Below are 48,698 nucleotides of genomic sequence, written 5' to 3' on the forward strand. Positions count from 1 at the left end.
GATTTAGCTGACCTGCATAGCAAGTCACTTCTGGTAGATTTCCGTATTCTTTGATGACTTCAATTTCCGGATAATCATTCTTCTCCTTAAGTCGATGCTGCAAAATCATCAAGGTATTATCTATTCCTTCGTGAATATCTACAGGCTTCATTTCATATTCATCAAGACGTGAAAAGTTGCGTAAGCCTAAAACAATAGTGCGGATACGCGAACTCCCAACCTTCATGGAATCTAAAATTTTTGGCAAGTCTTTTGCTAGAAAATCTATGTCAATTTCCTCAGATTTATCCTCAATGGCAGGTGAAGAATCAGGATATTCTTGTTGATAAACAGTTATCAACTCTAGCAAATGGCGTACATACTCGCTAGCATGAGCAATATTTCCGTGAATAAAGTTAATGGGGTTATTAATTTCATGGGCAATTCCCGCTACCATTTGCCCTAATGAAGACATTTTTTCGCTTTGAATTAATTGAATTTGGGCGCGTTTTAATTCCTGTATGGCCTGTTGTAATCTTTCATTTTTATCGTTTAATTCCTGCGTTCTTTCTTTGACTTTTTGCTCTAGAGTATGGTTGTATTTCTCTAAACTTTGTTTTGCTTGTGTTAAATTTTTGTAGAGGATGGCATTCTTAAGAGATATTGCTGCTTGGGTAGTGAGTAGTTTCAGAACTTCTACGCGATCGCGTGTAAATGCTCCGGTAGTTAAATTATTTTCTAGATAAATAATCCCAATCAATTGTCCTTGATTGATAATCGGTACAGACAGTAGACTCTTTGGTTCTTCACAGATAATATAGCTATCTGCTGCCAAAAAGGAAACAGCCATTGCATCATCGATAACCAAGATTTCCCTAGAACGTTTAACGTAGTTAATCAAAGTAATTGGAACATCGTAGCTTGATTCTAAAGAAATGGACGGAAATTCTGTATAGCTGTTTTCAAAATTGGAAATCGAACAAACTGCGGTGACAATTAATTCTAAGCTATCATCTTCACTTAAAATCAAAGCACATTTAGAAGCTCCAGCATTTTCGATGACGACTTCCATTAAACTAGAAAGCAGTCGTTCAAGCTCAATTTCTCCAGAAAGTGCTTGAGATGCTTTAATAAATGTAGCTAAATCCAAAGAATCAGAAATACTTGTCTTTGAGCCAATCACAGTTTGTTGAGTACTCAAACTCGATAAAGATATGTTCTTCAAAGAAGTACTTTCTTGGCTAGAATAGATATTTAGTTTGAGCTTTTCTTGCTGGAATACAGGAGCGAGTAATAAAGGATAGCGTTTTACCAAATCGTCAACTTTTGCTACGGCTCCCCAGCGAACATAACTATAGTAAGCGTCTGTAAGGTAGCTTTGGGCAATCTTATGTTTGCCCCATTCTAGGTAGAATTTAGCAGTGACTTCTTGAGCCAGAGCTTCTTCATGGAGATACTCATTTTCTTTAGCCAGAGAAATAGCGCGATCGTAAAATTCGATCGCTTCGAGATATTCACCACCAATGCGACACCGTTCAGCCTCTACAAGATAATATTTATGTAAATAATTCATCGGAGCATGATGTGTCCAATGCTGCATTTTTTCTTGATTCAATCGAACCTTATCCATAATAGATTGTTGCTCTAAAACAGATGCATTGCCATATAAGGCTAGCCGTGTTAGTGAATCATAAAAATACAAAATAGGAGTAACTAACTGTCCTCTTCCGCCATCTAAATATTTTTCTGCTAGGATAGCATTGTCCAACGCTAAAGGGTATTTTTCAAATAAGTAACAAAGATGTAATTTGCTGACATAAAAATAGAAAATCCCCATTACATCATTAGCTTCTCTATAAAGCGGTAACATTTTTTCTTCGTTGTAAGCTTCACCAATTAAACAACAAGGATTTTCTACATTACCTAGTAAATTTAAAACGCTTTGTCTGTGGATACTAATCCAATTAAATACTATTTCTTGTTTGATTTGAGCGATGGCATTACTATAAGCTGCCATTTCCCGCTCTAGTTCTGTCAATTCCCGACCGACAAAATATGAAGAATAGGAATAAGCATTAAGACAATAGGCTGCATATTCTAAATCTCCTGTTTCTATTCCAGAATAGTAACTCTCCAGTAAAGGTTTTAGTATTTGTCTAGTATGTTCCTTCCAATGTCTAATAGCTGTATTAAATGCAAGAATTATTTTGGTTTTGACTTCTTTAGCATTCAATTTTTCTACTAAATTCACACCTAATTGACCAAATTCATAGGCAGACTCAATATCTCCCACTACGCCAGTGAGTACTAACCCATAATTGACATAAGCAAAAGCAGACAAGGAACTATTGCCATATTTTAAAGATAAGTTGATTTGTTTGATATAAATCAGCGGAAACAGTTCCGGCCTCACTAAATAACTAATCGCAGTTATAGTCGATAGAATATGCATCACTGCTATTTGCTGAGCATCTATCATTTCCGGCAGTTCGATTAAATCCTGAATACGCCTGCCGTTGAGATTTGATGCTAATTCTGCCATTGCTAATTGAATATCAGACTTCTGTGGATGTTCGGGAAATTCCACTCCCAAAAGCTTCAAAAATGTAAGTGCGGTATTTATGGCCTCCAGTCCTTGATTCTGCGCTCCGTAAGCTTGAATTTTGACTTGATAAACTTTTATTTTTTCCAGCAGTGGTTTACGTAGCAACACCACCTCTGCAAATTGCTCCATCTGTTCAAAGTTACCAGCTAAATATGCTGCCTCTGTGGCAGTTTCATATAAGGCTAGGGTGAGATGATGTTTTGTTTCCCAACTATCAGGTGCTAGTAGCTGGATACCGATAGTTAAATATTTAAGTGCAGTTGCATAAGCTGTTGATGCTAAAGCTTTACGTCCAGCAATTAAGTTCATGTGGGCGAGTTCATCTCGCTTGCCTTGATGAGAGATAAATTCCACTGCAATATTCAGCTGATTGACAAGCTCAAAAATTCTTTCTTCTTGTTCTGCGATTGGAATATTGCTCAACAACAGTAGCCCAATTTTTAAGTGAATTGGCTTTTTTTGTTCTTCGGGAATTAAAGAATAAGCAGCTTGTTGTACGCGATCGTGTACAAATTTATATTTAGGTATTTGCAAATTAATACTTGTAATTTCTGTAGATTCTATACCTTGAATAATTAAGTCTTGATTATTATTATCTGCCGGAAAAATATTGTAAATTTCTGTCTGTGGTAAAATGAGTCCATCCAGTAAAGCTTGCCACAAATCTGATGCTGTATCTACTACAGATTTCTCATGGACGATCGCTAAACTTTTTAAATCAAATTGATTGCCAATACAAGCAGCAAGCTTTAATACTTTTTGGGTATTGATTGGTAGTTTTTCTATTTGAATGGCGATAAATTGTACTACATCATCTGTAAGAGCTAATTCTTTGATTTTAGCAATATCATATTGCCAATAACCAAGATCTAAATTTAATACAATTAATTCTTCTTCGTATAAAGACTTGAGGAATTGAATAGAAAAGAATGGGTTACCTTTAGTTTTGGCAAACACCATCTGAGTCAAAGGAACAGCAACTAATTCTGGACAATGAAGAGTATCAGCAATTAAATGATTTAAATCTCCCTGATTTAAAGGTAATAAATTAATAGTACTAATGTTTGCTCCTGCTTGTTCAATCTCTTGGAGTGTTAAATAAAGTGGATGTGCTTTTGAAATTTCATTATCTCGATAAGAACCAATTAATAATAAACTTCTTTTGACTTCAGCTATTTTTTCTGTATCTTCTGAGATATCAGACAAGCTATTTTCACACATTAATAACTGAATTAGTTTTAAAGAAGCTGTATCTGCCCATTGTAAATCATCGAGAAAGATAACAAGGGGACGCTCCTTTGTCGTGAAAATTTGAATGAATTTCTGGAATAATAAATTAAAACGATTTTGGGCGGCACTCCCAAAAAGTTCTGTAACTAAAGGTTGCTGACCAACAATCTGTTCGAGTTCAGGAATTACGTCAATAATTACCTGAGTTTGTGTGCCTAATTCTCGGAGAATCTTGGCTTTCCATTGTTGAATTTGGGCATCAGTTTCTGAGAGCAGTTGTCCGATTAAGTCTCGAAAAGCTTGCACTAACCCCGATAAAGGAATATCACGTTGAAACTGATCGAATTTTCCTTTGATGAAGTAACTCCGCTGACGCAGGATGGGTTTGTGAACTTCGTTAACTACAGCAGTTTTGCCAATGCCTGAGAAACCCGCGACTAATATCATTTCTACTCCCCTAATTCCCCTTTGACAGGTAGCAGGGATTTCCTGGCTTAAAGCAAGTGATTCTGTTAACTGATACTCCTTTTCCATGAGAGACTGCGCCAACCCAGAAACCGGAGGATAGGATCTAACGGAACAGCCAAGGGGGTTAGCAACTCGCTCAAAAGCAGCAAGTAGGGTTGCAACTTCATTTTGCCGACCATAGAGTTTTTCGGGGATTACAAAACGGTCTGAGATGTCGCGGCTAGCTAGTTTAAAATTTGCAATCTTTCCTATTTCTTGCCATTGCTTTTGGCATACTTCCAAATCATGCTTTAACCCCGATACGCTTTGATAGCGTTCCTCAGCATTTTTGGCCATCAGTTTGCTGATAATCTCAGACAAAATTGCTGGAATATTGGAATTTAGCTGGCTAGCTTTTAGCGGTTGTTTAGCAATATGAGAGTAAACTAACTCCATCGGATCTTTAGTTGTGAAAGGTACTTGTCCGGTAAGGAGTTCAAAAAAGGTTACACCAAGAGAATAAAAATCAGTGCGGTAGTCAATACCCCGGTTCATCCTACCAGTTTGTTCTGGAGAAATATAAGCAAGAGTACCTTCTAAAACGTTGGGGTTAATCAGACATTGGCTTTCTCTTGGTAAAAGTGTGGCAATACTAAAATCGATGATTTTTATCTCACATGTAGTTGGATTAATCAGGATATTGGCAGGTTTAATATCTTTGTGAATAATGCGATCGCAGTGCAGTCCTTCAAGAATAGAAGCAATTTTAATAGCAATATCAAAAAACTCATCTACGGAAATTTTATTCTCTTTTTTATCCTTGGCTTCCAGTCGCCATTTTTGTAGGGAAATACCACCAAAATCTTCCATCACTAAGATGTAACTATTGCGGTAATTATCTAAACTATAGGGTTTGATGATACCAGGTATATCGAGGTTTTTAGTGATGATATATTGATTGCGAAATTGGGCAATTTCCGCGAATGTAGGATATTCACTCCGCATCAATTTGAGAACTACTGATTTTTGGTCTTGCTCTCTAATACCCCGATAAACTAGGGTTTTACTACCTGAGTAAATTTGCTCAGTTATCCTATAGCCAGGAAACGCATATAGTGTATCTAGTACTATTGACATTGCAACCTATATTTATAATTTTGTTTCTATGGCTTAGTATTCCCCTGTTCAGACTATCGTTATCAGTAAATAGTCCAATTTATCCTTTTATTGGTGTTTATTACTTAAAGTTTCATCAAAAATTTAATTATTATTCCTATATTTTTGAGAATATAAATTTTTCATGAAATTGTTAGTTCAATTACTATATTAAACTTTGTCTAAGTTGAGAACTGGAGTTTTTCAAAAGGAAATGGATAACTTTTAACAGATAAGAATCTATGATTTGAAAATACAACTTAATTTTCCAAAAACTCAAAGTTTCAAATTAGACGCAGTTTATGAAATTTTTCATGCCAAAAATAATTTGATTTTTTGCCTAAATTTATGAAATTAGCTGTGACGTTAACATTTATATTGTGTCTTGTTATCTACGAGCATAAATCACAAAAAAGCCTGCCATACTCTTGCTGTCAAAAGTAAACTATGGCAGGCTTAATGGATCTAAGGATGCTTTGCTAGACTAGCAAGTGAGGTTAATAATACCCTCGTATCCCGACCAAGTAATTAGTAATTATTAATTCGTAATTGAAACCGCACAGGATAATAGCGATGGCAAATTTTAAGCTAATTTGTGTCCAAGTTGCGTATTCTCTGGTTAAGACTGACTAATGACAAACAACAGCCAGCGAATTAGTTATGCAATTTAAATGTGTTTTAGCTTATTTGATTTTTTGTTTAATAAAAGTCACAACTTGAGTTAGCTGTTTCTTCAAGCTTTCTATTTCTGCTTGCATTTTGGCTATTTTATCGTTCAATGCCTCAATTTCCGCCTGGGAGACTCCTGGGGAACTAGAGTTTGGTATTGTAGTATTTGTAGCAGCTGGGGTTGTTAGTATGGCATTTGTCTCACTAGAAGTTGCTACTGTAGCACTAGTGACACCAGAGGTTGTGGTAGTGCCATTCTTAGCGGTAGCAGCTCCCACTGCAACTAATTCTGGGCGTGGCTGCTTCGCTTTTGTCATAGCTAACTTAATTGCGCCAATTAGTTGCTTCTGATCGAAAGGCTTGCCCAGAAATTCAAAATATTCAAAAGGTTCTGGGATTTTTTCAGTCACCTCTTCTTTGCGACCAGACATGATCACCAAAGGAATTTTCCTTAACTCAGGATGAGCTTGAACTTGCTGGAAAACTTCCCAGCCACTCATTTTAGGCAGGAGAAAATCCAGCATAATCAGGCTGAGTTTTTCCTGAAGGATGAAATTTAGTCCTTCTACACCGTCTTTTGCTTCCAGTACCTCAAAATTGCCTGGAGGCAACATTTCTCGTACTTTTACCCTGACAACTGTAGTGTCATCGATAACTAAAATTTTATTGCTTGCCACGACTGTTTGCTCTAACAGAAACTTTAAGTGTAAATAGCGGCTTTGCCGATTGTCCTTGAGAATTCTCCCACTATATACAAAATATCTATGAATTGGGGGATAGTATATTTCGGTATAAATGACATTGCTAAACGTGTTTTGCAAAACTTTTGCTTGTGTTCTTTTAAATTTGTGTCATTGTGATATTTAAAGCTTTAGCCTCGATCTAAAAGATTAGGGATAGGGAGATGGGGAGATGGGGAGGCACAGGAGCAGAGGAGAGAATAATAACTTCTAACTCATCAGTCACCAGTGAACAGTCAATAGTGAACAGTCAACCGTCTATGATTTCGTCACAACAAGCTGAACTCAAGTCTGAAATTATGGCAATGCCTAGCTGGCTACGTCGCCCCATTGGCAAAGCCAGCGAAATCTCCACCGTACAACGCATTATTAAACAGCGGCAAATTCATACGATTTGCGAAGAAGGGCGTTGTCCCAATCGGGGAGAGTGCTATGCCCAAAAAACCGCAACTTTTTTACTGATGGGGCCTACTTGCACGCGCTCTTGTGCTTTCTGCCAGGTAGATAAAGGCCATGCGCCGATGCCTATTGATTTAGAGGAACCGAAAAAGGTAGCCCAGGCGGTGCAGCTGTTAGGATTACATTATGTGGTGTTGACTTCTGTAGCCCGTGATGATTTGCCAGACCAAGGTGCAGGGCATTTTGCGAACACCATCACCACTATCCGCCAATTCAACCCAAAAACTCAAATTGAAGTCCTGACTCCAGATTTCTGGGGTGGTGCAGGAAGTGGGGAATCGAGTCAACGCCAGCGCATAGCTACGATTGTTGAAGCCAAAGTGGCTTGTTTCAACCACAACATTGAGACAGTGCGACGCTTAACCGGGCCAGTGCGCCGGGGAGCCAAGTACGATCGCTCCTTGAGAGTGTTGGCTATAGTCAAAGAACTGGATTCGACAATTCCCACAAAATCAGGCTTGATGCTGGGGCACGGAGAAACCACCGACGAAGTCGTCCAAGCAATGGCTGATTTGAGGGCTGTGGGGTGCGATCGCTTGACTATCGGCCAGTATATGCGCCCCTCTTTAGAGCATCTACCAGTCCAAAAATATTGGACTCCAGAGGAATTTCAGCAACTCGGCTCAATAGCACGGGAAATGGGATTCAGCCACGTCCGTTCCGGGCCCCTGGTTCGTAGTTCTTACCATGCGGGAGACCCAGAAGTGGGGAGTGGGGAAGATGGGGGAGATGGGGGAGATAAGGGGCACAAAGAGAATAATTCTTAACTCCAAACTCCAAACTCCTAACTCCTAACTCCTCTTCCCATGCCCCATGCCCTATGCCCAATCCCCAACTTCAAATATTTCTAAAGAATTTGGGAGATTGGTACACATAATTTGGTATTTCTTAAAAAGTCCTGACATTAGGAGAAGTGCATTATGACTGCTAAAACTAAGAATTCCGCAGTTGCTGACAGTGGAGCTAAACCTCCCTACGCCTTTCGCACGGGCTGGGCACTGTTCTTGTTGGCTATCAATTTCTTGGTAGCAGCTTATTATTTCCACATTATTGAATAGTTAGAAGTGGAACGGTGCTGCTCAAATCGTGCCTTTAAATAAACCTTTGGGACGAATGAGTAGCACCAAAATCATAATTAACAGTGCTACACCTTGTTTGTATTGAGAACCCAGCCAAGGAGTGCTGATTTCTTGGACAATGCCAATAATAAAAGCTGCGGCGATCGCACCATAGGGGTTGCCAATCCCTCCCAAAATCACTGAGGCAAATAAGGGTAAAATTAAAAACCATCCCATATTCGGGCGCACAGCAGTGATTAAACCATACATGCTGCCTCCCAATGATGTTATGGTACCAGCAATTACCCAAGTCCATAAAATTACTCGGTCAACATTGATACCAGAAACCCTGGCTAAATCGAGATCGTCAGCTACTGCTCGCATGGCTTTACCAATTTTGGTGTTTTGCAAGAGATAGTGCAGTGCCAAAATTGCTAGCACTGCCAATCCCAACACTAATAATTGATTTTGCGGCACTTTCAAGCCGAAGATATCTAAAGCAGGAGTAACGGCTAAATCATAATTTTGATTTTTGCCACCCCAAATAAAAATAATTCCATTGCGAAGAAATAAGGCCAGTCCGATAGAAATAATAATTAGTGTGGTGGAGGTAGCACGAATAGAGCGCATTCTTGACCAGAGTAACTTTTCTGATAACAGCATTACCGTTACTGTTCCTGCTGCTGCGAGGATTGTAGACACCCAAATATTGACTCCAATGGTGTTGATTAACCAAGTGAGATAGGCTCCTAATGTGAGAAAGTCACCATGAGCAAAATTAGATAGACGTAAAATTCCATAGGTCAGTGTTAGTCCAACTGCGGCTAGAGCAATAATACTCCCCACTGCAATTCCGTTGACGATTAATTGGGCAAATTGTATATCCATGAGTCTGAAGTTGCCAGAAAAAATTTTCAAATCAGTCCTTTTTACAATTATTTTTTGCGGTTTAGGTGCTAAACCCGACACCATAAGTTATGGTTTATAAATAAAAAAGGATTGCCCGCCCACATAACATAGAATCCTATTCGGATTTTTATGCGAAGCTAAACTTGTTCAGCGGTCTAGTTGACCATGCAGCAGTATTCAAGCTTACCAGAACAGAACTCACAGATAGATGCAACGCCAAAACTTTTGACAACAAGTCAACAAGTTCGCGCCGATTTGTGGCTGGAGAAAAGTTTAAACCAGTTACAAAGTCGCCTTAATGATTGCCTGCTTTCTGCTTGTAATACTGTCTCACAGTCCCTAGCCGCAGAAGCAGAAATTTTCCAAACTGTAATTGACGAGATTAACACTGCTGTGGACACCAGTCATGTGGCGTTCGTGCAGTTCACCGTAGGTGTGGCTCTGCTGGAACCACACCAAACCTTTGCTACAGTTTGTTATGTTTCTCGTTCCTCATTTTCCAGCTCACAAGCTCCACTGTTGGAAGTAACGTTGACAGCAGAAAAAAAGCTGCCATTGAAATTGCAACAGACCATAGAAATCAAAGATTTGCAGCAGCTAGAGAATCAAACAATACCGAATGCTTGGCGGTTAACTGATGATGCTGGTGGCGTTATTGGCTGGCTAGTTATTGCCACAGCAGCGCCGGGGCCTGATTCTAAGCCACTCATATCCCAAGCTCAGCTCAGAGCGCAATTCATGGCCAGGTCTGCTAAGCAGTGTAATACAGCTTTACTGCAACTGAGACACATCCTATGTTGGCAGCAACGGTATGAACAGCTAAGTAATTCTAATCAAGAATTAGAGCGTACTAATCAACTCAAAAATCAGTTTTTGGCAAACACGAGTCACGAAATCCGCACACCCCTAAGTTCGATTATTGGGTTTACCCACTTGCTCTTAGCCCAAGGCTACGAACCAACGAAAGAACGTCAGCTAGAGTATTTAAATATCATTCAATCTAGCGGCAAGCACTTGCTAGCTCTGATTAATGATATTTTAGATCTCTCTAAAATTGAAGCCAACCAACTAGAAGTACAGTGGGAAACAGTAGATGTGCCACTGCTGTGTAGCAATGTTTTGGCACTGGTGAAGGAAAAAGCCGCTAATAAAGGTTTGAAATTAGTCTTAGAACTCGACCCACATCTGCCAACTTTAGTGGCCGATCCCTTACGACTCAAGCAAATGCTGTTGAATCTACTCTTCAACGCTTTAAAGTTCACTACTCAAGGCAGTGTTGGCTTACGGGTTGCTAGCAAAGGGCTATTTGTGCATTTTACAGTTTGGGATACTGGCACTGGTATATCCCCAGAAGACCAAGCTTTACTATTTCATCCTTATTTCCAAATTGCTAACACTGTGGCAGGTGTTGAAGGTACTGGTTTGGGTTTAGCAGTGACTCGCAAACTGGCAGAAATTCACGGTGGTTCCGTGAAAGTGGAATCTGAGCTAAATCGGGGTTCGCATTTTACACTGGTACTTCCCCTGAAGAAAGCAGAGGAAGGACAAGCAGCAGGAGAAGCAGAGGAAACAGAGGACGCAAAATGTTTTTCTTCTACTGTGGTTGTGACTCCTAGTTTGTCTCCTCACGTATTGCTGGTGGAAAATGACCAAGCCAACGGCGATTTGATGCAAATTTATCTATCGAAATTGGGATATAAAGTGACTTGGGCTAAGAGCGCTGCAAAAATGTGGGAAGTTTTAACACAGCAACAGCCAGCAGTCATTTTAATGGATGTTTATCTGCCAGATGGAAATGGTCTAAAGTTGGTGCAGGAATTACGACAAAATCCCCAGTATCAAAAGATTCCAGTGATTGCTCAAACAGCAATGGCGATGAAAGGCGATCGCGAAACTTGTCTTGCTGCTGGAGTAAATGATTATATTTCTAAACCAATTGATTTACCACTTTTAGCCACTTTGGTAGCTAAGTATAGTAAAGTACCAAACTCCATTGATTGAGAGTAGGGAGATGGGGGGATAAGGGGGATAAGGGGGACAAGGGAGACAAGGGAGACGAGGTAGCCAGCTTTGTTCCTTGTCTCCCCTTCTCCCTTGTCTCCCCATACCCAATGCCCAATGCCCAATGCCCAATGCCCAATGACTAATGACTACAATAGGATTTGTCTGGTGCTATCAGGTTATGGCGGGGTTTTTAAATGATGCTGACAGAAAAATTTGAGCAATTAAAAATTTTATTTCAAGAAATGGAGCAGGCGTTGATTGCCTACTCTGGGGGTGTTGATAGCACTCTGGTTGCGAAAATTGCTTATGATGTGTTGGGCGATCGCGCTTTGGCTGTAACTGCGGTTTCTCCTTCGCTATTACCAGAAGAGTTAGAAGATGCCAAAATTCAAGCTGCAACTATTGGGATTCGGCATCAAATTGTCCAAACTCACGAAATGGAGAATCCCAACTACACTTCCAACCCAGTAAACCGCTGCTATTTTTGCAAAAGTGAATTGCACGATACTCTTAAACCTTTGGCTTTAGAGTTTGGTTATCCCTATGTGGTGGATGGCGTGAATGCCGATGATTTGCATGATTATCGCCCAGGAATTCAGGCGGCGAAAGAAAGAGGTGCGCGATCGCCTTTGGCAGAAGTGGGTGTTACAAAAGTTGAAGTCCGCCAACTTTCGCAAGAATTGGGTTTACCTTGGTGGGATAAACCCGCTCAACCTTGTTTGAGTTCTCGCTTTCCTTACGGTGAAGAAATTACTGTAGCTAAGTTGCAACGAGTTGGTAGAGCCGAAATTTTTTTAAGAAAGCTGGGTTGGCAGAATTTACGGGTACGTTCTGAAGGCGATACGGCACGTATTGAATTATTACCAGAACAAATTAAAGAGTTTGTGTTAAAAACTGATTTACAAATCTTAATTAAGGCATTTCAAGATTTTGGATTTATTTACGTAACTTTGGATTTAGAAGGTTACCGTAGCGGCAAGTTAAATCAAGTTTTAAATCGGGAAGTGGCAGGTGTTAAGTTATAGACACGGTTGTTGTAGTTTCATTGTCATAACCAATTTTTGCCTGGCGCATGAGCGTTTCATACCAATCGATAATCGGCAGATCGGCGGGTGCTGTTAGTTGTTGATAAACACGTCGGCAGAGTTCTCGGAAACAGGGGTACCGTTCTTCAGTCCAATGAGTGGCAAGTTCACTTAAAGACGCCTGATTAAGATTTCCGAGAGCATAATTGCGGTCAAAACCATGTTGCACTGGTACTACCGTCCCATCTGCTTCGATAATTAAAGGTGATACTAGGTCTGCAAAGCAGTAATTCTGCTGGTTAATTAATGCTTCGTCTGCAAAAAAGTTACCAGGATTTGAACGCAGCAAATCTTGGTGAACTAAATCAATCTGAATAAACAGCTTGTCACCAATAGCTTCTCGTAGATATAGGGTTTTCAGGTAAGCATAAGATAGTATGTTGGTACTAGGTCTAGAACCCATGAGGTTTTGGCTAGCGTATCCAACTTCTGCGAGTGGATGAATCTGCAATAACTTTGCTCCTTGCTCTAAAGCGAAATTGGCAACCCAGTCTAATTCTCGGAAATTTCGTTTTGTGAGCGTAAAAATAAATCCGAATGGGATACCCGATTGGCGAACCCCTTCTAGTCGAGCCGCCATTTTTTCAAAAGCCTGCTCTGAAGAACGTATACGGTTATGAGAGGATGGCATTCCATCAAGACTAATGGCCAGTAAATCAACTGCTCCACACAGCTGTTCTAGATGTCGCTCATCTAATAGTATGCCGTTGGAAGTAACGGTTGTACGCATCTGACATTGATGAGCTTGCTTTAATAATTCGGGTAGAGGTTTGTAGACAAGGGGTTCACCTCCTGAAAAGCTGGCAATGGTGTACCCTTGTTCGCTGGCATTGGTAATTGCTTTTAAAAGGAGCGGAACACTGAGTTGGTCTCGCTCCTCTGGGCCAGAAGCAGAGTAACAATGGAGACAGTGCAGATTGCACCGCCTGGATGGATGGATTTGCAGAATGCGGTTAAAGTTTCCAGTAAGTGCCATATACTACACGACTCCAATTACTCGTTATGAACTAAAAACTCTGGTTACTAACGAAAAATACTTACTTTTTGAAACAAGTCGGGATAGGGAATTCCGTAAGGAAATACTTTAGGAATTCCTAAATTAATCAAACCTAAGTTAGTTACGAAGTTTCCTCCTTTCAAGGCTTGTAGTTCTTCTAGTTCTTGAGCAGTTAGTTCTATATCCAATTCTTCGTCTTGAATATCTTGTATTTGCAGACGGTTTTCCATGATATTCTCCTTGGTTTTATAAACGTGCGTAGGTATAACCCATCCTAGAGACCGCTGTTTTCTGTAAGCGTTCTCCACAGGTTTAGCTTCATTTTTGTATGAGGAATTTACGGAAATTTCTATTAAAGTTACAAATGTTTATAGACACAGTTTTATACCGTGTCAGCTTAAAAACCGATCGTATGTTTTTCTTGCCTTGCCTCAAGCTACTGGCTTTTCCAACCCCGTGAGGCTTTTTATGAAGGGGCGTAGGTGTAGCCTGTCGTAGACATGCTAGGCTTGGTATTAGATTGTATATAAATTTACACGAAATTGCAGCATTATGACCAATGGATTGCCGCTAAAAAATCAGCGATCGCTTAATCCTTATGCTGAGTCAGCCTGTATTCTATCTGCTGTAGTGCCGATCCCCAAACATCATAACCCTCTTGGGACAGATGCAAGCCGTCTGTGGTTAACTCTTGGCGTAAATTGCCTTCCATATCAGAAAACCAACTATAGATATTGAGATAATTGGCCCCTTCTTCTTTGGCGATTTTAGCTAGTTGGGTGTTGATGTTACGAATGCGGCTATTGGAGAGTTTTGCTAAGCGGGTGGGCAAAATTGATTGGACAATAATTTGACTTTGGGGATGATTCTGTCGTAAGCGGCGGACAATTCGGCGATAATTACTCAAAATTGTGCGATCGCTATCGCCTTTTCGTAAGTCGTTAATCCCAGCCATAATGTAAATTACGTCTGGCCTGGTTGTGGAAAATGCTCCCAATCTTTTTAAAACACCACCGGAAGTATCACCAGATATGCCTTGATTGAGCCATAATTTCCCACTAGGTAATTTTTCTCTGGGAAACCACATACTTAGGGAATCACCAACTAAAATACTCAGGTGATTTGTACCTTGACCCTGAGCAATGGCTCTGGCTTCTAAAGCTAGTAAACTTTTCCAATCTTCATAAGTCAGTTGACGCTTCTTGATTGACTCCCACAAGGATTGCAAATTATCGCTATCACCACGTGTATAAATCTGACCTGTTTTTAGAGCTGCCAATCTTTGGTAGTAAAGTTGATTGCCAGATGTCAGTGAAAAAGTAGCTGCTTGGCTGCTGGGGTTGAGCGATGATTCTGTTGTGCGAACTGGTAAGCTCTGGCTACTGAGTTGTGGTGATGAGGAATCAACGCTGTTGATGTTTGGCTCACTTACTATTGGCTGGGAAGTTTCTAAGGGTTGCAATACTTGGCCGCTGAGTTCCGGTAACGAAAAATCCACCCTATTGATAATGTTTGTACTAACTATCGCTGGGGAACCTGGTTTTAAATCCCAAAGAAATCTAGAATTTTCTGGCAGGACAATCGACAGATGCGGAAGAGCCGATGCTGGTATTGCCAATCCTGTTAACAAGCCTGCTGCCAACAGATAAGGATCCCTCATCGCTTTGTCTCTCCTCTACTCACTGCTTTTTCTTATGACAGCATTACTGTGCTGTATTCAGGATAATTTTACTTAGGTCAAATTATTATTCTTATTTACACTGTATATTTCTGTAAAGCGTGTTTGCGAGATTATATTAGACAATTTACGATCTCTTTAAAGTAGGGTTTTCCCGGTGGTAGATGAGTCAGATTTGTGAGAACACTTTGATTCCAAGGAATATTTTCACCAAGGGATGACTTGCTAAGAGTTGATTGTGACAAATATTACGAGTAGGTGCAAACTTGGTGATTGCTAAATGATTTTTGACAATCCCAGGATAGAGGTTTTTGCTTTTGATGTTGCTAATATACGGAATAAGGGACTTCCAAGTAAAAAAATATTCAATAGAAGACTGTTGACGGTTGACGGTTGACGACCGCAACCGGAATAATTTATTTTTTGGAGTTCCTTAAGGGGATGATTAAGGTTGACGCTCTTACGCAGGGACACACCAGACGCGGGGATTATGGTTGAGGCACATTCCAAAATCATCCCGCAATTATGCAACGCCTTTTTTAAACTGTGCTTTAGATTCATAACTAAAGTTTTTTATCGTTGTTTACTGTTTTCTTTTGAGAGTTTCCTACTGCGAAGGTATTTGTAAGCTGTGGCGAACGCATGAGAGTTTGATTAACCAAGAGGTTATGTCTGGCTACAACAGGGGAAACCTCTAAACTTTTTGATTTCTCATATGAAATTAAGCGGTGCAAATGCATCAGTTATCAAATATGGGATTAGTGAGATTGAAAATTCGAGAACTAGCACAAGAGAAAGGATGGACACTCAAGGAAGTTTCTGACCGTTCTGGGGTAATTTATAGCACAGTTAGAAGTTATGCTCGTCGTTCAGCAATGACAACAGTTGACTTTACTGCTATCTATAAATTAGCTCGCACCTTTGATGTGACCATTGAGGATTTGGTGGAAATTTTAGAAGAATAGCCGAAAATTACCCGTGAATGGTGTTGGCATAATATGAGACTTCCAACTGAAAAATATTTTACAGAAGACTGGTAACTTGCTACACATAGGTTCCAGTCCATCGTTAACGCTAGTTGCTCATAGGAGCCACTGCGACTTTAGAGCTGCACCGACTTCCGTAGCCTCTGTAACAGAAGAAGCAAGCGGTCTGGTAACTCCCTGTTCTACGTCCTTGCTCAGCCCTGACTGTAAACTGTCAACTGCTTAAAGTAGTTGTTTATTTTTTGCAGTTCCCTATTTCAATCAGCAATTTTCAGTTAAAAATACGGCAATCGGAATTCTTGTAGTATTTTATACTTAATACAAAATTAAGAAATTGCAACGGATAATTGTTGTGTAAAAAAATATACTTATTTTAACTACTACGAGAACTGTTGAATTTATTCAAAGTTGGTTTTGAGGTTGGATAGTGCGATCGCAAAATTGACGAAAATTTTCTGAAAGGAGGATAATACTGTATACTTCTGTTGTAGTTCTCTCTCTATACAATTTGAAATTTATGTTTTTTGCTGGAAGTATGAGTTGAAACATACTTGAATTAAGTTTTAACTATAGAGAATAACTTCATTGGAAGTGCTAAGATTTAGGCTGAATCATTAGTGTTTTTTCTTCCGTGGCTAGAGCGAGTACAGCGATTGGAGTTAGTCCCATTATTAAGGAGATTGTGCAAAAACAGGCACATTCGACACGTTTAACCCTGAAAGAAGTTATTCTTATGGGTATGTTAGCGATTGATAAACTAGATGACCAAGGTCGTCAAGAGTTAGCAGATCGAGTTCATCAAATGCAAGTGAATGGAGAAATCTAAGTGAGTAGCTATTATTTATGAGTTATAAGTTTTAACTCCTCACTTTTCATTCGTCACTCTTCAGATAATCTGAATTTTGACTAAATCGATAACGACTTCCCATTACATAATCCTCATTAATTTCAAAAGAAATCCATCGGCGTTGGAGAGTTTGAGCAACAAAGCCAGTTGTATTAGAACCTGCAAATGGATCTAATACTATGTCATCTTCATCAGTTAAAAATTTGATGAAGAACTCGGCGAATCCTTGAGGAAAACGTGCTGGATGGGGTCTAATTTCTGCTGCTTTACAACGTCGTAAATAAGCACTATTTGATTCAGTATTAGCAATTTCCAGCAGATTTGGCGGAATTGCGCCTTGGTTATCTTTTTGAAATTTGTCGGAAATATCATGTCCACTAGGACGTATTTTAGCGTGATAGCCATTTTTAAGTAATTGCTTCATACTTTGGCTATAGGGTTTTAAAACTTTTTTATTATCAGCTTTAGGATTTGGTGTTTTGGACAGCCACCAAACGGTATTTACTGAATCTTTGACACGAATGCGTCTGATGGTCACCCATTCAGCAGGAGTTGGTAGTCGAGCAGGATTATAGTGGTAAAATTCTTGAGCCAGAAAGAAACCTACTTCTTTGCATAATCTGACCAAAAGTTCGTATTGATAGATACTCCGCACGGGATTACCAGGTAAGTAAGCACCACCTAAATCCAATACAAATGAGCCATTATCTGCTAGTACTCTCTTAAATTCATAGGCAAAAGGCAGAAACCATTCGATATATTTTTCTGCACTTTCATTACCGTATTCTTTTTTGCGTGTGAGAGCAAATGGTGGTGAGGTGAGAATTAAACTAATACTATTATCATCAATAAATTTAATTAGTTTCAGACTATCACCTAAATATGCTGCTCCGTTTTGCTGGGTATAATACGGATTAAAAATTATTTCTTTTGCTGGCGTTATTGGTTTTTCTTGCAAGAGTTATCAAGTTATCTCAGTTTTCTAGTTATAACTTGTTTTGATGTTATTGAAACACTACCATTTTTTGTATGGTAGAAATTTACCAGACATAATGATTTTAACGCGATCGCCTTTGGGGTCTTCTTCTTTCTCTACATCTAAAGTAAAGTCAATGGCGCTCATAATCCCATCGCCGAATTTGTCGTGAATCACGGCTTTAATTGGGAATCCGTACACCTGCATAATTTCGTAGAAGCGATAAATCAGTGGGTCAGTTGGTACAACTGGGCCTAATCCTTTTACCGGATATTCAGTCAACTCATTAATATAAATTGGAGGTAGTTCCAGTGCATCGACTAATAACTTCGCTTCTTCTGGGGAAGCACTAGCTTGACGGTAGATGACAGCAGCTATCCATACCTCATCGCGTCCGAGAATTTTTTCTAAATCGGCAAAGCTTAGTCCTTTCTCTTGTTTTGCAGCTAATAGCTTTTGGGTAATTTCGGGAATGGACACGTGAGAACTCCTCTGATGAAAACTTGGGATTTTTCATACATAGTATCACTGCGATCGCCTGATTCGCGTCTGTATTTCGTCTGCCACTACAAGAAAGCCTTATCGCAGTGGTAGTAATTCCTGTTTTTTAGTTAATTGTGCTGCATAAGCGATCGCTGCTCTGATATCTTCTAAAGTTAGCGGTGGATATTCTTGAACAATTTCCTCAAATGTCAGTCTCTCGGCAAGGTTATCAAGGATGATAGATACCATAATGCGTGTTCCTTTAATACACGGTTTACCGTGACATACATTTGGGTTTTGAGTAATACGTTCTTGCCAGTTTGTCATGGTTTTGAGTGTTTATAGTTAAGTTTAATTTTAGGCGTACTACCGATAGCGTTTTTGCTTACCCCACTCCAACCAAGCTTTAGTCATTTCCTTTAGTTTTCCCCTATATTCTGGAGGTACAGGATCTTCTCTACTGATAGATTTTAATGCCCAAAACCAATGTCCAGATTTATTTTCCAGTTCCCTAAGTAAAAGTGGGATTACAGGTTTTCCCATACCAATAATTTGCTGGTATGCAGGGTGCATTGACATTTGATTAGTAGATGATATGCCACGAGTTTCATCTCGCCATTGGTTAACAAGTGCTGCAAAGGTAGCTTCTATTTCTGAGATTTGCAGTTCTTCCATATAGCTGATTATTACCAAGTTAATTTTAGGTGATGACTACGGCGGTAAACTACGCAGTTTTCACTAGCTTCATAACATACTTGAAATTATGTAAGTTTCAAAGCTTGAAGAATCACTGTATTCAACTGCTGAACTTGATTCGCTCCTAATTTACCTATTCTTCTGGTGATTAGTCGACGCTCTATGGTAGTTATTCGAGTCACCCTAACTTTAGAAACAACCCGTAATCCAGTACTAGTAAAATCTGGATCTGAAGGTTCTAAAATAAATTCTTCTGGACTCAAACTACTTATGTTTTGAGATGAAATAAAACATAAAGTCACATCATTGCCTATAGTGTCTATCCATAAAACTAAACCAGGGCGTAGCTTAGTTCCACTCAAGTCTGTAAATGGAAATGGAACTAAGACGATATCACCTTTTTGGAGAGACATTAGATAGGTTCTCCGTCGTCAAGTGAGTATATATCTGGTTCATTTTCAAGAAACCTAAAAGCTCCTCCAGTTTGAGCAAGTAGCGCTAGCTCATCAGCTGAAGGCTCTGATGAATCGAAAAATAGTTTTTCTTCCAATAGCGATCGCTCTTCATCAGAGAGAGATAGAATAACTTGTAACAATGATTCAACAAGTTTAGCGTTCATTATTATGACTGTTCACAAATAATATCAATTTTAGGCTTAGCCTGTGGTATGCATCAATCTTTTAGCCGCTCGGCTAATTAGAATTGCTTTGAAACTTTTACAATCAATATCTACAATAATCTTCATAAATTCGATAAACAGTTTACTGTAAAAAAATCCCCCACCATTACGGTAGGGGATTTTTATTACTTATCTACAAAACTAGCAGCCGAATTAACCGAACTTACCAGCGGTAGAAGCAATCAAGAATGCGGCGTAAGTTACAACGTAACCGACTGCAAAGTGGGTTAGACCAACTACGCGGGCTTGAACGATGGACAGAGCAACGGGCTTGTCTTTCCAGCGAACTAAGTTAGCTAGAGGAGTACGTTCGTGTGCCCAAACAAGGGTTTCGATCAACTCTTGCCAGTAACCTCTCCAAGAGATCAAGAACATGAAGCCGGTAGCCCAAACTAGGTGTCCAAACAAGAACATCCAAGCCCAGACAGACAGGTTATTCACGCCGTAGGGGTTGTAGCCGTTAATCAACTGAGCGGAGTTTGCCCACAGGTAATCGCGGAACCAGCCCATGAGGTATGTAGAGTTCTCATTGAACTGAGCAACGTTACCTTGCCAAACACCGAGATGTTTCCAGTGCCAGTAGAAGGTTAACCAACCAATGGTGTTGAGCATCCAGAACGCAGCTAGGTAGAAGGAATCCCAAGCAGAGATATCGCATGTACCGCCACGACCGGGGCCGTCGCAAGGGAAGGCATAGCCGAAGTCCTTTTTATCGGGCATCAGCTTAGAACCACGGGCATCCAAAGCACCTTTGACGAGAATCAAGGTGGTGGTGTGCAGACCTAAGGCGATCGCATGGTGTACCAAGAAGTCGCCAGGGCCGATTGTTAAGAACAGGGAGTTAGTACCAGCGTTGATAGCACTTAACCAGCCTGGTAGCCAAACGTTAGCGTAGTTGGGCCATGCTGTGTAAGCAATACTGTCTGGGTTAGATAACAAGGTATCTAAACCGTACAGGACTTTACCATTAGCAGCTTGGACGAACTGAGCAAATACTGGCTCGATGAGGATTTGCTTTTCAGGAGTACCGAAAGCAACTACTACATCGTTGTGTACGTACAAGCCCAAGGTGTGGAAGCCTAAGAAAAGGGATACCCAGCTGAGGTGGGAGATAATCGCTTCTTTATGCTTCAATACGCGGTCAAGGACGTTGCCTTTGTTTTGTTCTGGATCGTAATCACGTACCCAGAAAATTGCACCGTGAGCAAAAGCACCAAGCATCAGGAATCCAGCAATATACTGGTGATGCGTGTACAGCGCTGCCTGGGTTGTATAGTCCTTCGCAATAAACGCGTAGGAAGGCATGGAGTACATGTGCTGTGCTACCAAGGAGGTGATTACACCTAACGCTGCTAGGTGCCAACCTAATTGGAAGTGCAGGGAGTTGTTGTAGGTATCGTAAATACCTTGGTGAGGTAGGTTGAAGGGGCCTTCAACGGGAATACCAAAGAAACTCTTGGCATTCAAGGCTTCTTTGAGACTGTGACCAATCCCAAAGTTTGTGCGGTACATGTGACCAGCAACGATGAACAATACTGCGATCGCCAAGTGGTGATGAGCGATGTCAGTCAGCCACAAAGCTTCTGTCTGGGGATGGAAACCACCCAAGAAAGTCAGAATTGCTGTTCCTGCACCTTGGGATGTGCCAAACACATGTCCAGGAGTGTCAGGGTTTTGAGCGTAAACAGCCCAGTTACCTGTAAAGAATGGTGTTAAACCTGCTGGGTGGGGTGGGGTATTGAGGAAGTTATCCCAACCTACGTGCTGTCCGCGAGCTTCGGGGACGGCAACGTGAATTAAGTGACCAGCCCATGCCAAAGAGCTAACACCAAACAGACCTGCTAGGTGGTGGTTTAAGCGATGTTCGGCGCTCTTAAACCATGCCAAGCTAGGACGGTACTTGGGTTGCAAGTGCAGCCAACCAGCGAACAACAATACAGCTGCGAATATCAACAGGAATACTGAGCCATTATACAGTTCAGTATTTGTCCGCATACCGATGGTATACCACCAGTGGTACAGACCAGAGTAGGTAATGTTTACTGGATTGCTGGCACCAGCTTGGGTGAAAGCTTCGATCGCTGGTTTGCCGAAGTGGGGATCCCAAATCGCGTGGGCGATGGGGCGAATGTGAAGCGGATCTTTAATCCACTGTTCAAAGTTACCTTGCCAGGCTACATGGAACAGGAGGCTGGATGCCCACAGGAAGATGATTGCCAAGTGACCGAAGTGAGTAGCGAAAATCTTTTGGTAAAGATTTTCCTCTGTCATGCCATCGTGGGTTTCAAAATCGTTGCCTGTAGCGATCGCATACCATATCCGACGAGTAGTCGGGTCCTGTGCGAGATCCTGGCTAAATTTTGGAAATTTTGTTGCCATAGGTTTAATAATTCCTCTGACCTTTAGCCATCAAGTACCAGTTTTGCAAGTTATGAGTTGAGAGTTATGAGTTGAGAGTTATGAATTGAGGGTCACGAGCTAGAAATTTTTATTTTCAACTCCTAACTCCTAATTTTTGCAAAGACTGGAGTTAATCCCGTCTTTACTTCTAACTCCTAACTCCATAACTCCTAACTCCTAACTCTAAAAAACTGATTGCTACCCTACTGAAAGGATGTGTGCGTGGAAGAATGCCCAAGTAGTAGCAATTCCTCCTAGAAGGTAGTGAGCTACCCCTACTGCGCGTCCCTGAACGATGCTCAGAGCGCGGGGCTGAATTGCTGGTGCTACCTTCAGTTTATTATGCGCCCAAACGATGGACTCAATTAATTCTTGCCAGTAGCCGCGACCACTGAACAGGAACATCAAGCTGAATGCCCAAACAAAGTGAGCGCCTAAGAACATAAGTCCATAAGCAGATAGGGCACTGCCGTAGGAGTTGATGACTTGTGTAGCTTGTGCCCACAAGAAGTCACGCAACCAACCGTTGATCGTGATGGCGCTTTGAGCAAAGTTACCACCAGTGATGTGAGTCACTGTGCCATCTGGATCTACTGTTCCCCAGACATCTGATTGCATCTTCCAGCTGAAGTGGAAAATTACAATGGATAGGGAGTTATACATCCAGAATAGTCCCAGGAATACGTGATCCCATCCAGACACTTGACATGTACCACCACGACCAGGGCCGTCGCAAGGGAAGCGGAAGCCCAGGTTTGCTTTGTCTGGAATCAGACGAGAGCTACGGGCAAATAGCACACCTTTGAGCAGAATTAAGACGGTGACGTGAATGGTGAAGGCGTGAATGTGGTGAATTAGGAAGTCTGCTGTTCCCAAAGCTATGGGTGCAGCTGCCACTTTACCGCCTACAGCCAAAATACCGCCGCCAAAGACATAGCTAACTGGTTCTAGGGCATTGGGCGCAGTCGATCCAGGAGCCAAGGCGTGGATATTTTGTATCCACTGGGCAAATACTGGCTGCAATTGAATTGCCGTATCAGAGAACATGTCTTGGGGACGACCCAATGCACGCATTGTATCGTTGTGGATGTACAGTCCAAAGCTGTGGAAGCCGAGGAAAATAGACACCCAGTTCAGGTGAGAAATAATCGCATCTCGGTGACGAATCACCCGATCCAGCAAGTTGTTTTGGTTCACAACTGGATCGTAATCCCGCACCATGAAGATGGCAGCGTGAGCAGCTCCACCAACAATCAAGAAGCCACCGATCCAAATATGGTGAGTGAATATACACAACTGCGTAGCGTAGTCAGTTGCCAAATATGGATAGGGGGGCATCGCGTACATGTGGTGCGCGATGATGATGGTCAGCGAACCCAAGAAGGCAAGGTTAGTTGCCAATTGAGCGTGCCAAGATGTGGTCAGGTTTTCGTAGAGACCTTTGTGACCTTCACCGGTGAAAGGACCCTTATGGTTTTCCAGGATCTCTTTAATGCTGTGACCGATACCCCAGTTGGTGCGGTACTGGTGACCAGCAATGATGAACATGACTGCGATCGCTAAATGGTGATGGGAAATATCTGTCAGCCACAAGCCGCCTGTTACTGGGTTTAGACCGCCCTTGAAGGTGAGGAAGTCAGCATACTGACCCCAGTTCAAGGTGAAGAAAGGTGCTATACCAGCAGCAAAGCCTGGGTACAGTTCCGTCAACAAGTCTTTGTTCAGGATGAACTCGTGGGGCAAGGGTATATCTTTAAGTGCTACCCCTGCATCCAAAAGCTTGTTAGTCGGTGCAGACACGTGAATTAAGTGACCTGCCCATCCCAAGGAACCACAACCTAAGAGTACTTGTAGGTGGTGATTCAGCATCGACTCCACATTTTGGAACCATTCCAATTTGGGAGCTTTTTTGTGGTAATGGAACCAGCCGGCAAATAGGAATAAGCCTGCTAATACCAAGCCACCGATGGCAGTGCAATATAGCTGGAAGGAGTTGGTGATACCCCAACCACGCCATACTTGGAACAAACCAGAGGTGATTTGAATACCGTGGAAACCACCGCCAACATCACCGTTTAAAATGTCTTGTCCCACAATGGGCCAAACGACTTGGGCGCTCGGCTTAACATTTAACGGATCGCTCAGCCAAGCTTCGTAGTTAGAAAACTTCGCGCCGTGGAAAATCATCCCGCTTAGCCAGATGGTCACTACGGCTAAGTGACCGAAGTGTGCTGAGAATATCTTGCGGGAGATATCTTCTAAATCGCTGGTATGTGTGTCAAAATCGTGGGCGAGTGCGTGAAGGTTCCAAATCCATGTAGTGGTTTTTGGACCTCTGGCTAAAGATCTGTCGAAGTGTCCGGGTTTGGCCCATCTTTCAAATGAGGTAGGAACCGGGTCATTATCGACGATTACTCTTGCCTTTTTTTCCTCTCGCTCCGGAGGACTTATTGCCATTCGACCTCCTCTCTTGATAAGGAATGAGGAATCATGATTACCACATAGTAATGTTTTACCGCACACTCCAGTGATTTGCTGAAGCCACAGTGAAGACCCATGTGGAGAGTTGTTTCTCGTTGAATTATAAAGTCTTCACTTGTACATTGATGGAGATATTTTAACAATAATTCAAAATCCCTGAAATAACTGCCTTTTCTGCCTTTTAACCTTCAAACTAATTGTCCAAAAGTCAATAGATTATTCATTTAATTTACAAAGGATAACAATTCGTAAAAAAGATGGTTTGGGAATGGGGCATGGGGGATGGGGCATTGGGGAAAACCCTTCGGGTAGGGAAAAGGGGAAAGGGAAAACCCTTCGGGTAGGGAAAAGGTTAAAGGGAAAACCCTTCGGGTAGGGAAAAGGGGAAAGGTTAAAGGGAAAAGGAGTGATCTTTCGTTTACCCCATGCCCCATGCCCCTTACACCTTGCCCTTTGCCCCATGCCCCATGCCCCATGCCCCTTGCCCTTTGCCCATCCCCAGTTTTGGGCTATATTTCCCTATGGACATGTCGAAGAGGAACTCTGGGTGCAAGGCATGAAATTCTGGGAAAAAAGCGTGTTAAAGAAGCTCCTCGCTGGGAGTTTTCCCTTTTTCAGATGGGTGATGACATTGCTTCTGGTATGCAGCTTAGTTAGTTGTGGCGATAAAGCGGGTAGCCAGGAGGTATCTATTGTTAATCAAGAAAAGACTGGAGGAATTTCTCAAGTTTCTAAGCAATTTTCGGAAGTTGCTCCTCCTGCTGTTATCCAAGAATTGCGCCCAATTTTGGAAGTTTATCAGCCACAAGTGACAATTATTACGCCAAAATCTGATGAAGTTTTCTCAGATAACAAAGTCACAGCGCGCTTCCAGGTGAAGGATTTACCAATATTTAAAGACTCACAATTACAATTAGGGCCACATTTACACGTAATTCTTGATAACCAACCTTACATACCTGTTTACGATCTGAATCAGCCCTTAGTTTTGCCAGACTTGTCACCAGGTACTCACACGTTGCGCGTGTTTGCTTCCCGTCCTTGGCATGAAAGCTTTAAAAATGAAGGTGCTTATGCCCAGACAACATTTCATGTCTTCACTAAGACTGATGACAATAGCCCAGTTCCGAATCTACCGTTGCTCACTTACAGTCGCCCTCAAAGTAGTTATGGGGCAGAGCCGATTTTACTTGATTTTTACTTAACTAATGCTCCTTTGCATCTGGCTGCGTCAGAAAATGCCAAGGATGAATTTAGCGATTGGCGTATCCGTTGCACAATTAATGGTGAAAGCTTTATTTTCGATCGCTGGCAGTCAATTTACCTCAAAGGTTGGAAACCTGGTAAAAACTGGGTCAAACTGGAATTTCTCGATAATCAGGGAAATCCTCTGAAAAATGCTTTTAACACCACAGTTAGGCTGATTGACTACCAACCAAAAGGTAAGGATACTCTGTCGAGAATTACCAGAGGAGAACTCACAGCAGATCGGGTACGCGGTATTGTAGACCCAAATTATAAACTCGCACCCACCCCTGCTGTACAAAAAACCCCTGAAATACAGCCAAGTCCAAAAATTCAAGTTCCAGAAGAATCAAAAACACAGCCAACAAAACCAGAACAACCAAAATTACAACCTCCAACGGCTGCACCATCTCCTAGTTTTTCGCCAACACCAAATATTATTGAGTCTCCTGCACCAGAACCACAGCCAACAGTAACGCCAACTCCACAAGTAACGCCTGCACCACAAAAAGTTGCACCTGAGCAAGCAAAACGAGGATTTGGCGGATTTTTCAACCGTCGTCCCGGCAAGACACCAACCCCAGAAACAACAGTTACACCATCAGCAACTCCACAACCCACTTTGCCAGAAAGTCTTGAGTCTCCAACACCAAAAACTCAAGTAGAACCACAGCCAACGTTAACTCCAATTCCACAAGTAACGCCAGAACCACAGCCAACGTTAACTCCAATTCCACAAGTAACACCAGAACCACAGCCAACGTTAACTCCAATTCCACAAGTAACGCTAGAACCACAGCCAACGTTAACTCCAACTCCACAAGTAACACCAGAACCACAGCCAACCCTAACCCCAACTCCAGAAACTACGCCGTTACCTGAAAAAGTTGCGCCTGAGTCACGAAAACCCTGGTTTGGAGGATTTTTCAACCGTCGAACTCCTGATACGCCCACACCAAAAGTAATAATTGCGCCATCTCCAAGTTCGCCACCGCAGCCTCCAGAAATTATTGAGTCTCCAGCACCAGAAACAGCTGCGCCATCGCCTGAAGCACAACCAACACTTACACCAACACTTGATAAATAAAAGTGTTGACAGTCAACCGTCAACCATCATCTACTGTTGTTTATTTTTTGCAGTTCCCTAATTTAGCCGAAGATACTCAACTGTAAGTTTTGCGATAAAGCTTCCATAAAAACCAGCCCCGCCACAGGATTTCCCACTGTATCTAAGGCGGGGCTATAACAAGCGATCGCTCCCTCATTTGGTACTATTGCTACAAGCCCACCACCAATGCCCGATTTCATTGGCAAACCAATTCTCACTGCCCACTCGGCAGAAGCTTCATAAAGTCCACAAGTTGACATCACAGCATTGACAATTGTGCGATTTTGTGTAGAGATATAGCTATTTGCAAAAGCTAGGAGTTTTCCTAACAAAGCTAAATCTTCAACTCCTCCAGATAAACAGCATATTTGCTCGTATGTGTCAAGGGCTATTTCGAGATTTTCGAGATGTCCGATTTGGGCAAGATGATTAGCGATCGCTTCATTGGCTTTTGAACGTGTTAATCGTACAGAAGTCAACATCGCTTCATCCAAATGTAATTGACAACCTGCCAATTGATTAAGCCATTGGCAAAATAAAAGAGTGCGAATTTTAGCGTCTTTACCTGGTAACTTATCGGCAAGGGTAATAGCCCCGCTATTAATCATCGGGTTGCGGGGACGGCCGCCATCGCTAACTAATTGTTCCAAAGAATTGAAGGGTGCTTGTGATGGTTCTACCCCAACCCAGCCGAAAACTGTTTCTGCTCCTAGATGTTCTAAAAGATAAAGTAGAGAAAATGTTTTAATAACGCTCATCAGGGGAAACACACAACTTGTATCTCCAAAGCTGATGGTTTTTTGGGATTCGCAACAGATGTGAACAGCAAACCAATTGGGGTTGGCTAAGGCTAATTTGGGAATGCGATCGGGAATTCGCCCCTGTTTAACTTGGGTTTTGGTTTGTTGTACCCAAGTTGATAATTCTGTAGTGGTTAGTTTATCGAGTTCTTTCAAAAGTAATATCCAGTAAAATCATTTCTAGTTTATGTAGTTACAGAAAGTTAGTAACTACCTATTTTCAAAATTAGTCAGTTTTTAGGACTTCCAAGTAAAAAAATATTTACGCCAATACCTTAGCCAATTTACGAGGTTTCAATGCCTGTGAAAATGGAATGATACGTCTCAAGGAAGTGAGGTTGGCAAAAATTTGGGCTAATGGTTTACTGCACTGAGTGTTAGCACAATGACGTTCAAGTTGAACGGCTTCAACTTCAACTAATCTGTAATTGACTCCCAAAGTCGTGTTGTGAACGCCTGGGCTGACATCATTTTTTCGGTGTAATTGCGGTTCTCCATCATCTGAGTTGCGTGAAAAGCTGGGAGCGATCGCACAAATATTTTCTCAGGCGTGCAACTATTAATAGGTTGATTAATCGATGTCTTCATCTGAAAAACCATCTTCAGGATACTCCTTCCGTAAAGGCACTGTTGCAGAGCTACAAGCGCACAACTCTAAATACTCTGGTTGGATATTTCTTTTAATATCTATTTTAGGGATAGTTCTTTGTATCAGAACAGTTTTAGACATATTTGTCAAGAGATTAGAGATAAATTATAAAGCATATTTATTTGAGTATGGAAAACCGCCAAATCACTTCTTTGATTGGCAGATTATTTCTTCAGCAGTCAGCCCAAGTGATTTTTTTGTATTCTTGTATATGGGTAGTGCAGTTGCATTGGTATTTGGCATATACATACTTTCTGCATATTTAATGTCACGCAATTATACCAATGATAAAGTTTGGTTTGTTGAATATCAAAAGCAAATTGTTGGCTGGGCATTCTTTGTAGTGAGAAAAAAATATAATATACTGTCTAACATTTATATTGCTCCTAAACATCGCTACCAAGGTGTTGGTTCACTATTACTCTGGAATTGCCTAGAAAATGTTAGTTTACCTGTATATCTAGTTTATCTTCCTCATCTCAAATTATTTTATAAACGATTTGGGTTTGTCGCTCTTCCCAAAAAAGATAAGCCCAAAGAATTGCAGCTTTATCAACTACCTGCAATGGTATTATTGCAACCACCAATTCCCATCGGCGAACATCAATCAACAAGCTTACCTTTACCACCTGGGATTTCTATTCGTCCCTTCCAAGATGTTAAAGAGCAATGGCAAATTTACAAAACCTTTTGGCATCGGCAAAGATTTAGAAAATCTCTACTTTATATTTTGACTGTACTTGCTTTGATGGCAAGCGTCAGTTTTGTGGTGATTAGTCTAACTTTAAGTTTTATCAAAGCCCTTTTGGGTTTAACCTGGATAGCGGAATTTGATTATTCTTTACTGGATTTACCAGTTTCGGGAATTGCGATCGCTTTGTGGTTCATGTCTCTATACTTCATTTTTAATCGCTTTATTTTTACATGGCAAGAGTTAATAATTGAAAAAGATAAACGCCCAATAGGTTACGTTCACTTTGGTAAGAACGCGAATTGTTCGATATTATTTAACTTACATATTGAGCCACAATATCAACCACAAGAAATGACGAGGTTGTTATTAGCTCGGATTCAGCTGCAAATCACCCTACCCCTGTACTGTCTAGGTTGGCGTCAAGATAAACAGTTTTATAATGGGCTGGGTTTTATTTCAGCTAATCGTCAAGAACTACCATTAGAATTTAAAATTCTTCAATTGAGCGAGCAAGTATATTTAAAGCTGACATTTCAGGCGGCGACAAACATATCTAATCAGTTACCGGAAGCTATCGCAGCTATTAGCGCAAATCAAACCATACACCCAGCAAATCCACCAGTTAAAAAGTCACGCGATCGCAAGTGGTTTTTGATTGTCGATGTGGTGATTTTTCTGGTGATGTATATGCTGACACCACTTTGGCAAATACCACAAATTTACGCTGACTCACAGCAACAAGCTCCAAAAAATGATATCTCGACTCATACACCAGCTATCCCAGCCTGGAAAATACCAGAACATATTGGAGTTTTAGCGATCGCACCAGATAACCAAACACTGATCAGCGGGAATTGGGAGAACAAAATTCAAGTTTGGGATATTAACAGCAAAAGTCTGCAACAAACCTTGAGCCTCTTTTCTGGCAAAATTCAATCTATCGCTGTAAGTCCAGATAATCAAACTTTAGTTGTAGGTACATCTACAGGCGTAATTGAAAAATGGAATTATAAAAGTATCACATTAGATAAAACCTTTTCTCCCGGACATTTAGGAGAAGTCCAAGCCTTAAATATCAGTGCTGATGCTCAAACTTTGGTTACTGGGAGTATGAACGATGCGGTTGTAAAAGTTTGGAATTTACCTCAGGGTAAACTTCAGCAGCAAGTCAATACTCGTGGTTATGTTTTATCTTTAGCACTCAGCAAAGATAATCAAAATTTATATATTGGTAGCCTGGGTGGAGTCAAGATTTGGGATTTACGTCAACAAAAATTTATCCAAAGCTGGGCGGCTCATTCTCTTGGAGTTGAGGTAATCGCCCTCAGCGCTGATGGTAAATTAATAATCACTGGCGGGATGGATCGTCAAGAACTCAGTACAATTTGGATGGTTAAAGTTTGGGATGCTCAAAGCTTAAAACTGTTAAAAACATTGCCGGGGTATTCTAGTTCATTAAATTCATTAACTATTACTCCTGATAGTCAAACAATCATTTTTAACGATTGTTGTTCCACAAACTTGTGGAATTGGATGAATGACAAATATATTTCTGATGTTGATGGACTTAAACATGATGCTGTGCTAAGTCCAGATGGTGCAAATCTTATCGGTGCAGCGTCCGATCGCCAAACCATCACAATTAAAAATTTAAACAGTCTGTTGCCATCCAATTCTAATCAATGAAAGGAAAATTGGCTTGTTCCTGGTTAGTTAAATACACTTTAGATGCTTGTTACCTGAGTTCAACAACTTGTTTACTAAGTTCCTGAATCCCAGTCTTTAATTCTTCAATTGTTTTTATTTTTGTTCCTGTTCTGAAATCACAATGTCCAAATTTTCTGCTTCTTCATAAAGTCTATTTGCTCTACTAGCCAGCAAGCTAGCATCATCAAAATCATTATTTGCTATTGCCATATCATGAGCTTCCTATAATGCATCAATGATGTCTTGTAGCTGTGCGTAGGCTTTTAACAATACATTTCGAGTTGCTGGTTTCATATTTACAGATTAAATATTTATCTTTCTGGCAAAATCTTGATGAATATATTTAACAACGCTATCTTCTGTATTTGAGCCAATGACTAATGTTGCGTGATGTTGGACTTTGGGTTCTGCGTTAGCAACTGCAATGGCGCGAGTTGCAATTTTAAACATTTTGATATCGTTAATTTGATCGCCAAACACGACAATTTCACTTTGTTTTAATCCATAATTTTCTAGTAGAGTCTGAATTGCTTGGTCTTTTGTAGCTCTGTAGTCATGGATTGTTAACCAGTACCAACCAGGAGAATATTGATTTTCGATTAAGTGTGTCTCTACACTAGTTCCATGTATTTCAATGATTGCACTTTCAAGTTCGAGTAGCTGTTGTGCTTGACCAATTACTGTGAGACAAACAACGCGATCGCTAAAACAATGGGTCAAATCTTCAATTGTTCGCCATCTGCGGTCTTTCTTCGTCAGACAATCGTTAAGATACCACCGCATACCATCGTTGATTACATCTTTATAATATACACAATCTTCTGTACCATTGAAGCTAGAGACAAAGGGAACACAGCGAAACTCTAAAATGAGTTTGTAAATACTTTCAACTATCTCAGGACTAATAGAATTAATGATTTCGTGTCTGCCAGAATCAAAATCAGAAATGAAAGCACCGTTAAATTCGATTACCGGGAGACGAAGATTTAAACCTTTTAACATTCTTTGTATAGAAACAACACTACGTGCACTGGCTACAGTAAACTGTAGTCCCTGTTGTAAAAGTTCATTCAGCATTATTTTGCTAAAAGAAGAAAGTGTTGCATGACTCCCAAGCAATGTACCATCTAAATCTGAAATATAGACAGTGTTCATAAATTTTGGTCAGTTCTAATGGAAAGGAAGATTATATTTTAATTTACACTAAAACTTTAGATTTACTGTAATATGCAAAAATTCAGTTCACTAGCTTTGAATTTCCAATCAAACGCATAAGTAAACTTTACCCAATAACACTTTATGATGCCTCGTGTAAGAGCGCCCGAATTACCACAAAATGATTCATGGTTGAATACAGATAAACCTTTATCTCTCAAACAACTCAAGGGTAGAATAGTCATTTTAGATTTTTGGACATATTGTTGTATTAATTGTCTACATATCCTGCCAGACCTGAAATATTTAGAACAAAAATATCAAGATAGCCTTACCATTATTGGCGTTCATTCTGGGAAATTTGATAACGAAAAAGAAACTGAAAATATCCGTCAAGCTATTTTACGCTACGACATCGAACACCCAGTTTTAGTTGATAGCGGTTTTCGAGTTTGGCAAGAGTATGCTGTGCGTGCTTGGCCGACTTTAATGATTATCGACCCAGAAGGTTATGTAATTGGCTCTGTTTCTGGTGAAGGAAAGCGTAATGTTTTAGAAGAATTGATTCAACGGTTAATTCAGCAACACAACGACAAAGGTACAATTAATTTTCAACAACTTACCTTGACTTTAGAAAAACAACGCCAACCGTTAATTACACCTTTAGCTTTTCCGGGTAAAGTTCTAGCTACCCCAGCGGGTTTATTTATTGCTGATTCTGGACATCATCGCTTGGTTATGAGTAGTTTTGATGGCGAAATTCTCCACGTAATTGGTACTGGTAAATCTGGTTTAACTGATGGTGCTTTTGGTGAAGCGCAATTTTTTGCACCACAAGGAATGACATTTGATGCAGAAAATCAAATGCTTTTTGTTGCTGATACAGAAAATCATGTGTTGCGGCGAGTTGATTTGCAACGTCAGCTAGTAGAAACTATCGCCGGAACTGGAAAACAAAGTCGCAATATTCAACTTCATGGCGGTGCTGGTTTAACAACTGCACTAAATTCTCCTTGGGATTTAGTGAAAGTGGGAAATTCCTTGTTCATTGCAATGGCGGGGTCGCACCAAATTTGGCAGATGGATTTGGAAACAAATGCCGTTAAAATTTATGCTGGTATGGGTGCAGAAGCGTGTATTGATGGTTCACTGACTGAATCTGCATTTGCTCAACCTAGCGGTATCACTCATAATGGGCAAGAATTATATATTGCAGACAGTGAAGTTAGTTCCATTCGCGGTGTTGCAATTGTAGAACCTTACCAAGTACGGACTGTTTGCGGTAGCGGAGATTTATTTGGTTTTGGCGATGTTGATGGACAAGGTGAAGATGTGCGTTTGCAGCATTGTTTGGGTGTGGAATATGCTCAGAATTTTCTCTGGGTGGCGGATACTTACAATCACAAAATTAAATTAGTTAGTCCTAGTGGGAATTGTCAAACAATTTTGGGAAATGGTACTGCTGGTTTAGAAAATGGACAAGGTAAAAACACTAGGTTTTTTGAACCTTCGGGATTGAGTATTTTGGGTTCATATCTATATATTAGTGATACGAATAATCATGTGATTCGACGTGTAGATTTGAATAGTTTTGAAGTGACAACTCTAGAGTTTGTTGGTTTGTGTGCGCCGGATGTTTGTATTCCACCGAATTTGTAGGATAATTACCTCACACAGAGACACAGAGGCGCAGAGTTTTTATTTGTGTCTCTGAGTTTAAAGAGAGTATTGTAGAGCGATCGCTTTTATGTATTTAGTGATTTTTGATATTGATGGTACACTAACTAATACTTACAAAATTGACGAAAATTGTTTTGTACGTGCTTTGGCATTGGAATTTGCTATTTTTGGTATAAATACAAATTGGGCTGGATACAAACACACTACAGATTCTGGAATTACCCAACAAATTTTTATTGAAAAATTAGGACGTGTTCCCTCAGATGAAGAGTTAGTCAGATTTAAAAGATGTTTTGTGAGTCTACTCCAAGAAGCGTTTATTGATAATCAAAATTTATTTAGTGAAATTCCTGGTTCAGGAAATCTATTATCTGAATTACAGCTAGACCCTGATTGGTGTGTGGCCATCGCAACTGGAGGTTGGAGTGAGTCTGCTAAAGTAAAATTGCAAAAAGCAAACTTACAAATAGCAGAGATTCCCTTTGCTTCTGCCGATGATGCAATTTCACGAGAAGATATTGTGAATACAGCTATCCTGAAAGCGAAAAATGTTTATCAAGTCGAAACATTTGATCGTGTGGTTTTTGTTGGTGATGGCATTTGGGATGTTAAAACATCTGCTAATTTGAATATTGCATTTATTGGTATAGGTAATCTTGAATTAATTAATGTAGGTGCAACACAAATAATTAAAAATTTTACAAATTTAGAAGTTTTCCGAGCGATATTAAAAACCGCAAAAATTCCTAGATTTTATATGAATACTATTCTCCACATTACACAACGCCAACAATGGGACACAGCAAAATTAATCGGTAGCTATCGGGCGGATTCACTCGATAATGAAGGTTTTATTCATTGCTCTAGGTTAACGCAAATTGTTAAAGTTGCAAATAGGTTTTTTAAGCATCAAAAAGATTTGGTTTTACTTTTTATTGATTCGGAAAAAGTTCAAGCTGAAATTCGTGAGGAGGAGGCGGAAATAGGGGAATTGTTTCCTCATATTTATGGGGAATTGAATATTGATGCTGTATATCAGGTGATTGATTTTGCGGCTGGGGAAGATGGTTTTTTTGAGTTGCCGCAAGAAGTTGTAGATTTAGAATAAGGTAACGAACCGCAGAGGCACAGAGGACGCAGAGGAGGAGAGATGGAAGAGGGAGGGTTTGATGTGGAGGAGTATGTTAGACAGATGGGGTTATTGTTGGATTTGGAGATAAGAGATGAATATTTTGATGGGGTGGTGGCAAATTTTGAGAGAATTAGAGCGATCGCTAATCTCGTAAATTCTTTTCCTTTATCTGAAGAAATTGAAGTAGCACCGATTTTTGAACCATAGTCGCTTTAATTGTTGGCAAATATCTAGTAATTACCCTGAGTGTGAAGTATCAGTATGATACTAAGATATAGCCGATAATCCTATTCAAAAGATGCAATGAATAATTTGAATGATGCTGAATCTTTGAAGTCAGCAGGTGTGGGTAGATTATTGGTGCGTTTGCTTTCGGTGGTTTTGGGAGTTGGGCTGGTATCTACGCTGTTTTCTTTGCTGCAAGTAATTGCACAGCCACTTTATCAGCTACTCGCTTTTTTAGATGGACTGATATCAATAATTTCATTGATTCTCGGTGTGACTTCAGTTATTGTTTTTTTGATTTGGTTACATCGTCTCCATGCAGATTTAAAGAATCTTTTTCAAGAATATCCCATTAGTCCAGGAGGTGCGATCGCCCGATTTTTAATTCCTATATATAGTCTTTGGGGAATAGCTAACACTTTATCCACTTTTGCCGATCGATTTAAAGATGAAGGCGGCGATTTAACAAGTTTGAGTGAAAAAGTGCGATCGCTAATAGCACCGCTTTATGGCTTAATGATTGGCTCAAATACTGTGGGGCGTATCGCTTTTACAGAAGCTGCTAAAAATCCTAATGATAAATTTTTACCAGTTTGGTTTCTATTATCCTGTATTTTAGATGTAGGTCTAACAGCTATTTTGCTGCAACTAGCAAAAACTATGCGGACTGCTATTACTCAAAAAGCGAAACGTGCGATCTCCTAAATATTCCAGCATGAATTTTGATTCAGCCGATGCTATGACCATAGCAGCTGCTGTACGTGAAGGCAATGTTAGCGCAGTGGATGTTACCAAGGCTGCGTTAGCACGAATCGCTATGCGGAATCATCAATTAAACTGTTTTACAAGTATCACCGCTGAGGCAGCTTTGGCTGATGCTGCACGCATTGATAGCGAAATTGCCCAAGGTAATAACCCTGGAATACTTGCCGGTGTGCCTTTTGCGGTGAAAAATCTCTTTGATATTGCCGGTTTAACAACTTTGGCAGGATCGAAAATCAATGCAGACAACCCACCCGCAACCCAAGATGCAACCGCAGTGGCGAAGTTGAAGCAAGCTGGTGCGGTGCTGCTTGGTGCTTTGAATATGGATGAGTACGCCTATGGATTTGTGACGGAAAATTCCCATTACGGCCCTACTCATAACCCACACGATTTACTGCGAGTTGCTGGTGGTTCGTCTGGTGGTTCGGCGGCGGCTGTGGCTGGTGGGTTGGTTCCCCTAACGCTGGGTTCTGATACTAATGGTTCGATTCGCGTTCCGGCGGCGCTGTGTGGGGTTTTTGGTTTTAAGCCGACTTATGGTAGGTTGTCTCGTGCTGGGGTGACTTTATTTTCTAGCAGTTTTGACCACATTGGGTGTTTTGCACGTTCGGTGCAAGATATTGCAACGGTTTTTGATGTGCTGCAAGGTAAAGACCATCGCGATCCGATTTGCACCAAGCGTCCCCCTGTAGAAACGTTACATGTAACATCTCATCTAGATATCTCTGCAATTAAAATTGCGTTGGCGAAGTCCGCAGTTGGCATCGCTGGTGATTATTTCACCAAAGGTGCCCAACCAGAAGCTTTAGCAGCAGTGCAACAAGTTGCTGATGCTTTGGATGTCACTGAATATATCACCATTCCAGAAGCACACCGCGCCCGTGCTGCGGCGTTTGTAATTACCGCTAGTGAAGGTGCAAATCTGCATTTTGATAAATTGCAAAGGCGTCCTGAAGATTTTGACCCAGCAACACGCGATCGCTTTTTGGCCGGGGCGTTAATTCCTAGTAGTTGGTATTTACAAGCACAACGGTTTAGAAAATGGTATCGCGATCGCCTCCGAGAAGTATTTCAAAATGTTGATATCATTCTTGCGCCAACTACACCAATTTCTGCGCCGTTAATCGGTCAAGAAACTATGAATTTGGACGGCGAAGAAATTCTCATTCGTCCTCATTTGGGTTTATTTACTCAACCATTATCTTTTGTTGGTTTACCTGTTTTATCAGTACCAATTCAACGCCCCAATGCTTTACCTTTGGGCGTGCAATTAATAGCAGCACCATATAATGAAGCCTTAATTTTACAAGTTGCAGCAGTGTTAGAGGCAAAAGGTATAGTTTCAGCGCCAGTAATTTTTAATGGCTAATTGTTAAGCTTTTAAGTCAATTTTTTGGTAGTAAAATTATTAATATAGTAGTTGCCAGCTACGTTAGGACATAAACTGAACGTAAAACCACGACACCAATAGACTTTCAAACCCGTTGCCTATTGCCTGTTCCCTCACATCTCAGTAATCATTAAACAATTATGATATCTACTGACACAACTGCTCAATTGTTAACAATTCCGCCTTTAGAAAATGGCGACAAACTCACCCGTGCTGAATTTGAGCGACGCTACGATGCCATGCCAAATTTGCAAAAAGCAGAATTAATTGAAGGAGTTGTTTACGTGGCATCGCCGTTAAGAATCAAAAGTCATGGAGAACCTCATGCTTATATCATGACTTGGCTTGGAGTTTACAAAGCAGCAACACCAGGCGTAGGTTTTGCAGATAATACCACTGTTTTATTAGATGCTGATAACGAGCCGCAGCCAGATGCTTTATTAAGAATAGAACAAGGTGGACAAACTCAAATTAATCAAGATGATTATTTAGAAGGTGCGCCAGAATTGATTGTAGAAATTGCTGCTTCTAGTGCTTCTTATGATTTGCATGAAAAACTCAAAGTTTATCGTCGTAATGGAGTACAGGAATACTTAGTTTGGCGAGTTTATGACCGTCAATTTGATTGGTTTCGGTTAAATGAAGGGGAATATATTAAACTTGATTGCAATGACGATGGGATAATATCCGCTCAAGTATTTCCGGGATTATGGTTAGATAAAACGGCTTTATTATCAGGAGATTTAGGTAAAGTCTTAGCAGTTTTACAACAGGGATTATCTACACCAGAACATCAAAGTTTTGTTGAAAAATTATCTATTTAGATAGATATATAGCACAATACAGTTCAGATAAGTAGATAGTCATGATTAAATCTAAGATGTCATTGCGTTCGCGTAGCGTCTCGTAGAGAGCGAAGCGAAGCAATCCCAGAGACTTTGCGATTGCTTCGCTTCGTTCGCAATGACAGAACATATTATATTTATTTATGTCCATCTACTTAAGACCAAAACACTTATAGAGACGGCGATTTATCGCGTCTGGTAAACCCACAATTTTGTAGAATTAGCCTTTAACACCAACCGTATTGATATATAGCAATCTCAAATAATTTGTGAAACATCACATGTTATACTAATTCACCAAAATATTGATACACATACAATAACCTGTACGGGCGAACGGCTGTTCGCCCTTACTGTTCGCCCTTACGCTTGTATTTGTATAATCTTAGATTTAATCATGACTATCTACTTATTAAGGATGTTAACAGTCAACAGTCAACAGTCAACAATCAACACCAATCCCCATATCTACCAAAATTTCCAGCCTCTAAATTTTGAGATATTAAGCCCAAATTCGACCGCGACGAAAAGGTTTATCCGGCTCAGTTTTTTGAGCTTGTGCTTTCAACATTTCTTGCCACCAAAATCCATAATCTTCAAGTCCAGTGGCTAAAAGATGTTTTTCAATCTCTTTTGCTTTCTCTGGATTTTGGGTTAATTTCTGTTCTACTGGTTTTATTTCTAAAGTAGTTTCTTTTTCTGTAGTTAGGGTTTTGGCAACTACTAACTCTTGAGATTGAGAATTAGTAAATGGCACTTGTGACTGTTCCCAGTTAGCACCGTTAATATTACCATGATTGGCATTGGCAGTACCGTCATAAGCCACATTTTTACTGCCTTCATTTAAAGCCCAATAACCAATTAATCCCGGTTCATTTCCTGCAAGACGCTGATAAAGATTATTTTGGATTTGTTGTTGAGTTCGAGCTACTTTCCAAATGCGAACTTCAGCAATTTTACCTTGAAAAGGATAAGTTTCATTATTATCTTTGTACGTCCCAATGAATAAATCATTTTCTGGTTCGTAATTAATTGCAGAATTGGCAATTGATTTAGTAGCTTTTTCTACACCATCAATATACACCTTTATCTGTTTACCATCGTAGGTTCCAGCTAGATGATGCCATTGATTTAGCTTTAAACTATCAGCTTTACTACTAAGATAATGAATTTTTTGAGATGTAGTTTTTAAAGCAAAAAATACACCACTCTTGCCATCGAGAAGCAAACCATATCCACTTTCTTTGTCACTCGTGTCAAAAATATTAGAAATAATGCCAGTGCGTCGTCGTTGATTTTGACAATAAACCCAAGCTTCTAGGGTAATTGCTTTTTCAATTTTAAATTCAGGTTTTTTGCCTAAATTTATCGAGTCGTCTTGTCCATCAAATACAAGAACTGATTGTAATGATTCTGGTTGTTTATTCATATCAAAACTGGAGATTTTTTGTATAAGGGACTTGTAAATAAAAAAGATATAATTAACTTTTGTGGGGCGGGCATCTTGCCTGCCCTGTGGACTGGGCGGGCGAGACGCCCACCCCACAAGATTGAATAATTTATTTCTAATTTCGCAAACTACGTCACAAAGATTTTTTCGTGCCTAGTATAAACTCTCCCACAGAAGATTCTTCATAGTAGTCAATTCCCGTTGCTTTAGCAAATATATCTGAATTACCTGCACCTATTCCAGAAGGAGCTAAATTCATTGCAGTTGATACCAAATACAAAGTTTGGTATAAAACTCCAACGTGTTTTAAAATTGCAGCGTAGGCCATTGATTGGTATTTCCAAAACATGCGGTTGAATCTCGCAGTAATTATAATTAAAACTTGCGGCATTTTCTGGCTACCATTAGATAAACAAGCTTCTGTGACTAAAGCTTCTACTTCTTGACTCCACTCAGAAACTAATTCTAATTCATGGGCATCAGGACGATAATGATATAGTGCTGGTTCTAGTCCTTCACAGTAGTTAATTAGTGGATAAATCTCTAACTCATGAATAGCACCGCCTCCGGGATAAGGACGACGGCTTAATTGTCCCAGTTTTTCTTTATCAATTATCTCTTGGATTCTCGCAGAGCGATATAATAATTCTCCTAATTGTTCTATGGTGATTGGCTCTTCGCCGTACTCTCGAATTGACCGTCTTGATTCTAATACTTGAGTGAAAGAAATATCTGTTTTTGCTAAATCTTCCAAATCGGGTTTATATAATTGAATCACCTTATCGCTCATGGGCGGCTTGACCACAGGTAGAGGTTCAATTTTATCTAAGAAACGATATGTTCCCCCTACTGGATTGCTATGTCTACCTTTACGACTGCGACTGTGGAAGAGGAGGTCGTGAAATTCCCATTGGATGAGATGAGAATTTTCGGTTTCTGAAGATAGCATTTGAGTGGCTAAAAGCAAACTGAGAAATTGTTGCGCTAGTTCTTCTGTGATGTCTGGAATTCCTGCGATTATTGTTGTGCTGGTTTGGGGCTGAGATAATTTAGTAATTAAGGCTGTGGCTCGCCAATCTAATAAAATGATTTTGGCTTGGGACTGGGGAGATTCTAAAACCATTTCCCCGTTTACTTGATGCAAATAGGCAAACCGAGATAGAGTAAATGATTGTTGTTGCCAATCTTCTATTTTTGGATATTCAAACTGATAGTTTCCCGTCATGGGAATAGCAGTCGCCAGGGGATAAACTGAATGACAAATCCAGCCTAAGTTAGTTAGCCCTTGCAGGTAATTATCGAATTTATTTTTCCCTTCAACTCCATCAGTTTCTACAACCAATTGTCTGAGGTCAGAGAGAGTAGCAGGGGAATGTTTGAGATGGTTGAATGCAGATTTTAACCCTGGTTGCAATTGAGAGAGGGTTAATTTATAGGTATTAGATTTAAGAATAATTCGCTCATTTTCTGGAATTAAGTCAATTTTGTTTGCTAAGGAAATGGTAAAGGGTGAATTCATGGTATTAACGAAAAATAGTAAGTAAAAATTAAATAGTTTGTAGTGAGGACTTTAGTCCTGGCTTGAGGACTAAAGTCCTCACTACGAACAAACATTTTTATATTGTTTAAAAATTTCAAAATCAAAATATTGAATTATTCCTTGTGGGGTGGGCGTCTCGCCCGCCCAGTTTATATGGCGGGCAATATACCCGCCCCACAAGTATGACTAAGGGCATGAAAGTTACTTGCCTTGATTTAAATTGGCACTGATATCGGATTCATTTGTTCTTCTGTTAATGGTGTAGATAACCAGCCCATTTTTACAGGAACATCATAGATGCGTTTTGCCCCCATCCTCAGCCAGTAATGTGGCATTTCTGGCACAATAACTTTCACCACATTTAAGCCGATATCTGGGCGAGTTTTATCCAATACTAAAGTTTCTAATCCAGCGTTTTTGGCAATTTCTACACAAGTCATGACATCTTGATAGATATCATCGCTCCAACGCTGTTGATAATCTTGATATACTTTTGCTGGAACTGTAGAGTCTGGAACTAAATAAGGCTGATTTTCAATGGTTGCCTTCTTAAACCATTCTCGCATTTCCACAAACTCTTTAGCCACTTCTACACCATCACAAGTGAACCCAACTTGATTGACTTCGGTAACTGCCCGTAAGATGGCAATTTTAGGGTCAAAATGCGTTCCGAAACCCAGGAGAATTGTTTGGTTTTTGCTATCTTTAAGATAAGAGACGGCAACAAAAGTGGGAATGCCTAAATCTGCGGTAATATCAATTACCCACAAGTCACGATTGTTACTTCTATATAAATCTTGTACTTCCAGTAAATAGGGTTCGTTAAAACTAGCTAAATCCACAGCAGGACGCTTTAAGCGGTTATACCACCAAATTGCTACGCTATCCCGTTCGACTATTTCAAAGAATCCTTGCAGAATTGCTTCTTCGAGAGTATTACCAGTGGCATCGCCATTAGAATTGGCACGACAAAATTCATGGTCTTCCGGCAGAGGATAGCCGTAGTAACAATAAGCAGTGGGAATATATTTGTGGGTTTGTTCGGTTAAAGACCAAACGGGAGTCCAGTCAATGACTTTGGTTTCGTCGAAGGGTTGAGGAATCCAATCAAATACCCCACCTCTGCGGTTGAATTCTTCGCGATATTCATATTGTTCGGAGCTAAAAAGCGAACACTTTGCTGGATGGATGGCTTTATTTCCTAACTCGGCTAAAGTGGCACTAATTCGGGGTTCGTCACCTTGGTAAACACCAGAATAGCGTTCAATCGCTTCACAAAACCCACTGGCTTTTGATTGAGAATCTGTTTTTCCTTTGCCGCTACTTTTGTGCTTGAGATAACGGCGCATTTTTCCTATATTGGAGGCAATTACAAAGCTGTGAACGGCGTTGTAGGTATGGTTCAAGCTGTCATTGGGGTCAGAAGCCCGGACTAGGGAAGTGACCACTCCTGTAATAGGGCTAATTAAATGTTGGTGGCGATTAACGGTTTGGTCAGGAGATAAGGCACGATGTCCGCCGTCTTTGGTAAATTGCTTTTTGCGGCTGCTGAGAACTAAAGGTTGAAAAGCCCGTTCAGTCAATAGATTGGGGTTGCCGCAGCTGGGACATTGGGGACGTAAACTAAGAATGTGGGTTTGCAGGTCTAAGTTTCTCTGGTCAAAGGTAATAATTTTTCCTTCTAAGGTCGGGAAGGGTGTTGTGTCTTCTACACCTTGTTTAACAATCCACTTAGCAATTTCTGTGGTTGCTAGGTGCAAGGCAGTTTGTAAAGTAGATGGAATTACTGCCGCCGGAGGAGGAAGACATTCAATTACCTCTGACTTGACTTTATTTCCATTTGTTTTTTGGCTAGGGGAAAGTTGCAATGAATTGTTTTTTTGCCTTAATACTGAAGCTTCCACTTCTCGGTTAACCCTGAGACGTTGGGCGAGGCATTCCCAACAGCCTGTTATTTGAGGTTGGAAGATTGGCCCTAACCAAAGAATTGTACCAACGGGTTTAATTAACAGCCAAGGTTGATTGGCTTTGAGGGCTATTTGATTGATTTTATTTAGTTCGGGTTGGAGATAGTCATCGGTTAAAACAACTAGCAGAGAATGAGGCGGAAATTCCTGTAATTCTCCATCCCAGTTGATAGCTTTGATTCCCACTTCTTCTAAAGCTGTGATTAACGGTTGGGTGGGAAGATTGGCAACTGAAGAAACATAAACTTGGGTTTGCTGCAAACATTGGTAAGCAACTTGGGGTTCTACTTTCAGCAAACCCCAAAAGGCAACTGCTTCTGGAGTTAGTTGGGAAATGGCTTCAGTTAGGTAGCCTCTGGCTTGCAAGCGTTCTAGGGCATAGTCGATGTGACTGGGATCTACTTGCAGTTTATTGATAATTTCATCAACGGTATAGTTGCCGTTGAGGAGGGGAATTAGTTGGCAGTAAAGTTCTCCGGTAAGGGCATGGGTGGAAGATTCACTTAATAAGTAAACGTGCTTGGGTTCGATAATTTCAGCACGAAAATGGGGTTTTATTTGGAGAATTTTCATATTGCTATTTTTATGTGGCAAGGGCTGGTTTATGATTTAGAAATTTATAGTTAAGTCAGGTGTAGAAGGAATGTTTTTTTTAACGCAGAGGGGCGCAGGGTTAAACGCAGAGGTACGCAGAGGTTTACTTATTCTGAAGGGGATTTGTGAGGGAGTAAATTTAATCAGAGAAGACAAACCCAAGCTAATCCTACTAAAATAGTAAGCTTTTGCTATGGGTTTGTTTCTTTAATAGTTTTATGCACTTCCAACTGATATTCAAACTAAGACAGCTTACTCGTTAAAAGTGTTATTAGACGAGTTAGTGACGTAGGCGAACTATCAGTTTATTGGTACTAATCAAGTACTTGAATGAAGTGAAAAAACTTTTCAACTCTTAAGCAAGTTGATATATCTGCTTTTGAGTTAATTATACACTTGTTGGGATAGAGGGGGATACACCACCGTCTCCACCACCGTATTGAGAAGCGTTTACACCGCCAACTCCTACGCCACCATTTGTCAACTCTTCTTCTGATAAGTCGAGTTGGATACCAGGCATAACACGCACTGTAGGTTCAGAAAGTTTGGGTTGCAAGCGGGTTTGCTTTTGATTTTCTGGTTTCATGAGAGATTTCTCCTAATGAAGTAAATCGAATAAAAAGTTTCTCCAAAAGAAAGTTTTATTTAAGAAAATTCTTCAGCAGAAACTTTTAATTTCTTATATCACGATGAACAAGGGTTAGCAATAAGCTTTTTTGAAGAAATATTTTGAATTAATTTTCTTAAGTGTCTTAACTGTCCGTTAACAATGTTCTTAAGTGTCTTAACTGTCTTAACTGTCTTAACTGTCCGCCAAAAAATTTCCTTAACTGTCTTAACTGTCCGCTAGAATTAGCTGATTGTTGTAACGATACTTAATAAAGTTATTTTTTTTGATTTTTTAGCAATTTAGCTATTGATTTTTGGTGACAATAGTCATATATAATTTTTCAATCTAGAAAAAAATAGCTTGAGTGCGATCGCTATTTCTAATCGCTCGACTATAAAGTTTTCTATTGAAATTACTTAAGTAATAAGAAAATGCTCAAACTAAATTGTTTGAAATTCTCTAGACTCTAAAACTTTTTTTTTGCGACTACCTCATGTCTAAAGTCAAGATAATCCCTGGACTGACACATCTGTGGGAGCAAACACTGGGCAAACCAGAAATTTGTGTAGCGGTGCTAGATGGGTTAGTCGATCGCTCTCATCCCTGTTTCCAGGGAGCCGATTTGAGAGAAATTCCCGGCATGGTAGAATCTATCCCCAACCCAGAAGGGCTGATGCATCGACATGGAACTCATGTTGCCAGCGTGATTTTTGGCCAGCACGGCTCGCCAGTGGAAGGAATAGCACCTCGATGCAAGGGTTTAATTATTCCCATTTTTTCTGACAAAGGTCGTAATTTATCTCAATTAGATCTGGCACGAGCCATTGAACAAGCAGTCAATTCCGGGGCGCACATTATTAATTTGAGTGGTGGGCAACTGGCTGACTATGGTCAGGCGGATGGCTGGTTAGAAAAAGCTGTGGCTTTGTGTAAAGAGAATAATGTTTTACTTGTGGCCGCAGCTGGCAATAACGGCTGTGAATGTTTGCATGTTCCCGCCGCCCTGCCGGCTGTGTTGGCAGTGGGAGCGATGGACGATGGCGGTCAGCCCATTGATTTTAGTAACTGGGGCGATACGTATCAAACTCAAGGCATTCTTGCCCCAGGCGAAAATATTTTGGGGGCGAAAGCCGGAGGTGGAATTAAAGAGTGGACTGGCACAAGCTTTGCTACCCCCATTGTCTCAGGAGTCGCAGCGCTGTTATTGAGTTTGCAGCAGCAACGTGGAGAAAAACCCGACCCGCAAAAAGTTAGAGACGCTATTTTACAAAGTGCTATCCCTTGCGAACTAAAAAACCAAAGCGATCGCCCCCGCTGTTTAGTCGGCAAACTAAATATTCTTGGCGCAATGGAAAAACTCAAAGGAGGAAAAATGTCACAAGGACAAGAAGCCTTAACGGCCTCCGGTTGTGGATGCGGAGGTATTAGCAAGGGCGATTCTTTATACCCGATAAATTATATGAATCATTCAGCAGCAGACAGTAGCATATCGCCTTCAGAAGTAGCGAGTTCTCAGTTTGACGGTGTCATGGAATCTGCGTCAACGGAAGCATCAACACCAGCCTTAGCCTCTGTTAGCAGTCCAACCCCAAACGCAATTTCCACTGAAGCAGCATCTACACCCGATGCAAATGTTTCTTTGCCCACTTCTGCCGATCTTGCCGCTTTTCAAAACCTTTTGCAATCCTACATAACATCACAAAATCAACCTATGTCTTATCCTGTTGCTTCCTCTGTCACTGCTAGCCAAGCTCCTAGCGATATTAATCCTGAAACTTTAGTTTACGCTTTAGGTACATTGGGTTATGACTTTGGGACTGAAGCTAGACGAGATTCCTTTAAACAATTGATGCCTGGAATTAGCATTGATAATACAGGAGTACCAGCAAATCCCTACGATGCTCGCCAAATGGTTGATTATTTGGCAGAAAATCCCTCGGAAGGTAAATCTTTAATTTGGACGCTGAACTTAGAACTCACTCCAATTTATGCCATTGAACCCAAAGGAGCTTTTGCTAGAGATGTTTACGGGGTTTTACAAGAACTGCTTTCTGGGCAAATTCAACCAGAAGACGACCCAGAATATATAGAACGCGTTAGCATCCCCGGACTTTTAACTGGACGCACCGTTAAACTGTTTTCTGGGCAATATATTCCGGTAATTGAACCACAAAATACGCGGGGGCTATATGGTTGGAAGGTCAACACCTTAATTGGTGCTGCCTTAGATACAATCGGCACTCAAGTGGGAGAATCGCAAGAAGACAATGTTCGCAGAACCTTGGGTGGCTTCCTCAACCGGATTTATTATGATTTCCGCAATTTGGGAACCACTTCTCAAGACCGCGCCTTGAATTTTGCCACCACCAATGCTTTCCAAGCAGCGACAACCTTTGCTCAGGCTGTGGCGGAAGGAATGGAACTCGATACCATCACCGTTGAGAGAAGCCCCTTCTGTCGGAAGGATAGTGATTGTTGGGATGTGAAATTGAAGTTCTTCGACCCAGAAAACAACCGTCGAGCCAAAAAAGTCTTCCGCTTTACCATTGATGTTAGCGATTTAATTCCTGTTACCTTGGGCGAAGTCCGTACTTGGTCGAGTGCTTACTAATTATTTAATATGCAATTTTTGACTAGTAATCAAACTCATGCACCTCCTGATAACCACTGGCAAAGACAGCGTCAATTGTATAACTTGGCACGCTTTAACCAGAATAAAGATATTAGCGATAGTTGGGTGCGATCGCACAATCTGAATTTAGCCAAACAAGCCGGAATCAAGCCAGGGAATTACATTCTCGATGCTGGTTGTGGGGCGGGAATTCCGGCGTTGCAAATTGCTCAGGAATTCCCAGGAATCAGAATCGAAGGAATTACTTCATCCCAAACCCAAGCCCAAGATGCTAGAGGGCGGGTACAAGCGTCGGGATTAGGCGATCGCATTCAGATTCGCTTAGGTGACTTTAATTACCTGCCCTTCCCCAATGGAGTATTTGATGTCGCGTTTTTTAATGAAAGCATTAAATACTCCAAAAATCTCACTCAAGTTTTAGCAGAGGTCTACCGGGTGCTGCGTCCGGGAGGTCAGTTGTACATAACAGATTTGGTTAGTCAAGAACTACCTTTAACTGAGCAACAGCAGCGAGAATTGGCAAAGTTGAATCAGGATTTAATTTGCCACATTTATCCTATTAGTGAATTAGCAAAAGCAGGACAACAAGCAGGTTTTCAAAATATTGAGTTTGGGGATTTCACCAAACAATTGCCCACAGGAGATATGAGAAAACTGTGGCTGCTAAATCCTGCTGCTAATTTGCCAGTTTATTATGGAGAAATTAAAGCTAGTAAAGGTGTAGCCTCTCAAATCACCCCAAGTCAAAAGCTGGAAGTTCCCGTTCAAAGCCGGACTAGTCGTTTAGTTTATGCACTGGGTACTATAGGCTATGACTTTGGCTCCCAAGCACGGCGAGATTCCTTTAAACAATTAATGCCTGGAATTGCAATTGATGGCACTGTAATTCCAGCCAATCCTTACGACGCCCGTCAGGTGGTAGATTATCTGGTAGATAATCCTCCAGAAGCAAAATCTTTAATTTGGACGTTGAATTTAGACTTAACTCCAATTTATGCCATTGAACCCATTGAAGCTTTTGCTGATGATGTTTATGAAACCTTACAACTGCTGTTAGCCGGACAAATAGAACCACAAGACAGTGATAATTTTATCGAACGGGCAAGTATCCCAGCAAGGCTGACAAATAGAACAGTCCAGCTATTTTCTGGGCAAATTGTCCCAGTAATTGAACCAGAAAATATCCGGGGGATGTATGGTTGGAAAATTAATAGTCTGGTGGATGCTGCTTTAGAGACGTTAGCAACAGAAGGTGAAACAATCGAAGCCCAAAGAGCAAGAGTGCAGCGTACTTTGACTAGTTTCTTGAACCGCATCTACTACGACTTGCGAAACTGGGGGCAAACTGACAGAGACCGGGCGCTGAATTTTGCAGCTACTAACGCTTTTCAAGCAGCTTCTACTTTTAAAGAAGCAGTGGTGATGGGTCTGGAACTTGACAGCATTGAGATATATAAAAGCGCTTACTGTCGGTATGATAGCAACTGTTGGGACGTAAAATTGAAGTTTTTTGACCCAGAAAGTAGCCGTCGGGCCAGAAAAATTTTCCGTTTTACTATTGATGTGCGCGAGATCATGCCTGTCACCTTGGGCGAAGTGCGTTCTTGGGCTGCACCCAAATAAGCTAGATTATTTATCAAGCAAATATTAACTTTGGACAACTATGAGATTACCAAAACTTGCTCCTCCAGTGAAAAGACCGGATATCATTTATCCCCACCGTTCCGTGGATGTAATTAACGGCAGAGTAGAAGATTTGGTTCACATTCGCATGGATTTATTACACGGAGCTAACTATAACGATCCTCCAGCCTTTAATTACAGTGCTTGTTCTCAATCTGGCTATGGATGTGGCGGTTGGTGAATTCAGGAGTCAGGAGTCAGGAGTCAGGAGTCAGGAGTCAGGAGTCAGGAGTCAGGAGTCAGGAGTCAGGAGTCAGGAGTCAG

39 protein-coding genes and 1 pseudogene (1 of these 40 only partly in view) are annotated in these 48,698 nt (G+C 40.7%); 19 read left to right on the forward strand and 21 right to left on the reverse strand.

Features of this window, described 5'->3' with window-relative positions; genetic code table 11:
* Positions 1-5,398, reverse strand: the 5' portion of a protein-coding gene (locus tag VF06_RS24800) for an ATP-binding sensor histidine kinase (protein WP_099068389.1). It extends 395 nt beyond the left edge of the window; the window shows 5,398 of its 5,793 coding nt (coding positions 1-5,398); its start codon is at positions 5,396-5,398; its stop codon lies beyond the left edge, outside the window.
* 701 nt (positions 5,399-6,099) lie between these two features.
* Positions 6,100-6,762, reverse strand: a complete 663-nt coding sequence (locus tag VF06_RS24805) for a response regulator (protein WP_099068423.1) — start codon at positions 6,760-6,762, stop codon at positions 6,100-6,102.
* 323 nt (positions 6,763-7,085) lie between these two features.
* Between VF06_RS24805 and lipA the strand changes: the two genes are divergently transcribed.
* Together lipA and VF06_RS24815 are read left to right on the forward strand one after the other, a co-directional pair.
* Positions 7,086-8,051, forward strand: coding sequence for a lipoyl synthase (lipA, locus tag VF06_RS24810; protein WP_099068390.1), 966 nt, complete (start codon positions 7,086-7,088; stop codon positions 8,049-8,051).
* A 153-nt stretch (positions 8,052-8,204) separates the two neighbouring features.
* Positions 8,205-8,342 carry a photosystem I protein PsaX gene (locus VF06_RS24815; protein WP_099068391.1) on the forward strand — a complete coding sequence of 46 codons (138 nt, stop codon included), beginning with the start codon at positions 8,205-8,207 and terminating at the stop codon, positions 8,340-8,342.
* A 21-nt stretch (positions 8,343-8,363) separates the two neighbouring features.
* On the opposite strand, the gene VF06_RS24820 is transcribed toward VF06_RS24815, so the two are convergent.
* Positions 8,364-9,230, reverse strand: coding sequence for a branched-chain amino acid ABC transporter permease (locus tag VF06_RS24820; protein ID WP_099068424.1), 867 nt, complete (start codon positions 9,228-9,230; stop codon positions 8,364-8,366).
* 186 nt (positions 9,231-9,416) lie between these two features.
* On the opposite strand from VF06_RS24820, the gene hrmK reads away from it, so the two are divergent.
* The 3 genes from hrmK to larE all read left to right on the forward strand — a co-directional run bounded on the left by hrmK (position 9,417) and on the right by larE (position 12,280).
* Positions 9,417-11,252: a hybrid histidine kinase/response regulator HrmK gene (gene hrmK, locus VF06_RS24825; RefSeq protein WP_099068392.1), complete on the forward strand. Its 1,836-nt coding sequence runs from the start codon at positions 9,417-9,419 to the stop codon at positions 11,250-11,252.
* Positions 11,253-11,321: 69 nt separating this feature from the next.
* Positions 11,322-11,453: a hypothetical protein gene (locus VF06_RS42910; protein ID WP_257207635.1), complete on the forward strand. Its 132-nt coding sequence runs from the start codon at positions 11,322-11,324 to the stop codon at positions 11,451-11,453.
* Complete coding sequence (gene larE / locus VF06_RS24830; RefSeq protein WP_099068393.1) at positions 11,450-12,280, forward strand: ATP-dependent sacrificial sulfur transferase LarE; 831 nt, start codon at positions 11,450-11,452, stop codon at positions 12,278-12,280. The genes VF06_RS42910 and larE overlap by 4 nt, the downstream gene beginning before the upstream one ends.
* Here larE and VF06_RS24835 read toward each other — a convergent pair.
* The 3 genes from VF06_RS24835 to VF06_RS24845 all read right to left on the reverse strand — a co-directional run bounded on the left by VF06_RS24835 (position 12,270) and on the right by VF06_RS24845 (position 14,997).
* The gene (locus VF06_RS24835) at positions 12,270-13,316 is read right to left on the reverse strand and encodes a radical SAM protein (protein ID WP_099068394.1); all 1,047 of its coding nucleotides are present in this window, start codon (positions 13,314-13,316) and stop codon (positions 12,270-12,272) included. The genes larE and VF06_RS24835 overlap by 11 nt on opposite strands.
* A gap of 47 nt (positions 13,317-13,363) precedes the next feature.
* Positions 13,364-13,567, reverse strand: coding sequence for a hypothetical protein (locus tag VF06_RS24840; RefSeq protein ID WP_099068395.1), 204 nt, complete (start codon positions 13,565-13,567; stop codon positions 13,364-13,366).
* A gap of 359 nt (positions 13,568-13,926) precedes the next feature.
* Positions 13,927-14,997 (reverse strand): SGNH/GDSL hydrolase family protein, encoded by a 1,071-nt coding sequence (locus VF06_RS24845; protein WP_099068396.1) that lies wholly within the window; start codon positions 14,995-14,997, stop codon positions 13,927-13,929.
* A gap of 770 nt (positions 14,998-15,767) precedes the next feature.
* Here VF06_RS24845 and VF06_RS24850 point away from each other — a divergent pair.
* Positions 15,768-15,980: a helix-turn-helix domain-containing protein gene (locus VF06_RS24850; protein ID WP_099068397.1), complete on the forward strand. Its 213-nt coding sequence runs from the start codon at positions 15,768-15,770 to the stop codon at positions 15,978-15,980.
* A gap of 652 nt (positions 15,981-16,632) precedes the next feature.
* Complete coding sequence (locus VF06_RS24855) at positions 16,633-16,827, forward strand: hypothetical protein (RefSeq protein WP_012410176.1); 195 nt, start codon at positions 16,633-16,635, stop codon at positions 16,825-16,827.
* A gap of 46 nt (positions 16,828-16,873) precedes the next feature.
* Here VF06_RS24855 and VF06_RS24860 read toward each other — a convergent pair whose 3' ends face one another.
* The 8 genes from VF06_RS24860 to psaA all read right to left on the reverse strand — a co-directional run bounded on the left by VF06_RS24860 (position 16,874) and on the right by psaA (position 24,539).
* Positions 16,874-17,806, reverse strand: coding sequence for a DNA-methyltransferase (locus VF06_RS24860; protein ID WP_099068398.1), 933 nt, complete (start codon positions 17,804-17,806; stop codon positions 16,874-16,876).
* Positions 17,807-17,863: 57 nt separating this feature from the next.
* The gene (cynS, locus tag VF06_RS24865; protein WP_099068399.1) at positions 17,864-18,304 is read right to left on the reverse strand and encodes a cyanase; all 441 of its coding nucleotides are present in this window, start codon (positions 18,302-18,304) and stop codon (positions 17,864-17,866) included.
* 99 nt (positions 18,305-18,403) lie between these two features.
* Positions 18,404-18,634: a DUF433 domain-containing protein gene (locus tag VF06_RS24870; RefSeq protein WP_099068400.1), complete on the reverse strand. Its 231-nt coding sequence runs from the start codon at positions 18,632-18,634 to the stop codon at positions 18,404-18,406.
* A 39-nt stretch (positions 18,635-18,673) separates the two neighbouring features.
* Positions 18,674-18,982, reverse strand: a complete 309-nt coding sequence (locus VF06_RS24875; protein WP_099068401.1) for a hypothetical protein — start codon at positions 18,980-18,982, stop codon at positions 18,674-18,676.
* 86 nt (positions 18,983-19,068) lie between these two features.
* Entirely contained in the window at positions 19,069-19,416 is a 348-nt protein-coding gene (locus VF06_RS24880) for a type II toxin-antitoxin system PemK/MazF family toxin (protein WP_099068402.1), read from the reverse strand.
* Positions 19,416-19,622, reverse strand: coding sequence for a hypothetical protein (locus VF06_RS24885; RefSeq protein ID WP_099068403.1), 207 nt, complete (start codon positions 19,620-19,622; stop codon positions 19,416-19,418). Before VF06_RS24885 ends, VF06_RS24880 begins: the two co-directional genes overlap by 1 nt.
* Before the next feature lie 213 nt (positions 19,623-19,835).
* Positions 19,836-22,061 (reverse strand): photosystem I core protein PsaB, encoded by a 2,226-nt coding sequence (psaB, locus tag VF06_RS24890; RefSeq protein ID WP_099068404.1) that lies wholly within the window; start codon positions 22,059-22,061, stop codon positions 19,836-19,838.
* A 219-nt stretch (positions 22,062-22,280) separates the two neighbouring features.
* Positions 22,281-24,539, reverse strand: a complete 2,259-nt coding sequence (gene psaA / locus VF06_RS24895; protein ID WP_099068405.1) for a photosystem I core protein PsaA — start codon at positions 24,537-24,539, stop codon at positions 22,281-22,283.
* 580 nt (positions 24,540-25,119) lie between these two features.
* On the opposite strand from psaA, the gene VF06_RS24900 reads away from it, so the two are divergent.
* Entirely contained in the window at positions 25,120-26,895 is a 1,776-nt protein-coding gene (locus tag VF06_RS24900) for a hypothetical protein (RefSeq protein WP_257209623.1), read from the forward strand.
* A gap of 62 nt (positions 26,896-26,957) precedes the next feature.
* Here VF06_RS24900 and VF06_RS24905 read toward each other — a convergent pair whose 3' ends face one another.
* Both VF06_RS24905 and VF06_RS41220 read right to left on the reverse strand, forming a co-directional pair.
* On the reverse strand, positions 26,958-27,872 hold the full coding sequence (locus VF06_RS24905; protein WP_099068406.1) for a glutaminase: 915 nt from the start codon (positions 27,870-27,872) through the stop codon (positions 26,958-26,960).
* Positions 27,873-28,133: 261 nt separating this feature from the next.
* Positions 28,134-28,304, reverse strand: coding sequence for a hypothetical protein (locus VF06_RS41220; RefSeq protein WP_180267590.1), 171 nt, complete (start codon positions 28,302-28,304; stop codon positions 28,134-28,136).
* On the opposite strand from VF06_RS41220, the gene VF06_RS24910 reads away from it, so the two are divergent.
* Positions 28,295-30,745 (forward strand): GNAT family N-acetyltransferase, encoded by a 2,451-nt coding sequence (locus tag VF06_RS24910; RefSeq protein WP_099068407.1) that lies wholly within the window; start codon positions 28,295-28,297, stop codon positions 30,743-30,745. The genes VF06_RS41220 and VF06_RS24910 overlap by 10 nt on opposite strands.
* A gap of 324 nt (positions 30,746-31,069) precedes the next feature.
* On the opposite strand, the gene VF06_RS24920 is transcribed toward VF06_RS24910, so the two are convergent.
* The gene (locus VF06_RS24920; RefSeq protein WP_099068408.1) at positions 31,070-31,921 is read right to left on the reverse strand and encodes an HAD family hydrolase; all 852 of its coding nucleotides are present in this window, start codon (positions 31,919-31,921) and stop codon (positions 31,070-31,072) included.
* Positions 31,922-32,065: 144 nt separating this feature from the next.
* Between VF06_RS24920 and VF06_RS24925 the strand changes: the two genes are divergently transcribed.
* From VF06_RS24925 to VF06_RS24950, 7 genes and pseudogenes are all read left to right on the forward strand, one after another.
* On the forward strand, positions 32,066-33,580 hold the full coding sequence (locus VF06_RS24925; protein WP_099068409.1) for a thioredoxin-like domain-containing protein: 1,515 nt from the start codon (positions 32,066-32,068) through the stop codon (positions 33,578-33,580).
* A gap of 88 nt (positions 33,581-33,668) precedes the next feature.
* Positions 33,669-34,238 (forward strand): annotated as a pseudogene (locus tag VF06_RS42915) (HAD family hydrolase); the annotation flags it as partial.
* A 120-nt stretch (positions 34,239-34,358) separates the two neighbouring features.
* Positions 34,359-34,709, forward strand: a complete 351-nt coding sequence (locus VF06_RS42920) for a DUF952 domain-containing protein (protein ID WP_244917926.1) — start codon at positions 34,359-34,361, stop codon at positions 34,707-34,709.
* Between the two features lie 42 nt (positions 34,710-34,751).
* Complete coding sequence (locus tag VF06_RS24935; protein WP_099068411.1) at positions 34,752-34,940, forward strand: DUF4089 domain-containing protein; 189 nt, start codon at positions 34,752-34,754, stop codon at positions 34,938-34,940.
* 96 nt (positions 34,941-35,036) lie between these two features.
* Positions 35,037-35,663 carry a DUF4328 domain-containing protein gene (locus VF06_RS24940; protein WP_099068412.1) on the forward strand — a complete coding sequence of 209 codons (627 nt, stop codon included), beginning with the start codon at positions 35,037-35,039 and terminating at the stop codon, positions 35,661-35,663.
* Positions 35,664-35,673: 10 nt separating this feature from the next.
* Positions 35,674-37,092, forward strand: coding sequence for an AtzE family amidohydrolase (locus VF06_RS24945; RefSeq protein WP_099068413.1), 1,419 nt, complete (start codon positions 35,674-35,676; stop codon positions 37,090-37,092).
* A 161-nt stretch (positions 37,093-37,253) separates the two neighbouring features.
* On the forward strand, positions 37,254-37,937 hold the full coding sequence (locus VF06_RS24950; RefSeq protein WP_099068414.1) for a Uma2 family endonuclease: 684 nt from the start codon (positions 37,254-37,256) through the stop codon (positions 37,935-37,937).
* 523 nt (positions 37,938-38,460) lie between these two features.
* Here VF06_RS24950 and VF06_RS24955 read toward each other — a convergent pair.
* The 4 genes from VF06_RS24955 to VF06_RS24970 all read right to left on the reverse strand — a co-directional run bounded on the left by VF06_RS24955 (position 38,461) and on the right by VF06_RS24970 (position 44,095).
* Positions 38,461-39,387: a LamG-like jellyroll fold domain-containing protein gene (locus tag VF06_RS24955; RefSeq protein WP_099076588.1), complete on the reverse strand. Its 927-nt coding sequence runs from the start codon at positions 39,385-39,387 to the stop codon at positions 38,461-38,463.
* A 154-nt stretch (positions 39,388-39,541) separates the two neighbouring features.
* Positions 39,542-40,927: a SagB family peptide dehydrogenase gene (locus tag VF06_RS24960; protein ID WP_099068416.1), complete on the reverse strand. Its 1,386-nt coding sequence runs from the start codon at positions 40,925-40,927 to the stop codon at positions 39,542-39,544.
* Positions 40,928-41,163: 236 nt separating this feature from the next.
* Positions 41,164-43,488 (reverse strand): TOMM precursor leader peptide-binding protein, encoded by a 2,325-nt coding sequence (locus tag VF06_RS24965; protein ID WP_099068417.1) that lies wholly within the window; start codon positions 43,486-43,488, stop codon positions 41,164-41,166.
* A gap of 409 nt (positions 43,489-43,897) precedes the next feature.
* Entirely contained in the window at positions 43,898-44,095 is a 198-nt protein-coding gene (locus VF06_RS24970; RefSeq protein ID WP_099068418.1) for a hypothetical protein, read from the reverse strand.
* A gap of 517 nt (positions 44,096-44,612) precedes the next feature.
* Between VF06_RS24970 and VF06_RS24975 the strand changes: the two genes are divergently transcribed.
* The 3 genes from VF06_RS24975 to VF06_RS24985 are packed head-to-tail and all read left to right on the forward strand — an operon-like array spanning position 44,613 to position 48,615.
* Complete coding sequence (locus VF06_RS24975; protein WP_099068419.1) at positions 44,613-46,730, forward strand: S8 family peptidase; 2,118 nt, start codon at positions 44,613-44,615, stop codon at positions 46,728-46,730.
* Between the two features lie 9 nt (positions 46,731-46,739).
* Positions 46,740-48,374 (forward strand): PatA/PatG family cyanobactin maturation protease, encoded by a 1,635-nt coding sequence (locus VF06_RS24980; RefSeq protein WP_099068420.1) that lies wholly within the window; start codon positions 46,740-46,742, stop codon positions 48,372-48,374.
* 40 nt (positions 48,375-48,414) lie between these two features.
* Positions 48,415-48,615, forward strand: a complete 201-nt coding sequence (locus VF06_RS24985) for a cyanobactin biosynthesis system PatB/AcyB/McaB family protein (RefSeq protein WP_099068421.1) — start codon at positions 48,415-48,417, stop codon at positions 48,613-48,615.
* The last annotated feature ends 83 nt before the right edge of the window (positions 48,616-48,698 follow it).

Origin of the sequence: Nostoc linckia z4 (assembly GCF_002608075.1) — a bacterium.
GTDB classification, from domain to species: domain Bacteria; phylum Cyanobacteriota; class Cyanobacteriia; order Cyanobacteriales; family Nostocaceae; genus Nostoc; species Nostoc linckia.

What these genes read in the sequence shown, in the direction of transcription:
- VF06_RS24920 (WP_099068408.1), bottom strand. Translation starts at nt 31,921, where the DNA reads ATGAACACTGTCTATATTTCAGATTTAGATGGTACATTGCTTGGGAGT.
- VF06_RS41220 (WP_180267590.1), bottom strand. Translation starts at nt 28,304, where the DNA reads ATGAAGACATCGATTAATCAACCTATTAATAGTTGCACGCCTGAGAAA.
- VF06_RS24940 (WP_099068412.1), top strand. Translation starts at nt 35,037, where the DNA reads ATGAATAATTTGAATGATGCTGAATCTTTGAAGTCAGCAGGTGTGGGT.
- VF06_RS24950 (WP_099068414.1), top strand. Translation starts at nt 37,254, where the DNA reads ATGATATCTACTGACACAACTGCTCAATTGTTAACAATTCCGCCTTTA.
- psaA (WP_099068405.1), bottom strand. Translation starts at nt 24,539, where the DNA reads ATGGCAATAAGTCCTCCGGAGCGAGAGGAAAAAAAGGCAAGAGTAATC.
- VF06_RS24900 (WP_257209623.1), top strand. Translation starts at nt 25,120, where the DNA reads ATGAAATTCTGGGAAAAAAGCGTGTTAAAGAAGCTCCTCGCTGGGAGT.
- VF06_RS24965 (WP_099068417.1), bottom strand. Translation starts at nt 43,488, where the DNA reads ATGAAAATTCTCCAAATAAAACCCCATTTTCGTGCTGAAATTATCGAA.
- VF06_RS24960 (WP_099068416.1), bottom strand. Translation starts at nt 40,927, where the DNA reads ATGAATTCACCCTTTACCATTTCCTTAGCAAACAAAATTGACTTAATT.
- VF06_RS24925 (WP_099068409.1), top strand. Translation starts at nt 32,066, where the DNA reads ATGATGCCTCGTGTAAGAGCGCCCGAATTACCACAAAATGATTCATGG.
- VF06_RS24875 (WP_099068401.1), bottom strand. Translation starts at nt 18,982, where the DNA reads ATGGAAGAACTGCAAATCTCAGAAATAGAAGCTACCTTTGCAGCACTT.
- VF06_RS24840 (WP_099068395.1), bottom strand. Translation starts at nt 13,567, where the DNA reads ATGGAAAACCGTCTGCAAATACAAGATATTCAAGACGAAGAATTGGAT.
- VF06_RS24870 (WP_099068400.1), bottom strand. Translation starts at nt 18,634, where the DNA reads ATGACAAACTGGCAAGAACGTATTACTCAAAACCCAAATGTATGTCAC.
- VF06_RS24945 (WP_099068413.1), top strand. Translation starts at nt 35,674, where the DNA reads ATGAATTTTGATTCAGCCGATGCTATGACCATAGCAGCTGCTGTACGT.
- VF06_RS24820 (WP_099068424.1), bottom strand. Translation starts at nt 9,230, where the DNA reads ATGGATATACAATTTGCCCAATTAATCGTCAACGGAATTGCAGTGGGG.
- VF06_RS24935 (WP_099068411.1), top strand. Translation starts at nt 34,752, where the DNA reads ATGGAAGAGGGAGGGTTTGATGTGGAGGAGTATGTTAGACAGATGGGG.
- VF06_RS24985 (WP_099068421.1), top strand. Translation starts at nt 48,415, where the DNA reads ATGAGATTACCAAAACTTGCTCCTCCAGTGAAAAGACCGGATATCATT.
- VF06_RS42920 (WP_244917926.1), top strand. Translation starts at nt 34,359, where the DNA reads ATGAATACTATTCTCCACATTACACAACGCCAACAATGGGACACAGCA.
- VF06_RS24885 (WP_099068403.1), bottom strand. Translation starts at nt 19,622, where the DNA reads ATGAACGCTAAACTTGTTGAATCATTGTTACAAGTTATTCTATCTCTC.
- VF06_RS24815 (WP_099068391.1), top strand. Translation starts at nt 8,205, where the DNA reads ATGACTGCTAAAACTAAGAATTCCGCAGTTGCTGACAGTGGAGCTAAA.
- VF06_RS24910 (WP_099068407.1), top strand. Translation starts at nt 28,295, where the DNA reads ATGTCTTCATCTGAAAAACCATCTTCAGGATACTCCTTCCGTAAAGGC.
- larE (WP_099068393.1), top strand. Translation starts at nt 11,450, where the DNA reads ATGATGCTGACAGAAAAATTTGAGCAATTAAAAATTTTATTTCAAGAA.
- VF06_RS24970 (WP_099068418.1), bottom strand. Translation starts at nt 44,095, where the DNA reads ATGAAACCAGAAAATCAAAAGCAAACCCGCTTGCAACCCAAACTTTCT.
- VF06_RS24845 (WP_099068396.1), bottom strand. Translation starts at nt 14,997, where the DNA reads ATGAGGGATCCTTATCTGTTGGCAGCAGGCTTGTTAACAGGATTGGCA.
- VF06_RS24980 (WP_099068420.1), top strand. Translation starts at nt 46,740, where the DNA reads ATGCAATTTTTGACTAGTAATCAAACTCATGCACCTCCTGATAACCAC.
- psaB (WP_099068404.1), bottom strand. Translation starts at nt 22,061, where the DNA reads ATGGCAACAAAATTTCCAAAATTTAGCCAGGATCTCGCACAGGACCCG.
- VF06_RS24835 (WP_099068394.1), bottom strand. Translation starts at nt 13,316, where the DNA reads ATGGCACTTACTGGAAACTTTAACCGCATTCTGCAAATCCATCCATCC.
- lipA (WP_099068390.1), top strand. Translation starts at nt 7,086, where the DNA reads ATGATTTCGTCACAACAAGCTGAACTCAAGTCTGAAATTATGGCAATG.
- VF06_RS24850 (WP_099068397.1), top strand. Translation starts at nt 15,768, where the DNA reads ATGGGATTAGTGAGATTGAAAATTCGAGAACTAGCACAAGAGAAAGGA.
- hrmK (WP_099068392.1), top strand. Translation starts at nt 9,417, where the DNA reads ATGCAGCAGTATTCAAGCTTACCAGAACAGAACTCACAGATAGATGCA.
- VF06_RS24955 (WP_099076588.1), bottom strand. Translation starts at nt 39,387, where the DNA reads ATGAATAAACAACCAGAATCATTACAATCAGTTCTTGTATTTGATGGA.
- VF06_RS24880 (WP_099068402.1), bottom strand. Translation starts at nt 19,416, where the DNA reads ATGTCTCTCCAAAAAGGTGATATCGTCTTAGTTCCATTTCCATTTACA.
- VF06_RS24975 (WP_099068419.1), top strand. Translation starts at nt 44,613, where the DNA reads ATGTCTAAAGTCAAGATAATCCCTGGACTGACACATCTGTGGGAGCAA.